Below are 56,890 nucleotides of genomic sequence, written 5' to 3' on the forward strand. Positions count from 1 at the left end.
AAAATCACCGTCAACTGCATCGCGCCGGGCCTGATTGACACTGGCATCGTCGACATGGAACCGGCGGCAATGGACGTGGCGATGAGCATGATCCCGCTGAAACGCATGGGCAGCGCCGAGGAAGTCGCCGGACTTGCCAGCTATTTGATGTCGGATATCGCGGCCTACGTGACCCGCCAGGTGATTTCCATTAACGGAGGCATAGCATGAGTCATCGCGTGGTGGTAACCGGCATGCAGGGCGTGACCGCCTTTGGTAATAGCTGGAGCGAGGTTTCTGCTCGTTTGCAGCAGGGGCAAAACGCCGTGCGCCATATGGACGAATGGCTGGAGTATCAGGGGCTGAATACCCATCTTGGCGCGCCAATCGATGACTTTATTCTGCCCGCGCACTATACCCGCAAACGCATTCGCTCGATGGGGCGCGTGTCGCTGCTTTCCACCCGCGCCACTGAGCTGGCGCTGGAGCAGGCCGGGCTGCTGGACAACCCGGTGCTGACCAATGGCGACACCGGCATTGCCTATGGCTCTTCAACGGGCAGCACCAAGCCGGTGAGCGAGTTCGCCACCATGCTGACCGAAAAGCACACCAATAACATCACCGGTACTACCTATGTGCAGATGATGCCGCACACCACGGCGGTGAATACCGGGCTGTTCTTCGGCCTGCGCGGGCGGGTTATTCCAACTTCCAGCGCCTGCACCTCGGGCAGTCAGGCCATTGGCTATGCCTATGAGGCCATTAAGCACGGCTACCAGAAGGTGATGGTGGCAGGCGGCGCGGAGGAGCTTTGCCCGTCTGAGGCGGCGGTGTTCGACACGCTGTTTGCTACCAGCCAGCAAAACGACGCGCCGCGGCTCTCCCCGCGTCCGTTCGACAAAGCGCGCGACGGGCTGGTGATTGGCGAAGGGGCGGGCACGCTGATTCTGGAATCGCTGGATCACGCGCTGGCCCGTGGCGCGACTATCTATGCAGAAATCATCGGCTTTGCCACTAACTGCGATGCGTCTCACATCACCCAGCCGCAAAAAGAGACCATGCAGATCTGTATGCAACAGGCATTGCAGCAGGCCGGACTGGCGGCGTCGGACATCGGCTATATCAGCGCCCACGGCACGGCCACCGAGCGCGGCGATATTGCTGAGAGTCAGGCTACGGCGGCGATCTTCGGCAATAAGACGCCGATCTCTTCGCTGAAAAGCTACTTCGGCCACACGCTGGGGGCCTGCGGATCGCTGGAAGCGTGGATGTCGCTGGAGATGATGCGCGAAGATCGCTTTGTGCCGACCATCAACCTGACTGATCCCGACCCCGAGTGCGGCGATTTGGATCACATCATGGGCGAATCGCGATATATCCAAACTGAGTTTATTCAGTCGAATAACTTTGCCTTTGGCGGCATTAACACTTCGCTGATTTTCAAACGCTGGCCTTAAGCATGAGCCGCTGCCTGATTGCCACGGGTTCTCTCAGCAGCCGGTTCGCGCCGGAGCTGCTGCCAGAGTCCGTGTTACAACAGGCCGCTGGGATGGGAGACGCGCGGCGTCTGGCGTTTCTGGGGGCGCGCGCCTTGCTGGCGACGGTGATGCGCGACCATTTTGGCTGTGGCAGATTGCCGGACATTCAGCCCGGCGCCAATGGCAAACCGGCCTTCTGCGACCCCGCGCTTCCGCACTTCTCTTTGAGCCATAGCCATCAGCACCTGCTGGTGGCGGTGTGCCCGTCTGACGAAGTGGGGTGTGATATCGAGGCGCTGCGCCCGCGCGCATCGATGGCAGAGCTGGCCCGCGAGGTTTTCAGCAACTTAGAAACCCAGTGGTTGCAAGAGCAGGGCGAACAGCTGGCGGCGGCCTTCTGGCAGCTTTGGACCTTACGCGAAGCCTGTCTCAAGCAGCAGGGCGGCAGCGTGTGGCAAATGGCATCGGTGACAATCGACCCTCTGGGGCATCAGTTTTCCGCGCCATCGGCGGCTGGCCGGTTGATGAGTTGGATAAAGGCTGATTCGGCTATCGCGCTGGCCCTGCCGCCAGCCATTGAGCAGATTGACGCCTTCTCGGCAGGCCCATCGGGCCAGCTTGCCCCTTGTTCTCCTTCATGGCTACCTTTCTCCCGCGCCGATTGATGCGTTAAAATCAAAAGTCTTCTGACCAAGCTGTCGTTTTTATCCATGAAACGGAAGTTCATACTCTCCCTCATACGATTTACCGGCTCGCCGGACTTACTTTAAATTCAGAAAGATAGAGAGAAAAATATGAGCATCCCTGCATTTGGTCTTGGCACATTCCGTTTGAAAGATGAAGTGGTTAAAGCGTCCGTTTCTACTGCGCTGGAACTGGGCTATCGTGCTGTTGATACCGCACAAATCTACGGCAACGAAGCCGCCGTGGGCGAAGCGATTGCCGACAGCGGCGTGGCGCGTCAGGACCTGTACATCACCACCAAGATTTGGGTGGAAAATCTGGGCGCGGAGCAGGTGATCGCCAGCCTGAAAGAGAGCCTGACCAAGCTGAAAACCGACTACGTTGACCTGACGCTGATCCACTGGCCGTCTCCGGGCAACGCGGTAAGCGTGGCAGAAACCATGCACGCGCTGGTTGAAGCGAAGAAACTGGGCCTGACCCGTGAGATTGGTATCTCCAACTTCACCGTAGCGCTGATGCAAGAAGCCATTGACGCCGTTGGCGCAGAAGCCATCGCCACTAACCAAATCGAACTGTCTCCGTTCTTGCAGAACCAGACCGTGGTGGAATTTGCCCGTAAAAACGGCATCGCTATCACCTCTTACATGACGCTGGCCTACGGCGACGCACTGAAAGACGAAACCATTATCGCGATTGCGGCGCGTCACGACGCGACCCCTGCGCAAGTGGTGCTGGCATGGGCGCTGCAACTGGGTTACGCGGTCATTCCTTCTTCTACCAAGCGTGAAAACTTGGCAAGCAACCTGCTGGCGCAACAGTTGAAACTGACTGATGCCGATATGGCTGAGATTGCCAAGCTGGAACGCAATGGCCGTCTGGTTAGCCCGGAAGGTCTGGCGCCTGAGTGGGATTAATTCCTCAAAACGGTTTTAGTGTCTGGAAAACCCATGCTTAGGCATGGGTTTTTTCGCATTAGGCGGGGTTGAGCTTTTCACTGAGAAAATCGATAAAGCAGCGAATGCGGGTGCTGACCGTCTGATCGCTATAATAGACCGCGTGCAGCGGCATGGAGATCCGCATGGTGTCAGGGATCAGCAGTTCTACCAAATCTCCACGGTCCACATCCGGCTGGGTCATAAAGTCCGACAGGCAGGCAATGCCGTTGCCCATCAGGCAGAGCTGGCGCAGCGTCTCACCACTTCCCGAGCTAATAAAGGGCGTGATGGTTAACTGCTGGCCATCGGCGCACAGCAGCGGCCACTTATTCAGCGCCAACACTTCGTTAAAGCCCAGACAGCGATGCTTCTTCAAGTCATCGGTGGTTTGCGGCGCCCCCCATTTATCCAGATAGGCGGGCGAGGCCAGCACCCGGCGATAGCTCAACATCAGCTTGCGGGCGCGCAGGCTGGAGTCTTCCAACTCTCCCACGCGAATCGCGACATCCACCTTTTGGTCAATCAGATTAATATTGCTCTCGGAGGAGAACAGCGCCAGCGACATCTTGGGAAAGCGTTCGGTGAATTCGGCCACCAGAGGGGACACCACGTGGAGGATCACCGGCGTGGCGGCGTCAACGCGTAGCAACCCCTGCGGGTCATCGCGATGCTCGAGCAGGTCGTCCTCGGCGGCGGCCATCTCCTGCAAAATCTTCTGCACGCGGACAAAATAGCGCTCGCCTTCGTGGGTCAGGCTTATCTGGCGGGTGGTGCGATTAAGCAGGGTAATGCCCAGCTTCTGCTCGAGGCGTTTCAGGGTGCGGCTGACCACCGAATTGTCTTGTTCGAGCTGTTCAGCGGCGCGGCTGAAACTGCCCATTTCAACCACGGTGACAAAGGTCATTAACTCTTCCGAACTGGCTTTCATTGATGTCACTCCAGCAGAAATCATTTGATACTTTGGTTATTTCTGTCATTTAAGCACAAGCAGATAATAGCCGCCATCAAATCGATATTCATTGTGGAGTAAGGTTATGCCTCTTGCATTGTTAGCGCTGACCATCAGCGCATTCGCTATAGGAACCACCGAGTTCGTGATTGTTGGGCTGATCCCAACCATCGCGGATCAACTGGGTGTTTCAGTGCCATCAGCCGGTTTGCTGGTGTCTATTTATGCCGTGGGTGTGGCCGTTGGCGCACCTGTTCTGACGGCGATGACCGGCCGCGTGCCGCGTAAAGCCCTGCTGATTGGCCTGATGGTGTTCTTCACCATCGGCAACCTGCTGGCGTGGCAGTCACCCAACTACAGCACGCTGGTGGTGGCGCGGCTCCTGACCGGGCTGGCGCACGGCGTGTTCTTCTCGATTGGTTCGACTATCGCCACCAGTCTGGTGTCGAAAGAGAAAGCGGCGTCGGCTATCGCGCTGATGTTTGGCGGGCTGACCGTGGCACTGGTGACCGGCGTGCCGCTGGGGACCTTTATCGGGCAGCATTTCGGCTGGCGCGAAACCTTCTTGGCCGTCACGCTGATTGGGGTGATTGCTATTATTGCCAGCGCGATTCTGGTGCCGAATAACATTAAAAATGGCCCTTCGGCGAAGATCGCCGATCAGCTGAAAGTGTTGATGAACCCACGCCTGCTGCTGATTTACGCAGTCACCGCGCTGGGCTACGGTGGGGTGTTCACCACCTTCACCTTCCTCGCGCCGATGATGCAGCAGCAGGCCGGTTTCTCCGCCAGCATGGTGAGCTGGATCTTGCTGGCCTATGGCGTGTCAGTGGCTATCGGCAACATCTGGGGCGGCAAGCTGGCGGATAAACACGGCGCGGTGAAAGCCCTGAGCATCATCTTCGCGGCGCTGGCTATCATCCTGTTTGTGTTCCAGTTCACCGCCAACTTTGCAATCCCGGCACTGATCACCCTGATGGTGATGGGCATCTTCGCCTTCGGCAACGTGCCTGGTTTGCAGGTGTACGTGGTGCAGAAAGCAGAAGAAGTGACGCCGAACGCGGTAGACGTGGCTTCCGGCCTGAACATCGCCGCCTTCAACGTCGGGATTGCTATCGGTTCCGTGGTTGGCGGACAGGTGGTGTCGAGCATTGGTTTGGCGCAAACGCCGTGGATTGGCGCGGTGATTGTGCTCGGCGCACTGGCGCTGATTCGCCTGAGTGGTCATTTGGATAAGAAAAACCAGCTGGCCATGGCCTAAGGCTTTCCGGCAGTGCAACGCGCGGCTCACCCTCGGGTGGGCCGTTTTGCTTTCAAGGATTAACTCATTAACAAGGCATAGCAAAAATCCTATGCTACCTTGATAACAGATCGCCGACGGTCAGGCGGGCAGGGTGTATACGATTGTAAACAGATTTGGCCTGAGCACTGACGGGCGTATACTGAAACGTCCGCTGCCTTCGAGCAGCATGATTTTTGATTGAGTAAATAGGCGATAAGCGTGCCGAAAAGAACATATGCAATGAGGTATGTTGCAGGTCAACCGGTCGAGCAGATCTTTCCAGGTGCCATGGCACATCTCAGTACTGGATTGCCTCCCGGAGCCGCGCTGCCCAATTCCAATACTCTACGCGTGATGGTGTGGAACATTTTCAAGCAACAACGGGCCGACTGGCTTTCGGTGTTGCAAGGTTTTGGCAAAGATGCCCAGCTGGTGTTGCTGCAAGAAGCGCAAACCACTCCGGAGCTGATTCGATTTGCCACCTCTCACTATTTGGCCGCCGATCAGGTTCCGGCCTATATGCTGCCTCAGCACCCCTCTGGCGTGATGACGCTCTCCGCTGCCCATCCGGTCTACTGCTGCCCCCTGCGCGAGCGTGAGCCACTGCTACGTTTGGCTAAATCTGCATTGGTGACGGTCTACCCGCTGCTAGACGGCAGACTGCTGATGGTGGTGAACATCCACGCGGTGAATTTCAGCATCGGGGTGGATGTCTACAGTAAGCAGCTGGAGACCATCGGCGAGCAGATTGCGCACCACAAAGGGCCGGTGGTGATGGCGGGGGACTTCAACGCCTGGAGCCGCCAGCGCATCAACGCCTTGTTCGGGTTCGCCAATAACATTCGTCTGCAAGAGGTGAGGTTCCCGTCTGACTTCCGTCGCCGCGCCTTTGGCCGCCCGCTGGATTTCATCTTCTATCGCGATTTGAGCGTCACCCATGCGACGGTGATGGAAACGCAGGCGTCGGACCATAACCCGCTACTGGTGGAGTTTCTGGCCGATCAGAGTGCGGCGAACAAAGCTCTGTAAGCCGATTTCCGCAAATTTGAGCATAAAAAAAAGCACCCGAAAGGGTGCTTTTTTGTAGGGATGACGCTGCGCATAGCATCAGGTGTCTGGCGTTAACTTATTGCTGACAAACAGAGTCAGCTTAGTGCCGGGCTGAAGGTTGTCTGTGCCAGCATTCCAGCGCATCACATCTTTGATGTTTACGCCGTGACGCTTAGCAATGCTCGACAACGAATCGCCTTTGCGAACCTGATACGTAATACTGCCGCCGTTACTGCTACTTGCCGAACTGACGCTGTTATCCGCCACTTGCAGGGTTTGCCCAACTTTTATCGCGCTCGCCGAGCGCAAATTGTTCCAACGCTGTAAATCACGGGTCTTAACGTTCAGTCTTGCTGCAATCCCTGACAAGCTATCGCCGGAGCGAACCTTGTAAGCTTTTGCGCCAGACGGAGCGTTGCTCGCTAGTCTGGTATTCTGCACGGCTTCGATGTCGCCATCGGCCAGAGAATCCTTCAACTGCGCTGCATGAGCCGTCGGTAACACAATGTAGTGCGGGCCGTTAGGCGCGGTAACATTTTGTTTGTAGCCAGTATTGTACGACTTAAGCTTAGTCAGTGACATGCCCGCCATCTCAGCCGCCTGAGTTAACTGCATCTGTTGCCCCACTTCAACACGCGCTAATGCGCGGTCTTGGCTCGGCGTCGGTAAGCTAATTCCGTACTTTTTGCTATGCTTTAAAATATCACTCAAGGCTAACATTTTCGGGACATAAATCGACGTTTCACGAGGAAGCGCCAGTGACCAGAAATCTGTCGGACGACCTTTAGCTTTATTCGCTTTCACCGCTTGCATGACTCGGCCTTCACCGCTGTTATACGCTGCGACAGTCAATAACCAGTCACCGCCAAACATCTTGTTTAGGTTTTGCATCATATCAAGCGCAGCAGTTGTAGACGCCACGACATCGCGACGACCGTCATACCACTGGTTTTGTTTCAAACCATAGTTGCGCCCCGTTTGTGGCACGATCTGCCACAGCCCCGCAGCGTTAGCTGATGAGGTTGCTTTAGGGTCAAAAGCGCTCTCCACTATGGGTAGCAGTACCAGTTCCATCGGCATATTGCGTTTCTTAATCTGCTCGGTGATCCAGTACATGTACGGCTCTGCCCGTAATGTTACATCGTGGAGATAGCTCTTATTTTTTAAGTATTTTACTTTTTGCTCACGGATCCGGGCATTTTCCGGAACCTTCATCTTCAGCTCGTCGCCAATGAAGTTCCACAGATTCTTTTGCGCGATAGAGTCATCATTGTCCAACCATCGCGAAGAGGTTAACCGCCCCCCATCTGTGTACTCTCCTGCTTCACTTTGACTTGCTGAAGACAAACTCTGTGCATGCTGTTCTGGCACCTTCACGTCCTGCCTGGACGCTTGGCAACCCACTAGCAACACCGAGGCGAAGATTATCGCTTTTGCCTTCATGTGTGTGTCAATAGTTGCTTAAAAGACGAGCGATAATACTTTGCTTAGTCCAAAAACACAACCTTTTGCTTCAGAAGCTATCCTTGAGGCCCCTTAGATGGGCGAAAACTTGCCAAGAAGGCTTTAAGGGATCGTTAAGGTTTAATTTGTTTTGTAAATCAACATCATCGCATCGTAAAAACAGGTTAATTTTTCGTTCTAAACCTAGGGTTGTAGGCAGGGAAGGTTGCCCCTTTTTACGCATTTCCTGCACATTCTGTTCATGAGAATCAATATCAGAATCGTCTGGCAGAATTGACCGGGCAAACTTAAGATTTGAGAGAGTATATTCGTGTGCCGCGCAGACTAAAGTGTCATCTGGAAGCTGAGCTAACTGTTGAAAGGATTGATACATTTGCTCAGGCGTCCCTTCGAACAATCGGCCGCATCCGGCGGAGAACATGGTATCTCCGCAGAATAGGTAAGGGGCGCTATAGTATGAAATATGACCTAAAGTGTGCCCGGGCGTAGCAAAGATGTGCCATTTCGCCCCGCCAATTTCGACCTCATCGCCGTTTTTAAGAATTTTCTTAGCACCTTTGCTCGCCGTTTCTTCAGGACCGTACACTTTTACAGCAGGGTAATGCGACAGAATCTCATTTACGCCGCCAACATGGTCATGATGATGATGGGTCAGCAGGATGTCAGTCGGGGTTAAATTGCGCGTTTTTAGCGCTTCCAGCACCGGGGCGGCTTCGCCGGGATCGACAATCAAACAGTGACCGTTCTGGTCATCCAATAACCAAATGTAATTGTCCTGCAAGGCGGGAATACTGATAAGATTCATAGATACCTCTCGTTGGCAAACGCTTGAAAGACGAAAATAAAATATGCTACCAGCCCGCACACGAAAAAAAATCACTGCGCCAGCTTCATGGGATGCATTCCCCTGCGGTGAGTATTACCGTGCCGCGCTTGAGCGACAACTTCAAGCATGGTGGGGCAAGTTATACGGTTTCCACCTATTAAAGATTGGCAGTTTGAGCGTTGAACTCGACACCTCAGGCTGCCCCATCTCCCATCAGGTTAACGTCGCTGAGCTGGGAGAAAATCTGCATGTCCAAGGCTCGCAGTACCAATTGCCCTTCGCACACAAATCGGTGGATGCCTGCCTGCTAGCCCATACTTTAGCCTATGCCGAAGACCCTCACCGGACTTTGCGTGAAGTTGATCGCGTGCTGATTGACGACGGCTGGCTGGTGTTAAGCAGCTTTAACCCGTTGAGTTTAGTTGGAATGGCCAAGCTGGTGCCTTTGGTGCGTAAACGCCAGCCTTATGTCAGCCAGATGTTTACCCAAACGCGCTTGCTCGACTGGCTGGGCTTACTTAATTATGAAGTGATGATGAAGAGCCGTTTTCAGGTGTTGCCGTGGTGCGCTAAGGGCGGGGAGACGCTGAGTACGCATCTGCCCGCGCTGGGCTGTATGACGGTGATGGTGGCGCGTAAAAGGACGCTGCCGCTGACGCCGAGCGCCAAGAAGGTGCCGGCAAGGCGTCAGGCGATACCGCAGGCGGTGGGGGCCAGCAGCAAAAGTTATCGTAAAGATCACCAGAGTGAAGATTAACTCTCTGGTTTATAGCCCACGTCATCCAGCGTCGGATTGCCCGCCGCGTCGCGCGCCAGCACGTCACAACGTTCATTCTCCGGGTGGCCCGCGTGGCCTTTGACCCACATCCAGTTCAGCTTATGCCCCTGAATCGCCGCGTCCAGCCGTTGCCATAAATCGACATTCTTGACCGGCTTTTTGTCTGCCGTTTTCCAGCCGCGCTTCTTCCAGTTGTGGATCCAACTGGTGATGCCCTGACGAACATACTGGCTGTCGGTGCTTAAGGTCACTTCGCAAGGGGAGGTCAGTGCCTCAAGGGCCACAATCGCCGCCATCAGCTCCATGCGGTTATTGGTGGTTAGCCGGAAGCCGGCGCTGAACTCTTTTTCGTGTTGCTTGTAGCGCAAGATTGCGCCGAAACCACCGGGGCCGGGATTGCCAAGGCAAGAGCCGTCGGTGAAAATTTCTACCTGTTTGGTCATCTCTGGTAGACTCTTCCGCAGAAAGTAAAAGCCAAGTCTGACATAAACGAGCGCTGCGAGCACTGCAATATGATTTCTTCTCCTACCAGACAGATCGTTCTCGATACCGAAACTACCGGTATGAACAAACTCGGTGTTCATTACGAGGGGCATCGAATCATTGAAATCGGTGCGGTTGAGGTGATTAACCGTCGCCTTACCGGGCGCAATTTCCACGTCTATTTGAAGCCCGATCGTTTGGTCGATCCCGAAGCCTTTGGCGTTCACGGGATCAGCGACGAATTCCTCGCCGACAAACCCACCTTTGCCGACATCGCCGACGACTTCCTCGAGTACATTCGCGGCGGCGAGCTGGTTATCCATAACGCGACGTTCGACATCGGCTTTATGGATTACGAGTTCGGCATGCTGGGGCGTGGTATTGAGAAGACTGAAACCTTCTGCAAAATCACCGATACCCTGCAAATGGCGCGCAAGCTGTTCCCCGGCAAGCGCAACAGCCTTGATGCCCTCAGCGATCGCTATCTGATAGACAACAGCAAGCGTACTCTGCACGGCGCGTTGCTTGACTCCGAGATCCTCGCCGAAGTCTATCTGATGATGACCGGCGGTCAGACCATCATGAAATTCACCCACGAAGGCGACCAGAAAACCGGCGCGGACGGGCAGGGGATCCAGCGCATCGCCAGACCAGCTTCGGGTTTGAAAGTGATCCGCGCCAGCGAGCAGGAGATGGTCTGGCACGAAGAGCGTTTAGATCTGGTGGTGAAGAAGGGGGGAAGCTGTCTTTGGCGGCCACAACCGGCAGCAGAAGAGTAAGAAATTGCCTTTAAAATGCTCGTCTTGCAGAAAAACTGCTCAGTCGAGCGAAATTGTCAGGAAAAGCATTGACGCCATGGCGGGCATTCCTTAATATCCGCTCCGTTCTTAACCGAACGGCGCGGAGCGGTAGTTCAGTTGGTTAGAATACCTGCCTGTCACGCAGGGGGTCGCGGGTTCGAGCCCCGTCCGTTCCGCCAACATTCAGAAGCCCTGAGTTAGCAATAACTCAGGGCTTCGTTGTTTCTGCTTTCTGCAAAACAAACTTCCTGTAAGCATAAAAAAACCGGCGTAAGTTGTTCCTCACGCCGGTTTGTCTTCTTCCTATTTACTGCTTATTTCACTGCGGTTTCTGCCCGCACTTCGCTGACTTTGTGCTGCAAGTCAGGCCACGCGGCTTTTCCAGCATACTCTTGGCGCAAATAATTCAGCAAAGTGGCAATCTGCGCATCACTCAGGTTATGGCGAAACGCGGGCATAAAGCCCAGCTCGGCCTTGGCCGGATGCTGAATACCGTCGAGCACGATGCGAATCGCATTGTCCGGCGAGTCGGTAAACAGGTTGGTGTTGAGTGCCAGAGAAGGGCGCACGCCGTTCATCTGCGGGCCTTTCTCCTGCGCGTGGCAGGCCATGCAGGAGCCGGAGAACAGCCGCGCGCCTTCCGAGGTCAGAGGCTCTACCTTGCTTTCCGCGCGTTGATTCAGTTCATCCGCGCTGCCCTGCGGCGCGCTGTCACTCTGGAAGGACATCAGATAGGTGGCGATGGCCTGCAGATCTTCTGGCGGCAGTTGCGACAAACCTTCTGCGACCACTGGCCCCATCGGCCCGGCGGCGACGCCGTGGTTGGCCGAATAACCGCTGCGCATAAAGGTGACGAAATCCTCGTGAGTCCACTTCAGCGGCGCGTCGGAGTTAGCCACCAGTGACGGCGCGGTCCAGCCTTCGGCCACGCCTCCGGTCAGATGATCCTTGCCGCCTTTCTCGCCAAACATCAGGTTGCGCGGCGAGTGGCAGGCGCTACAGTGCCCCAGCCCTTCGGTCAGATATTGCCCGCGCTGCCATTCGGCGCTCTTGCTGCTGTCGGTCTTCAGCTCGCCCGGCTTGAGGAATAGCCAGTTCCAGGTCACGATGCCCTGACGAATGTTGAACGGGAAGCTCAGGGCGGTTTCCGGCGGCGAATACTTCACCGGCGGCTGCGACATCAGATAGGCATACAGCGCCTCGAGGTCAGCATCGCTGGTGCGGGTAAAAGCGGTATAAGGGAAGGCCGGATAGAGGTAATTACCCTCGCGGTCCACGCCGTGGCGCATCGCCCGCTTAAAGGCGGCGAAGGACCACGTGCCGATGCCGGTTTCGGCATCCGGCGTGATGTTGGTGGAGTAAATCGTGCCGAAGGGGATCTCCATCGCCAGCCCGCCGGTATTGCGCTCGCCGCCGGAGCGGGTGTGGCATACGGCGCAGTCGCCGAGGTCAGCCAGCTGGCGGCCTTGCTCGATTTTCTCCGGGCTGAAGGTCTGAGTGCCCGGCTGTTTCAACGGCGCGATTTCCGGCTGCCAGCTAATGGTGGCGCCGCCAATCACTATCGCCAGCACCGCCACTGCGCCCCATCCGGCGACTTTCTTTATCTTACTCATGCTTTGTCTTCCTTAACCTGTGCTGCGGATTCCAGTGCTTTTAGCACGCGTTCCGGCGTAAAGGGTACTTCGCGCATTCGCACGCCCAGTGCGTCAAACAGCGCATTGCCGACCGCCGCTGCGCTTGGTACCGACGCCGACTCCCCCGCGCCCATTGGCGGCTCGTCGGGGTAGTCCAGCAGTTGAATATCCACCTGCGGCAACTCGTCAAAGCGCAGGATCGGATAGCCGCCCCATTCGAGCGAAGTGGTGCCCGCGCCGTCAAAGGTGGCGAACTCCTTCAGCACGCGGCTGGTGGACTGAATAATGTTGCCGTGAACCTGATGCTTTACCCCCGCCGGGTTGATCATCCGGCCACAGTCGTGGGCGACGAAAATCTTGTCGATTTTGATCTGCCCGGTTTTACGATTCACGCTCAGGTCGCAGACCCACGCGGCCCATGCCGCGCCGAAGCCGGGGAATTTACTGTGGAAGTAACGGGCGTAGGCGAAACCGCGCCCGGTCACCACGTCCTGATTCGCCGGAGCTGGCTGGCGATGGGCCGGGCCGTCTTGCCAATTGCACTGCTTTTTCAGCGCGGCGATCAGCTTAATGGCGCGGTCATCTTTCAGGTATTGCAGGCGATAGGCGATGGGATCTTGCCCCGCCAGATAGGCCATTTCATCAATCCACGACTCATGGGCGAAGACGTTCGGCAGGGCCGAGACGCCGCGCATCCACGAGGCGCGCACAATCGGCGCGGCATCCTGCGACAGCACCCGCATGTGCGGATATTCATATTGCGGAATGGCGGTACGGTCGCCCATCTGCTGCACATCGGCGGCGTTCGGCACTTTGCCGGTCAGCACCAGAGGCAGCGTCACGGCATTGTTCGACGGATAGCTGGTTTTGAGCTCGTAAGCCGCCACCTGCAATTGCTTATCCAGACCACCGCGCACGCGGATCAGCTGGCCGGTGCCTTTCGGCTCCCAGCCTGACTCTTGCTCGCGCATCAGCTGCACGCGCACGGGTTTACCCACGGCTTGCGACAGCAACAGGGCGTCGGCCGAGACGTCGTCGGCGCAGTTGCGACCATAGCAACCGGAGGCTTCCATACGGTTGATATGCACCTGCTCCGGCGCGCGATCCAGCAGCTTGGCGAGGTCTTTGCGCAGGTCATGGGGGTTCTGCGTGCCGGACCAGACTTCGGCTTTCTCCGCCGTGACGTCCGCCACCGCGCAGGATGGCCCAATGGAGGCGTGCAGGTGATAAGGCCAGACATAATCGGCATCGGCATGAATATGCAGCCCGGCCAGTGCTTCATCCGTACCGGCGTCGTTGCGCAGCATACGGTCAGTTTTTGGCGTCGCCGCCAGCGTGTCGTGCAGCTTGTCCAGCGACAGGTCCGGCAGCCCGGCCCATTTCTTCCATTCGACTTTAAGCTGGCGCATGGCGGCAATGGCCTGCTCCTCGCGCTCGGCGACAATGCCGATGAAATCTTTAATGACTACCACTTCGACGATGCCCGGCAGGTGGGCGATAGAGGCTTTATCCACCGAAATCAGGCTGTCGCCCAGCGGCGCGCTGCTGTCCGCACCGGCATAGGGCGGCCTGACCACGCGGCCGTGCAGCATGCCCGGAAGGCGCATATCGTGAACATAGGTCAGCTGGCCGGTGACTTTGGCGGGAATGTCCACCCGCGCCACCGGCTTGCCGACGTACTGGCTCTCTTTGACGCTTTTAAGTTGCACGGAAGTGTCGAGCGGCAGGTTGAGATCTTGGCCTTCGGCCAATTGGGCGTAGCTAAGACGCTTGGCCGGGTGGGCTTCGACAAACACAAAGCCCTGCTCGGCGCGAAGCTGTTCGGCGGGCAGTTTGATGGCCTTGGCTGCGAGGGCGGTGAGCATTTCGCGCACCTGCGCCGCCGCCTGACGCAGCGGCACGGCGGAGACTTGCAGCGTGCTGCTAGCGATGGTTGGCCCCTGATTCGGGGTGCGATTGGTGTCGCCGAGGATCATGGTGACATCTTCAAAGCGCACGCCGATTTCATCCGCGACGATCTGCGCCAGCGAGGTGCGCACGCCAGTGCCCAAATCGACGTGGCCGTTAAAAGCAGTAACCTTACCGTCGGCAGACATCGCGATAAAGCTGTTCACGCGGTCCAGTGGGATATCGCCCACTTTACTGGCGGCCGGAGTGCTGGCGAAGGCCGAAAGCGGCGAGACGAAAAGGCTGCTGACCATCACCACGCCGCCCGATTGCAGCAGGCGACGACGGGTTATTTCCAGAGTATTCATGCCTGACCTCGCTCAGCAATCAGCTGACGGGCCTTTTCGGCGGCGCGCAGAATTTCAAGATGAGTGCCGCAGCGGCACAGGTTATAGGCCAGTTCGTTTTTGATTTCGTCTTCGCTGGCCTGCGGGTTTCTATCAAACAGGGCGACCAGCGTCATGATCATGCCATTGGCGCAATAGCCGCACTGCGCGGCCTGCTCGTCGATAAAGCCTTGCTGCACCGGGTGCAATTGGCCTTCGTCACCCAGCCCTTCCAGCGTGGTGATGGCTTTGCCCTGCACACCCGAAAGGGGGATGGAGCACGAGCGCGCGGCGACGCCGTCGATAAGCACGGTGCAGGCCCCGCACTCGCCAAGGCCGCAGCCATATTTCGGCCCATTCAGGCCCAGATCGTTACGTAGGATATAAAGCAGAGGGGTGTCGGCACTGACATTGCTCAACGGCAGCATTTTGCCGTTAACATTAATTTCCATTGAAAAAACTCCATGTCGGGGCAGGCAATCCAAAAGCACGCCTGCCGCTGATGCGTTATATAATTATGTTTATCACGCTAATAATTAGCCTGTATTACCATGTGAATGGTATGTGAATTAGGGCTGGGATTCATTAACAAAAGAAGGCAAAAAAGGGGTAGAGGCGCGGGGAAGGGGAGGAAAAACACCGCCGGAAAGGCCTCCGGCGGTGGTGAGATGAAGGCGTTACTCTTTGCCCATTTCTACTTTTGAGAAGTCAATTGACGGGCTGGCAGCGCGTTCGTGGCGAGCAATAACGCGGTAGGCGACGCCGGACAGGAACGCGCCGATAAACCAGCTAAAGTTAGCAACCTGATGCAGGCTCGGGGTGAAGCTGATGAACAGGCCAATCGCCACGGCAGGAAGCAGCGCCATGATAGCTTTCGGGTTGAAACCGTTGCGATACCAGTAGCGGCCGGACGGCGTGGCGTTGAACAGGGCGTCCACGTCCAGATGCCCGCGTTTAATCAGGTAGTAGTCCGCCAGCAGGATGCCGAACAGTGGCCCAATAAAGGCACCCAGCACGTCCAGCGTATAGTGGATAAGCTCCGGCGACTGGAACAGGTTCCACGGCGTTAACAGCACTGAGCCGACGGCGGCAATCATCCCACCGGTGCGGAAGCTGATTTTTTGCGGCGCGCAGTTGGAGAAGTCGAAGGCCGGAGAGACGAAGTTCGCCACAATGTTAATGCCGATGGTGGCGATGATCATGGTCAGCAGGCCGAGCGCCACCGCCACGCTGTTACCTACGCGGCTGACGGTTTCGATGGGGTCAGTGATCATCTGGCCGAACAGCGACTGGGTGCCGGAGACAATCACCACGGTCACAATCGAGAACAGCAGGAAGTTAAACGGCAAGCCCCAGCGGTTGCCGCGACGGATCTCACCCATGTTTTTGGCGTAACGCGAGAAGTCACCAAAGTTGAGCAGCGGGCCTGAGAAGTAGGAAACAACCAGCGCGGTGGCGGTCAGCATCTCCCAGCTCTGCTGGCCGATGGTCAGGGTTTTACTCGCCAAGGTGAAAGAAATATTGCTGAAACCGGTTTTATAGACAATCCACCCCGCCAGCATCAGCATCACTACATACACCGCAGGCCCGGCGATATCGATAAAGCGCTTGATGGCGCTCATCCCGTGCCAGAACACCATCGCCTGCAACAGCCACATCACGCTGAAGCAGATCCAGCCCATTGCCGACAGCCCCAGCCAGTGCGGCACGGTCAGCGGATTGAGCGACGGGAAGAACTTCAGCAGCACCAGCATCAGGGCGCTGGCTGCCAGATAAGTTTGAATGCCGTACCACGCGAAGGCGATCAGCCCACGGATAACCGCTGGAATGTTTGCGCCGAATACGCCAAACGCCTGGCGGCAAATCACCGCGTAAGGCACCCCTGCCTGCTGGCTAGGTTTGGCCACCAGATTGGCAAAAATCTGCACGATGCAAATCCCGCACAGCAGGCACAGCAACACCTGCCAGCTGGAAAGCCCCAGCGTGAAGAAGCTGGCCGCCACCACGTAGCCGCCCATGCTGTGTACGTCCGACATCCAGAAAGAGAAGATGTTGTACCAGCTCCAGTTCTGAGCGCGAGTCGGTGCTAAGTCGTCATTGCACAGCCGTGGGCTGTAGTGCGGTTTGATGATCCCCGCGCTCAATTCCGGCGACGCGCTGGCGGAAGAGATTTCGTGATTTGGCATAAATCGTGCTCCTGTCATAAACACCGTGTCGAAGTGGGCACCGCAAGGTGGCGGACCCAAAATTAAAGTCGTCACGAAGGCATTTGCAGGAAACAGGCCATATTTGATTTTTTGTATACAATATTTATTTTTTCTGTATACGATTAGCACATAAAAATGGCGCATCATCGAACAGCGGAGTGGGTGCAATGACCAGTTGGAGCGGGCTGAATACGGCCTATTTTACCGAGGATAAGGACGACCACATTTATAACGCGTTGGTGAAATCGATCGTCGAACACCAGCTGCTGCCGGGCAATAAATTACCCGAAGAAGCCTTGGCTCAGGCTTTTTCCGTCAGCCGTACGGGCATTCGCCGGGTACTACAGCGCCTTGCCGCAGTGCAATTAGTGACGCTGTTGCCCAAGCGTGGTGCACACGTTACCTCGCCGGACGCCGATGAGTCGCGTGATGTTTTCACCACGCGAAAAATTCTTGAGTGCGCCAACTTGCCGCAGGTGGTGGCGCACTGTCAGTCCACCCACATCGCCGCGCTGAAGAAACTGTTGGAAGAGGAGAAACTGGCCCACGAGGCGCGTAACGGCCCGGCAGCGATCCGCCTCTCCGCCGCGTTCCACGTCCAGCTACAGGCGATTTCTGGCAATAAAGTGCTGACCGAAGCCGTATCGCAACTGACCCTCCGCTCCTCGCTGGCAATCGCCGTGTGGGGCGCGCCGTGGCAGCAGGGGTGCCGTTGTACCGATCACGACGTTCTGCTGGATCTGCTGAAAAACCGCGACGCCAAAGGTCTGGCTGACAGCATGGCGCACCACTTCGACCACATTGTTGCCAGCCTGCGGTTTGAATCTCATCAGGAGACTGCCCCTGACTTTATGCAACTGTTCGCCGCCAACGCGGTAAAAGCCGACAAGGAGGCGCAGTGATGTCCACCGCCACAGGTAAACTTTGTATACAACTGATCAATCCGAACACCAGTCTGGGCATGACCGAGGTGATGGCCGCCACGGCGCGTCAGGTCGCGGCACCGGGTACTGAGATTTTGGCGGTTTGCCCGGAAGAGGGCGCGCCGTCGATTGAGGGCCATTTTGATGAGGCGATCGCCGCGATTGGCGTGTTGCAACAGGTGAAAGCGGGCCGCGCGGCGGGCGTTGACGGGCATATCATCGCCTGCTTCGGCGACCCCGGCCTGCTGGCCGCCCGCGAACTGGCACAGGCACCGGTGATTGGCATCGCCGAGGCCGCCATGCACATGGCGACCCTGCTGGCGACCCGGTTTTCCATCGTCACCACCTTGCCGCGCACTTTAACCATTGCCCGCCATTTACTGCATCAGTACGGTTTTGAGCGCCACTGCGCCGCGCTTCACGCCATCGATTTGCCGGTGTTATCTCTGGATGACGGCAGCGGCCTGGCGCAGCAGAAGGTGCGCGAGCAGTGTATCGCCGCCAAGAAGTCAGACGGCAGCGGGGCGATCGTGCTTGGCTGTGGCGGCATGGCGGATCTGGCGCAGGAGCTGACTCTAGAGTTGGGGATCCCGGTGATCGACGGCGTGAGCGCGGCGGTCAAAATGCTTGAATCACTGGCGGCGCTGCGCCTGAGCACCAGCAAGCACGGTGATTTGGATTACCCGATTGAGAAGCCTCTTTCCGGGCGTTTCGCCGGATTGAATTTGGGAGGCGGCAATGTCTGATATCGATTACCGCTTCACCGAGAATTACCCGCGCGACCTGATTGGCTATGCCGGTCGCCCGCCCCACGCCAACTGGCCGGGCAACGCGCGGATCGCGGTGCAGTTCGTGCTGAATTATGAAGAGGGTGCTGAGAATAACGTGCTGCACGGCGACGCGGGTTCTGAGCAGTTTCTGTCAGATATCATCGGCGCAGCCAGCTTCCCCGACCGCCATATGTCGATGGACTCTCTGTACGAATATGGCTCTCGCGCCGGTTTTTGGCGTATTCATAATGAGTTTCAAAAACGCGGCCTGCCGTTAACGGTTTTCGGCGTGGCGATGGCGCTGGCGCGCAATCCGGAAATTGTCGCCGCCATCAAGCAGGCCGACTATGACGTGGTAAGCCACGGCTGGCGCTGGATCCACTATCAGGACATGAGCAAGGCGCAAGAAGCCGAGCATATGCACAAGGCGGTCAGCGTGCTGAAAGACCTGTTCGGCAGCGCACCGCTGGGCTGGTACACCGGCCGCGACAGCCCCAACACCCGCCAGCTGGTGGCCGAATACGGCGGTTTCCAATATGACAGCGACTACTACGGCGACGACCTGCCGTTCTGGACACCGGTCAAGCTAGACAGCGGCGAGATGAAGCAGCATCTGGTCATCCCTTACACCTTAGAAACCAACGACATGCGTTTCACCTCTCCTCAAGGTTTCAACACCGGCGAGCAGTTCTTCACCTATCTGAAAGACACCTTCGACGTGCTGTATGAAGAGGGGGAAACCAGCCCGAAAATGATGTCGATCGGCATGCACTGCCGGATACTAGGCCGCCCGGGGCGGTTCAGGGCTTTGCAGCGGTTTCTTGATTACGTTGAAGCACATGACAGGGTGTGGGTGTGTAAGAGGGGGGAGATTGCTGAGCATTGGGTTAAAGAGCATCCTGCTGGGGGTAAACGTTTCGACGTTTAATCTCGATTTAAAATCAAGGTCAAGGTCGTGCGCTGCCGCCACACCGGCCTCAAGGGGCGCCTATCGCCGCGCCCCTTGAGAATCCCCGGCTCTTTACTGCGCGCTTTGCTCGTGGGGCGGACGTGTTTCAGGGGCTTCCGTTATCTACCGCAAAATGTCGCCGCTTAGGCGGTGCCTTCGCTTCAGGCTTCGAGCCTAAGGTCTCGAACCATTCGCTCAGCGCCATTTTTGACTGCGGTTTTGAGGCATTTAGACCGTGCCGTTTCAGTGATGTTTGTCATGATCCTGATTGGGTTTGCTCCTTCTCCTCTGAGAGGAGAAGGAGCAAACCCAAACCCTCACTGAAACGGCACGGTTGGAATGCCAGTAGGTCGCGTTCAGAAGTGACGCCGAGCAAGAGGTGGAAAACCGCGAGTCTTTTTTCGCGGGTTGGAATCCCGCAGCGAGGGAACCGCCTAAGCGGCGGCACTTCGCGACGATCATCTTGGTCGCTGAAACATGTCCATTCCAACCCTGCGCAGCCTCGATCTCACAACAGAAAAAACGCGGGATTGCACAAGGGGGCGCGTTTACGCCCCCTTTGCCCGGTGTGGGCCGGCGCCCACGGTTTTGAATTTGAAGTTAAGAAAGTTTCCTCAGCTTTCCAAAAGCTGAACCGCCCATGGTTCGGTCAAACCATCAAACTGACATGTGCCGCCACGATCTTCCAGCCACTCGGCATCTTCACCCATGTCTGCTGCTGGCGGCCGATTTTGTCGCTGCCTGCGCGGCGGAATTCGGTGCTGGCGACCGCCATATCGTCGCCGAAGGTGGTGATGGTGGTGTTCACCAAATCGCGGTCCAGACCCTGTGAAGGGCGGGAGGCGCGGAACTCGCGAATGGCTTCGATGCCGTATAGATTCTCGCCTGCGCCGAAGCGCACGGTGCGCGGGTCGTGCCAGAACAGCTCGTCGAGCACTTCAATGTCATTGCTGATCAACGCCTGCTCATAACGATAAAACGCCGCGTTCATTTCGGCCAAAATCGCCGGGCGGTCAATATTGTCAGTTTTCATTTTTTCTTCTCTGGTCAAATTATTCAGTTACCGTGAGGTCAACACCTTCACCACGCCCTGCTGCTCAAGCGCCCACGCGGCGCGCAGACAGAGGTCTTCCCGCCACGGTGGAGCAATCAGCTGTAAGCCAATCGGCAGGCCGCTGGCGGTTTGCACTGGTACCGAAACCACTGGCAAACCGAGGAAGGAGATGGGCTGAGTCAACATGCCCATGCTGGCGCGGGTTGGCAGGTCGGTGCCGTTAATATGAATTGTTTCCTGACCAATCAGCGTGGCGCTGCACGGCGTCGAAGGGGCGATCAAGATGTCCCAGTGCTCGAACAGCGGCAGAATTTGCTGCTGGAACTGATGGCGGAAACGCTGGGCCTGAACATACCACGCGGCGGGGATCATCGCCCCGGCTAATAAACGTTCGCGGGATAAGGGTTCGAACTGTTCTGGAATGGCGCGCAGCAGCGGCAAATACTGGTTGCCGCCTTCGGAAGCGGTGATCAGGAATGCCGCCGAGCGCGCCAGTTCGGCCTGCGGCATCTCCACCTCTTCTTGAGCTTCCAGCGCCTTCGCGACTTGCTTCACGGCGGCTTTGGCGTCGTCGTCACACCAAGTTGAGAAATAACCGCCGAGCACCGCCGTGCGAAGGCCCTGCTGCCCGCGGGTCAGGCGGCTGAAGGTTTCGGTGGTGGGTTTGTCGGCCTGAAAAGCATCCTGCGGGTCGGTGCCTTGCATGGCGTCATACACTTGAGACAGGTCAGAGGCGCAGCGGGCCAACGGGCCGATATGGTCGAGGCTGGCGACAAACGGCTGGCTACCGCTGCGGGAGATGCGGCCGAAAGTGGGTTTCAACCCCAGAATACCGGAGAGAGAAGAGGGCACGCGGATGGAGCCGTTGGTGTCACTGCCGAGGCTGAAATGCACCAAGCCCGCAGCCACGGCTGCGGCGGACCCGCCGGAAGAGCCGCCCGCAATGCGTGAAGTGTCTCGAGGGTTGCGGGTCACGCCGTAGTGGCTGTTCTCGGTGGTGAAGCCGTAGGCGTAGGCATCCATATTCAGCATGCCGGAGAGCAGCGCGCCTTGGCTGGCAAGGCGTGAAACCGTCCACGCATCCTGTTTGGCGACCGGATTATTGCTGTTGAGGCTGGCTCCCGCCAGCGTTACCTGCCCGGTGACGTCGAGCAGGTTTTTCACCGCATAGGGCACGGCGGCCAGCGGTGGTAAAGTGCCGCCGCTGGCACGCAGTTTGTCGACTTTCGCCGCTTCGCTCAGCATGCGATCGCCGGTGACGTGGGTAAAAGCGTTGAGCGTCGGGTCACTCTTCTCAATATTATCCAAGGTGGCGCTGGCGATCTCAGTGGCCGACAGGTCGCCGCTTTGCAGCGCGTGGTGCAGCTGGCTGATGGTCAACTCTTCATAGGTTTTCATGCGCGATAAACCCCGGCAATCTCCAGACGCGGGTCGAGCGGCAGGTCCATCAGCGGCTGCGCCATCTGCGCGATGCGGCTGAACTGTGCCAATAATTCCCGACGACGGGCGTCGTCGAGCTCTAGCGCCAGCACGGACTCCATCTGGCTGATGTAGGCGGCCCAGTCGGCTGGGCGCGATGTTGTTTTGCTCATAGTGTTTCCCCTGTCAAAAATTAGAATCCGGCAGCGCTGCCGTTGCTGCGTGGGTCAAACGCGCCTTCAAACATGCCGTTGGTGTGGCGCACAATCGCCCCCGCGTGCCCGACCGCCTCGCTGTAATCCGCCAGCAGTTCTACTTCGTGGCCGCGCTGGCGTAGACCGGCTAGCGTGGCGTGTTCGAAACGCCCCTCCAGCTTTAATGAGTCCGAGCTTTCGCCCCAGGTGCGGCCCAGCAGCCAGCGCGGGCCGCTGATCGCCTGCTGCAATGACTGGCCTTGCACCACGTGGCGGATAAACACCGCCGCCTGGGTCTGCGGCTGGCCGTCGCCGCCCATTGCGCCGTAAACCATGGTGCGCCCGTCATACAGGCGCGCGGCGGCGGGGTTGAGGGTGTGGAAAGGCTGTTTGCCCGGCGCCAGCGCCAGCAGGTGGTCGGCGTCGAGGCTGAACGAGGCGCCGCGGTTCTGCCACAGCACGCCGCTCTCCGGCAGCACCACGCCGCTACCAAATTCGTGATAAATGCTCTGGATGAAGGAAACCGACAGCCCGCTGCTGTCCATCACGCCCATCCATACCGTGTCGCCCGGCCCTTTGCCTTTGCCCCAGTCGGCGGCGCAGTGCGGGTTAATGCGCGTGGCGAGGGCGTCGAGGTAGTCGGGTGCCAGCAGGCTTTGGGCGTCCTGAGTCATCATTTTTGGGTCGGTGATGTAGCGATCGCGCAGGCCGAAGGCCAGCTTGGTGGCTTCCACCACGCTATGAATGGTCGCGCCTTCATCCATGGTTTCCAGCGGCAGGCGGTCAGTCAGGCCGAGGATCGCCAGCGACACCAAACCCTGCGTCGGCGGCGTCAGGTTGAAGATTTCCCCTTTGCTGTGTTTGAGGCGCAGCGGATTACGACGCTGCGGGCGATAGGCGGCTAAGTCGTCACGGGTCAGCGGCATGCCCAATTTCTGCATGTCGGCGGCAAGGCTGTCTGCCAGTTCGCCGCGATAGAAGCTGTCCAGCCCGTCTTCGCACAGCATGGAAAGCGTCGAGGCCAGCTGCGGCTGGGTGAAGCGCGTACCGGCGCGCGGGATCTCGCCATAGGGCAGGAAGACGTCGGCGAAGGAGCGGATGTCGCGCAGCTCGTGATGTTTGGCGCGCGTGGCTGCCTCCTGCGAGGCGGTCACCGGAATGCCGTCGGCGGCGTAGCGAATGGCATCACCCAGCAGGCGCGACAGCGGCTTTTGCTCGCCCCCCAGCTCGGCAGAAACCTTTAGGGCTTCGTGCCAACCGCCGACGGTGCCCGCCACGGTCAGGGCGGCTTTCGGGCCGCGATGGGGGATGTGCGTCTCACCGGCGTAGAAATCCAGCGTGGCGTGCGTTCCGGCTGCGCCGCTGGCGTCGATGGCTATCGGGTTGCCCTGTGGCGGCACAATCAGCCAAAAACCGTCGCCCCCCAGCCCGTTCATATGCGGGTAAACCACCGCGATAGTCGCGGCGGCGGCGACCATGGCTTCAATGGCGTTACCCCCTTCGCGCAGCACCGCGAGCGCACTTTGGCTGGCGAGATGATGAGGCGTGACCGCCATACCGAGCGGCGAACTATTACTGTTGATCATGGGTGGTCCTTGGCTTGTTTTTCTGCTGAATAACAAGCAAGAGATGTTCCACATCGGCAGGAATTCACTACTTTTGTGAATAATTTATGTTGCAAGGATAGATGCCGCGCATGATATGTTCGCCCTGAAACGAGAGTTGCGTAGGAGCAACAATGAAACAAATCGATGAGCGGCTGCGCGAGCACTATCCCGAGCTGACGCCGCAGGAGCAGCGGGTGGCGGACTTTATCTTCGCCAACATTGATGACCTGATGAGCTACAACAGCGCCGAGCTGGCGCGGCTGAGCGATGTGTCGAAAGCCACGGTCAGCCGCCTGTTCAAGCGTCTTGGTTACCCGAGCTACCGCGATATGCGCGACGAAGTGCGCACCCTGCGCCAGAGCGGCATGCCGCTGACCGACAGCCGCGATGCCGTGCAGGGCAACACCCTGTTATCGCGCCACTATAAGCAGGAAATGGCCAATCTGACCCAGTGGATGAATCAGATTGATGACCAGCAATTCACCGCGGTAATTGCTGCGCTGAGCAAGGCGCGGCAGGTGCGTTTACTGGGATTCCGCAACAGTTATCCGGTGGCGCTGCACCTGCGCCAGCAGCTGGTGCAGGTGCGTCAAGGCGTGATGATGATGCCGCAGCCGGGGCAAACGCTGGCGGAAGAGCTGGTGGATTTAACCGAGCAGGACGTGGTGATTTTCGTGGCGTTTCGCCGCAGGCCGCGCGCGGCAAGGGCTATCCTCAGTCAGCTTCAAGCCTTGAATGTGCCGGTATTGCTGATTTGTGAACCTCAGGCGCAGTCCCTGTTACCCATGGCGCGCTGGCATTTGGCGGCTTCCCTCGACAGCGTGTCGGCCTTTGACTCCTACTCGGCGGCGATGAGTTTGGCGAATCTGCTGAGCAATGCTTTGCTGCATGAAATGCTGGCTTCAGGCCGACAAAGAATCCATCAAATCAGCGACCTTTATAGCGACCTCGACGAGCTAGAACAGCGCTAAACCCCGCCTCTTTTTTCTCTGCTTCACCGTTGTGCATCATTTCAGGCGCTTTTTTGGTGCCTGCGCACAACGGCAGTGCAACAACTCACCCACTTCGTTTACCTCATTGCCCCGTGACGAGGCAACCGGCTTCGCCAACTCTCCTTTTCTAGCAGGCTTTTCACCGCCTGAGGCGCGGCCGTGGCGCTATTTCAACAGACTCATCGCTTTTGGCACATTAGTTGCAAAACACATTTTATAAGAATCTAACGTTTCACAAATTTAATCACCGGAGATAATCTAATGAAAATGAACAAACGGTTGTTGGCTTGGGTTGGTGCAGCAATGTTGGTTTTCCAGGCGTCGAGCGTGATGGCCGATCAGCTGCAAGATATTCAAAAGCGCGGCGTGCTGCGGGTTGCGGTGCCACAGGACTTCCCGCCGTTTGGTTCAGTGGGCAAAGATTTGCAGCCTGAAGGTTATGACATCGACATGGCGCATTACCTCGCCGACAAGATGAAACTTAAGTTGCAACTGGTTCCGGTGAGCAGCGCCAACCGCGTGCCTTACCTGCAAACGGATAAAGTGGACTTGGTTATCTCAAGTCTGGGTAAGAACGCCGAACGTGAAAAAGTGATCGACTTCAGCAATGCCTACGCGCCGTTCTTCCTCGGCGTATTTGGTGCGAAGGGCGATAACGTGACGGACCTGAATGGTCTGGCGAACAAAACCGTTGGCGTGACGCGCGGCGCGGTTGAAGACCTGGCCCTGACCGCCGTGGCACCAAAAGACACCAAAATTCAGCGTTACGAAGACAACAACACCACGCTGTCGGCTTACCTGTCTGGTCAGGTGGAACTTATCGCCACGGGTAACTTAGTGGTGGCGGCGATTGCTCGCCAAAACCCGGAAAAAGCGCCGGTTTCTAAAGTGTTGCTGAAGGATTCGCCGTGCTTCGTCGGCCTGCGTAAAGACGAGCCGGCGCTGAAAGACAAAGTGAACGCGCTGATTGCTCAAGCCGTGGCTGACAAGACCCTGAACGCGCTTTCCGAAAAATGGATGAAAGCGCCGCTGCCTGCGAATCTGGGTTCCTAAGCAGGATAGGGGAGAAAGAGCATGACCTATCAGCTGAATTTTCTTGCGCTGTGGCCGTATATGCCGGAGCTGTTGTCCGGCCTGTGGACCACTATCCAGCTGACAGTCATGGCGACGGTTGGCGGTATCGCAATCGGTATCTGCGGGGCCGCCATCCGTTGCGGCAGTAACAAAACGCTGCGCGCGGTGTGGGGCATTTATGTCGAAATCATCCGTAATACGCCGTTCGTGGTGCAGCTGTTCTTCATCGTGTTTGGTCTGCCGGGCATTGGCCTGAAAATGACCGCCGGTGAGGCGGCGCTGCTGGCGATGCTGATTAATCTGGGTGCTTACAGCACGGAGATCATCCGCGCCGGGATTCAAGTGACGCCGAAAGGCCAGTGGGAAGCCGGGCGGGTGCTGGGGTTGACCCGCAGCCAGACCTTTTTGCGGGTGGTGCTACCGCCGTCGCTGAAGCGGATTTATCCGGCGCTGGTCAGTCAGTGCATCATTGTGATGCTCGGCTCGTCGGTGGTGTCGCAGGTGTCGTATGAGGAATTGACCTTCGCGGCCAACTTGATTCAGTCGCGCACCTTCCTGAGTTTTGAGGTGTATTTGGTGACAACGCTGTTCTACCTGCTGTTGTCGGTGGCGATGCGCCAGCTGCTGTTGTTTGCGGGCCGCCGCTTCTTTGGGAGTTACAGCTGATGATGACCTTTACCGATTGGGACATCGTGCGCAACCTGCTGCTGGCGGCGCGCTGGACGATTTTGCTGTCGCTGACGGCGTTTATCGGCGGCACCTTAGTGACTTTGCCGCTGCTGTTGATTCGCCTGACCAAGCGCAGCTGGCCGACCCGCGCGGTGCGTTTGTACTCCGAGCTGTTTCAGGGAACGCCGCTGCTGATGCAGCTGTTTTTGGCCTTCTTCGGGCTGGGGCTGTTTGGCATAGATGTCAGCCCGTGGACCGCCGCCGCGCTGGCGCTGACGCTCTATACCAGCGCCTATTTGGTGGACATCTGGAGTGGCAGTATTGAAGCCTTGCCGAAGGGCCAATGGGAAGCCTGCCGTTGTCTGGGGCTGAGTTTCAGCCAGACCCTGTGGCGCGTGATTGCTCCGCAGGCGCTGCGGATTGCGATTGCGCCGACGGTGGGGTTCTCGGTGCAGGTGATTAAAGGTACGGCGCTGGCGTCAATCATCGGGTTTGTCGAGCTGACCAAGGCCGGCACCATGTTGACCAACGTGACTTATCAGCCGTTCAAAGTGTTTGGATTAGTGGCGCTGGGCTACTTCCTGATGTGTTATCCGCTGTCGATGTACAGCCACTATCTTGAAAAATCGCTGCGTGGAGAGAACAAATAATGCCGCTGATCACGATTAACCAAGTGCAAAAATATTACGGTCAGAACCACGTATTGAAAGGCGTGGATCTGGACATCGACGGTGGTGAAGTTATCTCGATTATCGGCCGCAGCGGGTCAGGGAAAAGCACCTTGCTGCGCTGCATTAACGGGCTGGAAGGTTATCAGGACGGCAGCATCAAGTTGGGCGGCATGACCATCACCAACCGCGATTCCCAAGCGCGTGAAATCAGCCGCTCGGTGGGCATGGTATTCCAAAACTTCAACCTGTTCCCACACATGACCGCGCTGGAAAACGTCATGCTGGCTCCCCGCCGCGTGCTGGGGAAATCAGCCGCCGAGTGCCGCGAGCTGGCGGCACAGATGCTGGCGAAAGTGGGGCTGGCGGACCGGATGGACTATTACCCTTCCAACCTGTCTGGCGGCCAACAACAGCGCGTGGCCATTGCCCGCGCGCTGGCGATGAACCCGAAAGTGCTGCTGTGTGACGAAATCACCTCGGCGCTGGATCCCGAGCTGGTGGGCGAAGTGCTAAAAGTGCTGGAGCAGCTGGCGAAAGAGGGCATGACGCTGGTGCTGGTGACGCACGAAATGAATTTTGCCCGCGAAGTGGGCGACCGCGTGGTGTTTATGCATCAAGGCACCGTGTGGGAACAAGGCGAAAGCCGGGCGTTGTTTGCCAATCCGCAAACCGCTGAACTTAAACAATTTATCGCGTCAGTGCGCGGCTTAAACGAGGCTGCCGTCTGATGAAAACAACTCAACCCTACTCAACGACTTTAAAGGACTAACCATGTTGGATATTCAGAAATTTGGCCAAATCAATCCGCCAACTCGCCTGCTGATGGGGCCGGGGCCGATCAACGCCGATCCGCGCGTGCTGCGGGCGATGAGCAGCCAGTTAATCGGTCAATACGATCCGGTGATGACCGGCTATATGAACGAGGTGATGGCGCTGTACCGCGCGCTGTATAAAACCGACAATCAGTGGACTTTCCTGATCGACGGCACCTCGCGCGCGGGCATTGAAGCCATTCTGCTGTCGGGCATTCGCCCCGGCGATAAAGTGTTAGTGCCGGTGTTTGGCCGTTTCGGCCATCTGCTGTGTGAAATTGCCCGTCGCTGCCGCGCCGAAGTCCATACCATTGAGGCGCCGTGGGGCGAAGTGTTCGACCCGCAGCAGATTGAAGATGCCATCAAGTCAGTGAAACCGCGCTGGTTGCTGACCGTACAGGGCGACACTTCAACCACCATGTTGCAGCCGCTGGAGCAGCTCGGCGAGATCTGCCGCCGCCACGGCGTGCTGTTCTACTCTGACGCCACCGCCTCCTTCGGCGGCAACCCGCTGGAAACCGATGCCTGGGGCTTAGACGCCGTGTCTGCCGGATTGCAAAAATGCCTCGGCGGCCCGTCAGGTAGCGCGCCGGTAACGATCAGCCCGCGCTTTGAAGAGCAGATCCGCCGCCGCAAGTGTGTCGAGGAGGGGATTCGCACCGCCGAGCACGCCGACGGCGATGAAGAGATGATCTACTCCAACTATTTTGATCTCGGCATGATCATGGATTACTGGGGCCCGGAGCGTCTCAACCACCACACCGAAGCGACCAGCATGCTGTTCGCTGCCCGCGAATGCGCCCGCATCATTCTTGAAGAAGGTTTGGATAACAGCATTGCGCGCCACAAGTTGCACGGCGATGCGCTGCTGGCCGGGATTCAGGGGATGGGGCTGGAGGTGTTCGGCGACCTGAACAACCGCATGAATAACGTGCTGGGGGTGGTTATCCCGCAGGGCATTCCGGGCGAGCAGGTGCGCCAGATGATGCTCAACGATTTCTCGATTGAAATCGGCACCTCGTTTGGCCCGCTGGCTGGCAAGATCTGGCGCATCGGAACCATGGGCTATAACGCCCGTAAAGACTGCGTGATGCAGACGCTGGTGGCGCTGGAAGCCGTGCTCAATCGTCTCGGTTTTGCGTCGAAATACGGCGCGGGTTCACAGGCCGCGTGGGACAGCTACGCGGGAGGCCAGTAATGGTTGCAGCTTCTACGCTGCTGGCCGCGCAGCGCGTGATGTCGCGCTGCGATGCTCTGGCAGAAATCACTGAAACGCCGGGTCAGCTGACCCGCGTTTACCTGTCGTCGGAGCATCTGCGGGCTAACCAATTAGTGGCCGAATGGATGCAGGCGGTAGGCATGAGCACCTGGACCGACAGCGTCGGCAATATTTGTGGCCGCTATGAAGGGTTGAACCCTGACGCACCCGCGCTGCTGATGGGTTCACACCTCGACAGCGTGCGCAATGCCGGTCGCTACGACGGCCCGCTGGGGGTGCTCACCGCCATTGAAACCGTGGCTTATCTGCATCAAAACGCCATTCGTCTGCCGATGGCGGTAGAAGTGGTGGGCTTTGCTGATGAAGAGGGCACTAGATTTGGCATTACGCTGCTCGGCAGCCGTGGGCTGACCGGCACCTGGCCGGAAGGCTGGCTGGAGCGCACTGACGCGCAGGGCGTGTCCGTTGCCAACGCGATGCGCCAGATTGGGCTAGACCCGCAGAATATCTTGGCTGCGCGCCGTGCGCCGCGGGATTTTTGCGCCTATCTCGAGCTGCATATTGAGCAAGGCCCGTGCCTGCAATCGGCGGATTTACCTCTCGGCGTGGTGACGGCGATCAACGGCGCGCGCCGCCTGAACTGCCGTTTTATCGGCTATGCCGGACACGCGGGAACCGTGCCGATGGGTCAGCGTCAGGACGCCCTGACCGCCGCCGCAGAATGGACCTTAGCCATTGAAGCTATCACTTCGGCGAAAGGCGGGGATTTGGTGGCGACCGTTGGGCATATCGAAGCCTTGCCGGGCGCGGTCAATGTGATTCCAGGGCAGGTGAATCTGTCGCTGGACGTGCGCGGCCCGCAGGATGCCCCTCTCAACGCCTTGCTGGCGGAATTGCTGGCGAAAGCCCAAGAAATCGCCGCACGGCGCGGGCTGACCTTCGACGCCGAGCAGTTTTACAGCATCGACGCTACTGCCTGTGACGCTGAATTACAGCAGCGTTTGGGCCACAGCGTGGCAAATCTGCAAGGCCAGTCGCTGTTCCTGCCAAGCGGCGCGGGGCACGACGCCATTGCTATCGCCGAGTGCTGGCCGGTCGCCATGCTGTTCGTACGCTGCAAAGACGGCGTCAGCCATCATCCCGATGAATCTGTCACCGTCGAGGATGTCGCGGTAGCCACGCAGGCCTACATTGATACCTTGCTGAGCTTCGCCGAGTAATTTCTTCCTCCAACCCTCTGCCTGACAGCAGAGGGTTTATTCCTTTCAGCTACTCAAATCAAAGATTCCTTCCAATTACCCCATAGAAAAATAGCTCTGCTTGAGGCGCACGCTTTTGCTTAGGGTGGCGTGGCTGATGTCCCGTTGTCGATTGTTGTTGCGGATCTCTTGCAGGAAGGCCATTAGCAGTGAACTGGCGCGCTCGCGGCGAGATTGCAGCTCAGGATGGCTCTGAATGCCGACGAAGAAAGGATGATCGCGCAGCTCAACGGCGGCGATACCCCGGCCTTTTTCGCCGGTGGCGCTGACGTCAAGGCCCGCGCCCTGCAGTTCATCCACCAGTTCCGGGTTGAGGCTCCAGCGCTGGTTGTAACGCTGGGTCGATTCACGGCCGAGGATCTGCGCCATGCGACTGCCGGGCTGGCTGTAAATTTGCTGATTGCCCATGCTGCGCGCCGAGTTTTGCGGTACCGGCAGGCAGGTTTGTAAGGCATTGAGGGTGGCTGGCCCGTGCATCACCACGCGTTCGCGGCCGAGCGTTTTCTGGCCGAGAGCCGCCACCATGTGATGCATTCCCTGATTAATTCCCAGCGCGGGCAGACGATTATCCAAAGCCCAAGTGGCGATAGCCAGCAGGCCATTTTGCGGGTTTTCCCCCTGCGCGGGCAGCAGGCCCGGTAACAAAACGCCATCAATATCAAACAGCGTGCTATCGAGCTGGCTGCCCGACAGCGTTGGCGCTACGCCGACCACCTCAATGTTCAATGCCAGTGCATCGGCGGCGTCTCCTAGTGCAGCGAGCAGCGCCGGATAACTCTCCCGGTGCTCGCTCATTTCGCCCACTATTGCGACGCGTAATTTCTGCCCCGCACGCATCACCGGCTGTAATACTGAGCCAAAAGCCCAGCGACCGAAGATGTCCCTTGCCCAGCCGTTGCTGCGCATTTTTCCTGTATCGACATCCTCTAAATGGAACTTTTCCTGCTGTTTAACCACTTGTAATGATTCAACCTCGATGCCGTTTTCGGCGGCTCTTAGCGCCAGCTCGCGGTCCAGCGGTTGAATGGACGGAATAACGATATCTTCACGCAGGGCGCGGGTTATCAGGCTATCGAAGTCCATCTCTGCGCCGGGACTGCGTCCGGTCAGGCGCTCCAGCCACACCAGCCCGCTGGTCACTTGCTGCCCCTGTGCGGTGACGTGTTGGCGCGCATTAGTGAAGCGTTTGGCATCGTGAGTGACGGGCAGGTGACACAGCGGTAACGCGCGCAGTTCAGCAAGTATCGCGGCCATCGCGCCGTACAACGCAGGTTCGGGCGTGGAGTGTGCAATAAAGGTGATAGTCATCAGTAAGCCTCTGTCAGATGTTTTCGCGGATTAAAGGGATGCAAGAAGCGATCCACGTTAGAGAACCCTAAACAGCAGGAAGGGGATGACGCGCGACCAATCGTGGTGAAAATGCGAACCAGTTCGGCAGTAAGAGATCCCGGCCATCTCTGGCCGGAATAGATGTTTACTCGTGACGTAAGAAGGTATCGGCGTCGCGCCACGCCGGGAAGGCTTCGCGGTAGTCTTGCAGCGCCTCCAGCGACAGTTCAGCACTCAGCACAATGGCTGCGCCCGGCTCGGCGCGGGTCAAATCTTCCCCCTGCGGGTTGATGATCACGCTGTCGCCGCTGTAGTGATGGCCGTAATCGTCATCCCCCACGCGGTTACAACCGGCGACGTAAGCCTGATTTTCAATAGCGCGGGCGGTCAACAATGCCGACCAATGGCGGCTGCGCGGCGCTGGCCAGTTAGCCACATACAGCGCCAAATCATAATCTTGCTGATTGCGCGACCAGACCGGGAATCTCAGGTCGTAGCACACCTGCGGCAGAATTCGCCAGCCGCGCCACTCGACGACTTCACGCTTTTTCCCCGCCACATAATAGTTGTGCTCACCGGCCATGCGGAACAGGTGGCGCTTGTCATAGAAGTGAACTCTGCCCTGCGGCTCAACCAGCAGGAAACGGTTTACCGCGCCTTTATCGGTGTTCAGCGCGACGCTGCCGCCAATCATGGCATTCAGGGTTTTCGCCCACTTTTGCAGCCACTCCACCACGCGAACTTCCGGCAGTGCACGGTCGGGAGCCTGCATCGCGAAACCGGTGGTGAACATCTCGGGCAGCACAATCAGGTCGCGGTCGGTTAAAGGCGCCAGCAGGGCGTCGAAGTGGGCGAGGTTGGCTTCGCCGTCCAGCCAGACCAAGGGTTGTTGCAGTAATGAGAGTTTTAAAGTTGACACAGTCGCTCCGCAGCAGCGTCCAGCGTGGTTTCTTGTTTGGCGAAACACAGCCGGATCAGTTTGTGTGGGAAAGGTGCGGCGCAGAACACCGACATCGGGATCGCCGCGACACCAACATGTTCGGTCAGCCAGTGGCAGAATGCAACGTCATCTAAATCAGAGACATCGCTGTAATCGACCAGCAGGAAATAGGTGCCTTGGCTCGGCAGCACTTTCAGGCGACTGTTCGCCAGGCCCTTGGCTAAACGATCGCGCTTGGCCTGATAAAACTCGGGCAGCGCCTGCCAGTGTTGCGGCTCTTGGCGCAGCATGTCGGCCAGCGCCAGCTGCACCGGGGTGGTGATGGAGAAGGTCAAGTATTGATGCACTTTACGCAATTCGGCAGTGATGATCGCGGGGGCAATGCAGTAGCCGACGCGCCAGCCGGTCATGTGGAAGGTTTTGCCGAAGGAGGAGACGGCAATCGCGCGCGGGCGCAACTCAGGGTGGCGCAGCACGCTGGCATGGCCTTCGGGCGCGAAGCAGATGTGCTCGTAGACTTCATCGCTGAGCACGAAGATGTCGTGCTCAGCGATGTGCTGCCAAAGCTGCTCGATATCCTGATGACTTAGCGTCGTTGCCGAAGGGTTATGCGGCGTATTGATAATAACCAGCTTAGTGCGACTGCTAATTTGGTCGGCAAAGGCCGCCCAGTCGATGCTAAATTCCGGCGGCTGGAGCTGAATGCGCTTCATCACCCCGCCCGCCAGTTCAACGGCTGGTGCATAGCTGTCATAGCTTGGGTCGAAGGCAATCACTTCGTCACCTTCGCGGATCAGTGCGGTGATGGCGATATATAAGGCTTCCGTGGCCCCGGCGGTGATGGTGATGTCGCTGGCGGCATCCGGCGCGTAGCCATAAATCTGCGCCGTTTTCTCGGCAATAGCTTCGCGCAGCGCGGCGGTACCGGTCATCGGCGCGTACTGGTTGGCACCCTGACTGACGTGATGCGCAAGGCGCTGTTTGAGGTAGTCCGGGCCGTCAAAATCGGGAAAACCTTGTGACAGATTAATGGCATTGTGCTGCTGGGCGAGGGCACTCATCTGGGTAAAAATGGTCGTGCCCAAGGCCGGAAGTTTACTTTGTGGGATCAGCGCTGCTTTACTCATGGCGTGCCTGCATTAGGGTCTTAAGTTTCCCCGATGATAACACGCTGTTTTCATATGGCAATCAAGACGCTTAGATGGCTAAATGCCAATTTCATCTAGCCCAGCGCTAAACTGTCTATGCCCGTCACGACAGATTTAGATGGAACAGCAGCAGGGTCGCCAAGGCAATGGACGGCCCAAAAGGGAAGTAGGGCGGCTCTGACCCGGTGGGCTGTTTAAGGCGACGTCGGCGCATTACTGACAGAATATGTGCCACGATGCCAAACAGCGCCGAGGCCAGAATCAGCTGCGGCAGGGCCTGCAGGCCACACCACGCGGAGCCCGCAGCGAAGAGTTTGATGTCGCCCCACCCCAAGCCTTCCATCCGACGGGCTTTCTGATATCCCCAACCCAGCGCGCTAAGTACGCCCCAGCTCACTATCACGCCCAGCACGGCATCGGCCAGCGGCAGGGGCAGATAGCCCATTGCCGACGCGCCAAGGCCACTCCACAGCAGCAGAAACACCAGCGGATCGGGCAGCAGCAGATGGTGAAAATCAATCACCGACAGGCAGAGCAAAATGGCGAACATCAGGGCAAACAGGCCCAGTTGCACTTCACTGTAGGCTGGCACGTAGCGGAGTGCTAACAGCAGGAAAGCCAGTCCGGTGAGGGCTTCAATCAGCGGATATTGTACGGATATCGGCATGTGGCAGTGACGGCAGCGGCCGCGCAGCAGTAGCCAACTCAGCACGGGAATATTGTCGCGCTTCGCCACCTTTTCCTTACAGTTCGGGCAGTGCGAGGCGGGCCAGCTTAGGTTTATGGCAGGCGCGGCGGCGTCGTCGCGGTACAGCATCAGCGGCAGTCGGTAGATCACCACATTTAAAAAACTGCCAATGATCAGGCCAATCAGGCACATCAGCGGGGGGTAAAACAGGCGCAAAAATTCGGTCACGGGCGTAGTCCAGACAGGTGGTTAGAAGGAGGTCATTTGGGAGATGGCGTCTGATAGGGCAAACAGTGAGATAAAGACCCAAATCACGCAGCCGCCGAGCACCAGCGTGGCGAGGGATTTCAGCAATCCGGACAATTTATGAATATATTCCTGAATCTTGTCCCGCGAGCGGCTGGAAACTGAGTTAAGCACCTGATTAAAAGAGGGAAGTCCGGCGTACAGGCTGATGTTCAACAGCTCCTCATGCCCAAACAGGCCGCTATCGAGGGCTTCCCCGTAGTTTTGGCCGTGGGACATCTTATACAGCATGCTATCGATATGGTGTCTGAGCCAGCGATTGGAGTTTAACTTGATGATTTCCAAAGCATCGTTAATGGGAATACCGTTTTTCAGCATCAGCGCCATATTGTTAAGAAATACCGATGCGCCAATCTGTTTATAGGTGGAGAAGGGCAGGATTTTATCCAGACAGCGATCGCGGAAGAAGCCCGTCAGGTTGCCCATGGTAAAGCGAATCAGGAAAACGCCAGCGATGACGCCCACGACGATTTTTAGCCATAAGCCTTCAACCAGCGCCTTGCCGAAGTGGTACAACGCCTGCGTCACGCCCGGCCAACTGTTGATGGGCACCACCGCTTCAAAGGCGGGAAACACCTTGACGGCGTAACCCGCGATCACGATAAACGCCAGCACCAGCATGATGATCGGGAAGATCACCGCCGAAATAAGTTTTTTACTCAGTTCGGCGTTGTAGCGAATGACGTTAACCAGCGTCAGAAAGCCGTCGGCGAGGCTGCCACTGCGCTCGGCGGCGTGAATAACGCTGAGCTCATCGCGCGGGATAAGTTCTTCAAAAACCGCGGATATCGAGGTGCTCTCGCGCATTCTGTCGGTAATGTTTTTGAGCTTATGGCTGAAGCCTTTGCCCAGCAATTTTGCCCCTTCTTGCTGGAGTTTGAGCAGCGTGTCATACAGCGGCAGCTCGGCATGGATCATGTCGGCGCAAAATTGGTAAAGATAAAGACGCTGCGATTTAGCTAATTTTCTCAAGCAGAACCTCCATGTCCTCTTCAAGCAGGGTGCCAAACTCCATGGCAAACCAGTTGGCGCAGACGCGTCCTTCCAGCACGGCGGCCAACACTTTCTCTTTGATTTCAAAACCCTCGGTGAGTGAGGTCGAAAGGGCGCGTTTGTTGCGCCACAGGCCATAGACTTTGAGCCACTGCTCTTTGGCGATACATTCCAGCTCGGCGTGAGTTGGCAACATGTATTCCACCACCAGTTGCCTACCCGCCACGCCGGTATGCTTGCAGGCGTCGCAGCCATCGCTATTCCGGGCAAACAGGGCGTAGGCCTTGCCGTAGTCGGTGGCGCGGGTGGATTTTTTGCAGGCGTTACACAAGATAGGGACCAGCTTTTGGCACTGGAGTCCGGCAATAAAGCCGGGCGTCGAGAGCTTATCGCTGGTGATGCCCATGGCGCACAGGCGCTGCAACAGCGAAACAATATTGCCGGCGTGGACCGTGGTGAAGCAGTAGTGACCACTTTCGACGGCTCCGGCCAGCGCGTTGGCGGAGATGCTGTCGCGAATTTCCCCCACCATCAGCACGTCCGGGTCGCGGCGCAGCGCGGATTTGATGGCGACGTGAAAACCGCCGTCTTCGGCATTCAGCACCGAGCTTTGCTTCGCGCCGTAGATTTGATACTCCACCGGATCTTCGACGGTGAGGAAGCAGCCTTTGTCGCCATAGCGATTGATCTGCAACCACTCCATCAGATTCTTTAAGGTGGTCGATTTCCCCGATCCCGTGGTGCCCGAGATGATGTAGGCGCCGTACGGGTTGCGCAGGATTTTTTTCAGGTCGTCCAATTCGGCATGGCTGATCCCCAGCTTATCCAGGCTGGCGACCACGGTTTTTGACACGCCGGAGGGGATGATGCGCAGCACGGCGTGGTAGCAGCCATCCTCTTCGCCAAAAATCGGAAAGTGGGCATAGCGAAAGCGATAACTCTTCTTGTTCAGCATGTAGAGAATGTTGGCGCTCTGCGGAATGTTGCGATTCCAGGTGGTGTCTTTGGTGCTGGCCTCCACGTTGTAGAGCACGAAGACCAGCTCATCGCATTTCTGCGATTTCATCTGCATGTAGAGTGTCAGCACGCCATTGATGCGCAGCTCAATGATCGCCACCACTTCATTGCGGGTGATATGCAAATCGCTGGCGCCGGAGTCCACGGCGTAGAGCAGGATCTGCTCCAGCGTTTTTTGGGTTGAGCTGGTGCCCAGCGCGGCTAACTGGCGATTCTGCGAGGATAGCTCTTCAAGGATTTCGTAATACGCGCCGTCGCTGACCTGCACGATGCCGCTGATGTTCGGCGACTGGGCTTTGCTCAGCCGCCAGAGATCAAATTGAATCAGCGGCAGATACTCCAGCAGCGGGCGCGGGCAAATCAGGTAGTGCTTATCTGCCAAAGAGGCCGTGAGCAGGTGCTCATCATATTCTTTAAACAGCCAGCCGCTGCCGGTGATATCGGGAGACTCAAGTTTCAGGTATTCAAAGCTCACGGCGTGACTTCCTTAATGGTCACTAACCCATCCGTAGCGCCGGGGAACAGCCTGTACGCCTTGCCATTGGCGTGAAAAACGTCGTCGAGGCGCATCATTTTGACCTGTTTTCCTGTCGACACGGCTACGCGCTGAACCCCGGCGATATTAGAAACCAGCAGGACTTTAGGCTCGCTGGAGAAGGGCATTTGGGCGCTGCTGGCCTGACTGTAGGAGGGCGATGACGATGACTCATCGTCTAGAAAGGGCGCATTTTTAAGCTTATGCAGCTTGCTTCTTAGCTCTTCCAGCGCCAGCTCGTTAGCCAGCTTTCTATGCTCCGTTTCAAAGAAGAAGTTATCTTCCATCATGCTGGCAATGTGGTCCTGCTCGGGCGCCGCTGCCGGAATTTCAACATTAGGCTTTGCCAGAGGCGGGAAGATATTTTCGGCCTGCGCACTCAGGGCAGCGGGGAATAGCAACAGCGATGCTATCAATGTCCATTTTTGCATAACAATCCTCCTGATATTTTTGTCCCTTTTTCACTCACGGCGACCTCTTTAATAAAGAAGGCATCCGGATAGGCGAGCGTGGTGAAATATTGCATCACATAAATAGACGCCCTCGGCAGTTCTATCTCCCATGTGGCATTTAATATGTTGTACCTCCGAGCAAGGCGCGCGCCGATCTCTTGCTCTAGGGCCGCAACTGAAGACTCCGGCGCGGTAAGGAGGTTTCGCCACGGTGGTGTTGTGGGAGTGAATATAACTCAATAAATTGACGCATTGCGGCAATGTAATAGCGTCGCCAGATTGATATTTTTGCAGCAAAGGATGATTTTCCAGCTTTGATGGCACTCCTTGATAGTTGATTTCGCTCGCAGCAAAGCTGGCCATAAAATAGTGATGCCAAAATTTCTTTAGCTGTAAGCTAAATATCGCATGATCTTTCAATAGATATTGGAAATCACAACGGGTGGTGTCGCAGGTAATATTCTCTTCCCGATAGCCCGCCATTTCCAATGGAACCCGGCTGCGGGCGATCTCGGTCAGCAGCCTGTTGAGGCTACTGATATGCCCGCCGGTAAAGCTGTCGAGATAATATTGTTTGACCTGTTGTACCTTCTGCTCAATCTGTTGTTGGGCAATCTGCTCCTGCGCCAGCCGCTCTTTTTTAGGGACATAAAGCAGGAAATAGGCTCCGCTGATCGACAGTAGAATAAAAATCACCAAAACCGTGACGATAATAATCGGCAGCCTGCGAGCGGAGAGGGTGATGTCTTTCCAGATATAGTCTTTATTCAGCATGGTTATTTATCCGGAGAAAAAGAAGTCCAACAGCACCAGGGTTAAACCCAGTATGCCAATGCCAGCCAGTAGCAGGGCGCTATAGAAAAAGACGCGCTGTTTGCGCAGCCTTTTCTTGCGTTTTTCACACAATAAAACAACGGTTTCAATATGCTTATCTTGCAAGGGAATAATCTCTAAATGGCAATAAGCAGAGGTCGGCACCAGCCGTATCACCTCATTAAAAAAAGCTTTGCTCATTAACCGGTCCGTCCCGCTCATAATCTGGCCGTTATTAATGATTAATAAATAATAGTGATCCTCCGCGGTGGCGGCGTAATAAATGCCGTCGCCAAACTGCGTGTTGATATAGGTAGCGAAAGGATCATGTTGTAAAACCGGTTTATCCGTATAGCCATAGTGATTTTTATTTTGCTTATCAGCATAGACCACCTGATGATGGCTTTTTTTGGTGGCTTCTATCCATTGGCGATACCCCTTGGCGTTGCTCTCTGAGTTGAAATTCTCCCAGATTAACCCCGTCACGATATTGTTCTTGGTGAGTTGTTCAATAAAGTTAATTTTCATTTGTAGGTATAGGGCGCCTGATGATAATCAATACCCACCACCATGACGACGGTGGCATCTGACTGGTTGCTCTCGCCGCCCGCACCTAACAGCATGGCGCGCTGGCCGTCTGACGTCTCCGTGGCTTCATATTTGCTCACCATTAATAATGTGCCCGCCGTAACGGTGGAAACATTAAAGGTTTCAGTGGTGGTAACCACCGGAAGCTGAATCAAATCAAAGGTATCCAGACCATTTAAAAAACGTTTGGTAAAACCACTGGAGACTTCTATTCTCCCGTCGGACAGAACTCGTGGGGTAATAATAAAGCTGGTGCCCGTAATGATTTTGTCGGTGGTAATTTCAATGGTTTCGCGGTTAGTCGTTTCATTAATGGTTCTGGTGCGGCCGGAAACATAATTTTGTCTCTTGGTCATATTTAACGGGATCGGCACATTATTGCGAGTGACGAAGGTGCCGCTCTGCAAAACCCGTGATCCAGAAAGCTCATATAACGCGTCAAGCTGGGCATTAATATTCAGCATGCGCCCGGAGTCGGGCGTGTAGAACTGGCGCGATGCTTTAAGGCTTCCCTCTGCCGATTTCATCATCGCCGTGGAAAGGTTAATTCCCGTGCCACCGTTAACAAAGGCGAGGTTTAACGCTGCACCGGCTTTTTTAATTTTCCGCTTATCCAGCACAAAGACTTTATAGCTCACAATAAATTGTCGGCTATTGTCCGTCTGGTATTTTTTCAATATGGCGCTCAGCGTCTTATATTCAGAAGGTCTGGCGGTAAAGGTTAAAATAGAGGCATCTTTGAAAATGCTATACACGCCGCTGGAAACATACTTCTCCGCCATATCTTTAACGTCTTCCCAGAAGGAGGATTCAAACTTGGTTTCTGACTTGGCAACTAAGCCGCCTTCTGAGCTGACCTCATTACTCGACAGGTCGAGTGACGTTTCGGATTTATTATTTTGCCCATAGAAATCGAGTTTGATGGCATAGGTTTCATACAGCTTGGTGGTCAAAACATTATTGTGATCGAGACTGGCTGCTACATCATAAAGCGATGAGATGTAACGCATAAACTCTTCGAATGTGCCCTTAAAACTGATGCTGTGTGCCTGATATTCAGGCTCTTGGTTGCTCATCTTGTCGCTATTGGGAAGCGAATCATTGATGCGATAACTTATCCCTGCCTGGGCGGCGACGGTATCAAGCAAGGTCTGGAGATCGATAGGTTCATAGGATTCAATATTAATACTTTGACTCAATAGCTGCTGTTTTTTGGCGCTATATTCAACACGCTTACCGAGGAAGGCCGTGTTGTATTTTTGATAGGGGCGCGTTTTAGTAGCATCTGCCTCGACCACCTGCGGCAGCTTATTGGCTTCGCTATCCAAATCATATTTTTGGTCAAAGTAGTGAGTGCAGCCCGGTAACATAGCGGACAAGCAAAGTATCCATAATTTATTATTCATCACTGTTTCCCTGTGAGATCACTGCCCATCAACGATTAATACTTTATTTTTGCTGTAAAACTTAATCACCAGGCCATAGTTTTCTGAGGCAAACATATTCCCCAGGTCAGTAAGTATTTCATCATTGTTTTTGCCTGATATCACCGTATCGGTAAATATCATGTAATCACTGTCGCTATTCCACAGCAGTTTGTAGCCGACTTTATTCGCCCAAGTTTTAATTTCCTGACTTAATAGCCGGTTCTCATGCAGCACCAGAATTTGGTTCTGAATCGTCACTTCGGCATGCAGCAGTGGTTTATTTAATAGCGAGCCAGATAACGTCGCGTTATCGTTTTTTACCGAGTGACTATCGCTATGCAGCGACGCGTAAGGCATTGAGCTAATCAAAAAAATGAGTGCAGATAGCGTTTTAAATATCCCTTTCATAATCACATCCTGAAGTTGCACTGATTAATTAGGTTGTCCAAATGGGTTTCTGAAATAACTACGTGAATAATCAACTTCAATCGTGCTGCACCATCTGGTGATCACCACAGATACGGAGCTTGGGTTACGGTAGCTAAAGGTTTTTTCATAGGCCCGGTTATAAGCCGCCACGGTGGAGGTCACGACCCATATCTTTCCGTAACGGTTAACCTGAATTTCAACTTTACTAAAATCAGAAGATATGGAGCTTGGAGCAATGGAACGAGTTAATGCCGGATTGGAATAATCTCTAAGGTGTGTCGCCACATTCTGTTTCGAGTTATAGGAAACATCGGACGATACGGAAGAAATGGCTGCCGCAATTCGCGGATAAAGCTGGCGATTATTTGGGCCAAGGGGGCAGCGCTGGACGGGCAGGGTGATTCTGCCCCCTTCTTCTAGCAGCGGTCCCATGTAATCTTGGTCATATCTGGCTCCTGCTAGAGGGGGAACATCGGTATTCATGCTATTACCGAAGGCGGCATAGCTGATCAGCGGAATGGTGGTTAATTCCGGCTTAGAATGGGTATATCTGCCCGGGCTTTCGAGGATCACGTTTGAAAGCAGGGTGCCCACCGTCTTGGTACCGTCGGGATTTTCTGCTTGCAAAACCAGCAGTTGGTTATCGGAATGGTTATAGCCTTGCCCGTCTGCACTTGAGAGGCAGAGCGTTGATTTTGATTTGGTGCCATCCCAGCAGAGCTTGTCAGCCCCGTTTTTACCGGTGTGCTCGTTTTTCGTGCTAACGGAGAAACGAATACCAAATTGCTGTTGCAGATGGCTTTCGGCGCTGGCGATATAGCGACTCATGTCGCCAAAATTCACCGGCTCTCTCTTACTGCCGCTACCCGTCATCAGCAGCGTCCAGGCTGAATTCGCCGAGCTACCCAGAGGGCGAACCAGAATATGGGCGTGTGAATAGCTAAGTCCCGTACTCTCAAAGGCCTGATTAAAAGCCTGAAGGTAGCTATCGAACTTCAGCTTATCCTCTGCTTGTTGGGTCAAAGGAGTGTAGCTGATAATAAAATCTACCCGATCGATATCCAAACGTGAGGGATCGCCGACAACATCAACGCGGACAATATTTAATACATCATTCTTAAGCTGGCTAGGGTAGGCGCAAGGAAGGTACTCTTTCTCGAAATGGTAGGGCGTATTTAATGATTCAGGCCCGCAGCTATTGCTGGTGAAATAGCTCCTTTGGCTTACAGAACTGTGCCATTCAAAGAATTTTGCGGTTTGCAGGGGATCCGCAAATTTATAATTAGTGACTCTTTTGCTGTAAATATCTTTTCTGGCTCCGGTTAATGTTAAGTCATAAAGCGGATTGATTTTTAAATGATTCCCTTTACCGTTTTCAATAACAGAAATCTTACCTTGCTGAATAAAGTCAATCAGGCCGCGTATCTCACCGGTTATCAGTTTTGCCGTCTGTCGTTGTTTAATTTCTTCAACTTTCTTTTGCTTTAAATCCATTGTAAAAGCCATGCCAAGGCCGATGATTGCCAGCACAACTAACATTTCAAGCAATGTGAAACCGCGAGAGAATTTATACACGATGAGGCCAATGTTATGGTCAGCAAAGAGATCCCTTCTCCCGCAGGAGAAGGGGGCGAGGCTTAGCGACTGCCTAAAACAATGGCGTTATTGGCGTTGGCAGAACAAACGCCCAAGGTTGCCGCAGGGGTGATAGTGATGTTGCCGTTAGAATGCAGGCTTCTCAACACGGCAGGGCCCGGTGCGACATCAAGAGAGGCTGGTGCGGCGGCATCAACACCCGGCGCGGCGGAGACCACGCCAACGTAGTCCCACTGATTACCGATTTGGGTAATGATGTTACGACACTGGGTTTGATCTAAACCGTTTACAGTCAGGAAGAAGCCTTTCAATCCTGCGGTGGCGACGGTGCTGATTCTGGTACCGCCCATATGGAAGTAGTCGCCAGAAATGCCGTTTTTCGCTTCGGATTCAGACAGCTTGCCTAACTGCACTAATGCCGCGATCATCACTTTCGAGTTAGTGGTGTTGAGGATAGTTGTTGGCGTCATGTTAACCCCGGCGGTTGCTGAAGGAACCGGGTAGCTGGTATTTCGATAGGCTTCCTGTGCAGCCAAACGGATGCTGTTGGTGTTACTCACCAATTTAGTGATGGACTGGCTGCTGAAGGCGCGCTGTGCAAGCACCACCACCCCTGCGGCAATCGTCCCGACAATACCCAGAACGATAATGACTTCGAGTAATGACATTCCTCGTTGTTTTCTAAATTTTTTATACGCGTTAGCTTTATTCTTAAGCATATTAATTTGTTCTTTCACGACACATTCCTTATGTATGCTAATGGCGATTTGGAAAGACTTTAATTTTTGGCATTAAATAGATAATAAATAACCCCTGGCGCAGTGATTATTTAATCGCAGATATCTAATGGCAGAGAGATTGTTATGTATGCGCGAGATAGAATGCAATAGTTTTTTTGTCGAGAGTTAATGCTCTTATAATATTTTAATGGTTTTTATTCTGAGGTTTATTATCTGTTGTTTTTATATATTCGATTAATTAATTCTATTTTTTGTTTTTGATTTATAAAATGAAATTAACAGGGGGCGAGTTTATTATGATGGGATATATCGATTAGCTGTTTAGATTAGTCATCTCAGAGGCTTTTTTTTTGTATAGATGCCGGACGTGAACGTCAGTTCAGCGAAGCGCGCCAGTTTCTTGTATAATCTGCCGCTTCGAGGTGCGAAGGGGTGAACCCAGTGGCATTTCCTCGGTTTACTCCATACAGGAATACAGAATTATGATGCATAACGACGTCTTGCGCAGCGTGCGCCACATGCTTGATTTAAGCGAAGGCAGACTGATTGAGATCCTCAAAACGACCGGCGTGCCCGTCAGCCCGGAAGTGATGTCCCGCTATCTGAAAAAAGAGGACGAAGAGGGCTATATGGAAGTGCCTGACGAAGTCATGGCTAACTTCCTCAACGGTTTGATCACCTTCAAGCGTGGTAAAGACGACCGTTTCCCGGTGCCAGAAGTAGAAAAACGCGTTACCAACAACATCATGTTGAAGAAGCTGCGCGTGGCTTTTGAACTGAAAACCGAAGATATGCTGAGCGTGTTGGCCGCCGCCGATTTCAAAATGTCCGAAGGCGAACTGAGCGCGTTCTTCCGCAAAGAAGGCCACAAGAACTACCGTCCTTGCGGCGATCAGGTTCTGCGCTACTTCCTGAAAGGTTTGACCGCGCGAGTCCGCCCGTCTAAAGCCTAAAGCCAGCTGGCCGTCTTATCGGCTTTGCCGCAAATAAAAAGCCTGAGTGTGTTATGCACTCAGGCTTTTTTGTGTTGCGGCTCGCCGTATTATGCGGCTTCAGTCTGCCGTGGTTTCACCACTTTCTTCTCTTCCTGCTCTGGCTTTTTTGCCGCCAGCTCGTCGGCTTCGAACTCATCCACGTTGATAGAACGCAGGCGGCTCTCTTCGGCGCGGCTTAGAATTCGGGCTTCATCCGGGGTCAGATGACCAGCATCCAGCCCTTTTTGCGCCAGAATATCCAGACGGGTGAATGACAGCTTTTTACCCATCGCGTCGGACAGATGTTTATGCACCGGCTCGGCGGCCAAAATGTCCATCAGGGCTTGTTCCAACTGACCAATCGGGTTGTGCTCGCTTGGCGTCAGATACTGGCCGCGACCAATGCGGCTGCGGGTGGCTGATGGCACTTGCAGAATGCGCGCCAGCTCGTGGTCCAGTTGGTCAGAAGGGGCGGCCTGAGCACGGCCCAGCGGGAAGATAACAAAGCGCATCACGCCCGCTACCAGTCCGTTAGGGAAGTTACGCAGCAGCTCTTCAATGGCGATTTCCGCCTGATTCAGGCAGTCCTGCACGCCCCAATGCACCAGCGGCAGGTCTTCCTTGTTGCGACCTTCCTCTTCGTAGCGTTTCAGCGTCGCCGTCGCCAGATAGATTTGGCTGAGGATGTCACCCAAACGGGCCGAAATGCGCTCGCGGCGTTTCAGGCTGCCACCCAGCACGCCCATGGAGATATCGGACAGCAGGGCCAGGTTGGCACTCAGGCGGTTAATCTGCTGATAGTAGCGAGCCGTCGCGTCTTTGGCCGGCGTCTTGCTGGTGCGGCCGTTGGTCAGGCCCAGCCAGAAGCTGCGCACTTTGTTGCTGCCGACGTGGCCGATATGGCCGAACAGCGCGCGGTCGAAATCTTGCAGATCGTTGCTTTCCGCCGCCGCCATTTCACGCAGCACGTATGGATGGCAACGGATAGCGCCTTGGCCGAAGATAATCATGCTGCGAGTCAGGATGTTGGCGCCTTCTACCGTGATGGCAATTGGCGCACCCTGATAAGCACGGGCCACGAAGTTACTTTTGCCGAGCATAATGCCTTTACCGCCGGTGATATCCATGGCGTCCATCACGGCGCGCTGGCCACGGTGGGTACAGTGATATTTAACGATGGCTGACAGCACAGCCGGTTTTTCACCGAGCATAATGCCGTTGGTGATGAGCGTTGCCGCGGCATCCATGACATAGGCGTTACCGGCAATGCGCGCCAGCGGCTCTTCGATACCTTCCATTTTGCCGATAGGCAGTTTGAACTGGCGGCGAATATACGCATAAGCGCCGGTCGCCATCGCCAGTGATTTCAGGCTGCCGGTGGCGTTGGATGGCAGGGTGATACCGCGCCCAACCGACAGGCATTCAACCAGCATGCGCCAGCCCTGACCGGCCATTTTCGGACCACCGATGATGTAATCGATAGGCACGAAAATGTCTTTACCGCGCGTCGGACCATTTTGGAAAGGCACGTTCAGCGGGAAGTGACGGTGGCCGATTTCCACGCCTTGGGTATCCGTTGGGATCAGCGCACAAGTAATGCCCAGCTCAGTGGTATCCCCCAGCAGGTGGTCCGGGTCTTTCAACTTAAAGGCCAGTCCCAGCACGGTAGCGATAGGCGCCAGCGTGATATAGCGTTTGTTCCAGGTCAGGCGCATGCCCAGCACTTCTTTGCCTTCCCACTGGCCTTTACACACCACGCCAACGTCGGGAATGGCACCGGCATCAGAGCCTGCTTCCGGGCTAGTTAAGGCGAAGCAAGGGATTTCCAAACCTTGGGCCAGACGTGGCAGATAGTGATCTTTCTGCTCATCGGTGCCGTAATGTTGCAGCAGTTCGCCAGGGCCGAGGGAGTTAGGCACGCCGACGGTGATGGCCAAAATGCCGGATACACCCGCCAGCTTTTGCAGCACGCGAGCCTGAGCGTAAGCCGAGAATTCGAGGCCGCCGTACTCTTTCTTGATGATCATCGCGAAGAAGCGGTGCTCTTTCAAATAGGCCCACAGCTCTGGTGGCAGGTCTGCCAGCTCGTGGGTTATCTGGAAGTCATCCGCCATGCGGCAGGCTTCTTCCACCGGGCCGTCAATAAAGGCCTGCTCTTCTTCCGTCAGGCGCTGCTGCGGGTAGTCCTGCAACTTTTTCCAGTCAGGCGTGCCGCTGAACAGGTCGCCTTCCCACCAGGTGGTACCGGCTTCAATCGCCTCTTTTTCCGTGCGCGACATGCTTGGCATGACTTTACGGAAGGTGCGCAGAGCCGGCGCGGAGAACAGTGAACGGCGCAGTGCCGGAATGTTGAAAGGCAACAAGACGATTGCCAGCGGCACCAGCAGCCAGAGAGTCCACAGGTGAATTGCGCCCATGGCGGCAGTAAAAGCCAAAATAATCAAGCTACTAAGTTGTAAGTTCACCCGGTGATAGAACAACACACCGATGATAACGAGCAAGGCAACAATACTAAGAACCATCATGATAAATCTCCCCAGTTGTAGGAGGTCTGACCTGTTAGAGTGATATATTGGTTTTAGTTCAGGTCCATTTCTTTATCAATGTATTTACATCTTAATTACAACTTGGCTCACAAACCGATCGCACTAAGGGTCAAAATCACAAACATTCAGATTGATTACCGCTTCTTGGCTTCTCGCTGTTTCGGCAATCCGTTACACTGCGTGGCGGAACGTTTTATTGCTGAAAATGGACATAAAAAGAGGCTGCCATGTACCTGGATATTATCCGTAGTGAACTGAACGAAGCTGCTGACACACTGAATAAATTCATCAGTGACTCAGCAAACATTGAGTCAATTCAACGTGCTGCCGTGCTGCTAGCGGATTCTTTTAAAGCGGGCGGGAAGGTGATTTCCTGCGGTAATGGCGGTTCGCACTGCGACGCCATGCACTTCGCTGAAGAACTGACTGGCCGTTACCGTGAAAACCGCCCGGGCTATCCGGCAATTGCCATTTCTGACGTCAGCCACATTTCCTGCGTAGGTAACGACTTTGGTTTCGACCATATTTTCTCTCGTTATGTTGAAGCTGTAGGGCAGAAGGGCGACGTGCTGCTGGGGATCTCCACCTCTGGCAACTCCGCCAACGTGATCAAAGCGATTGAAGCGGCGCGCGCGAAAGGCATGAAAGTCATCACCCTGACCGGTAAAAACGGCGGCAAGATGGATGGCTCAGCTGACGTTGAAATTCGCGTACCGCACTTTGGTTTCGCGGATCGCGTACAGGAGATCCACATTAAAGTGATTCACATTTTGATTTTATTAATCGAAAAAGAGATGGCAAAAGCCTAAGGCTTTTGATGTAAAGGAGACTGGCAATGTGCGAATTGCTCGGGATGAGCGCCAACGTTCCTACTGATATCTGTTTTAGTTTCAGTGGGTTGGTGCAACGAGGTGGCGGTACGGGTCCGCATAAAGATGGCTGGGGTATTACTTTCTATGAAGGTAACGGTTGTCGCACCTTTAAAGATCCGCATCCGAGTTTTAATTCGCCCATTGCCCGTCTCGTTCAGGAGTATCCGATCAAATCCTGCGCGGTGATTTCACACATTCGTCAGGCGAATCGCGGCGAAGTGTCGCTGGAAAATACCCATCCCTTCACCCGTGAACTGTGGGGCCGCAACTGGACCTATGCACATAACGGGCAGCTGCGCGGCTATCGCCAGCTGGACACCGGCACTCTAAGGCCCATCGGCCAGACTGACAGTGAATTCGCTTTCTGCTGGTTACTGCATAAATTGACTGAGCGCTATCCGCGCACGCCGGGCAACTGGCCTGCGGTGTTTCGCTATATTGCGTCGCTGGCTGACCAAATGCGGCAGAAGGGCGTGTTCAATATGCTGTTGTCGGACGGGCGCTTCGTGATGGCTTACTGCTCGACCAATCTGTATTGGATCACGCGCAGAGCGCCGTTTGGCAAGGCAACGTTGTTGGATCAGGATGTGGAAATCGATTTTCAGCAGCAGACGACACCCAATGATGTCGTCACGGTGATCGCTACCCAGCCATTAACGGGTAACGAAACCTGGAACAAGATTGCGCCAGGTGAATTCGCCTTATTTCACTGTGGTGAACGCCAACTGTGATCCCAGCGGCGTGGTTTGCACCGGCTGAGTCAGTACATACTTACCTGAACTGACTACCACGTTTGGCGGCGTATGATACTTCTGGAAGTAGTCATAGCCCGGCTTCAACTCGTTCCAGAAACTGATGTAAGAAGAGTTTCTGTGCGACGCCATATTGGCATCCGTCATGCGGAACGGGTAAATGCTGATTTGCACGTTACGCTGGCCGTATTGGAAAGCCGCCTGCACATAAGTGAAAATTTCATCCATGTATTGATCGGTCATCGCATAACAGCCGATAGACTTACAGTTACCGTGGATCATTAAATATTTGCCGGAATAGCCCTGAGCCGTGTCGTAGGCATTCGGGAAACCGATGTTAATCGCGCGATAGAATTTGCTGTCAGGCTTTAAATGGTGAATATCGACGCTGTAAAAACCTTCCGGACTTTTGAAATCCCCTTCGCGGCGTTTATTTCCTAAACCGCCCGAGAAATCACAAATACCATAAGTGCCGATCAGGCGATATTCGCCCTGAAGTTCGGCATAAAGCTCAAGTTTGCGTTCCTGTTTAAAGATCTGGATATAAACCGGGGAACCCAAAAGTTTCTGTTTTAACGCTTGATCAACCGGGACAGGCTCACTGGCGGCCGCGGTGCCGAGGGTAAAAAGGGGCAAACTGAGGAGCATCGCAAGTAACAGCGCGATTCTGATCATTCTTATTCCTGCTTAACGATTCCCCTTGATAGTTGCTGTTGCTGCTGACATCGCGGCAATCTCAATTATGTGGGGTTTAGGTCTGATTATTTTGTCTACAGATACGAAGATCTTTAAGACCGCCACTGATATACAATCGGCATTAAACATGCATGATTCGATGCCATATTAATGCTGGTGGCTTTTTTAGCAATCCCACTAGGAATAAATTTACAGTTAAAGTGTGAAAAAATGATTTAGTTTACTTTTTGAGCAGATTTTTTGTGAATACCCCGACATTTCTGCCGGGGAATATCTTTAGCGAGGAATGTTTTTGAAGTCAGCCGGTGAATTCACTAACACGCCGTCAGCCCCCAACGCTTTGGCCTGTTGATAGTCAGCCTGATTATTAATGCCGATCAGAATAATGTGCGCCTCTCCCTGTGAACGGAAGCAGTCCATCGCCTCTTTATCCCACGCCAGCGTTGCTTTAGAGCGCGCCTCACCCAAGGTGTATTTTTCCACCACTTCCACTTCACGTTTCATTTCCAAAGCATACCAGCGGCTTTTGTCATCAGCTTTAATCTGGCACAAGTGCGCCATGGTGATATTAGCCAGCGCGGTGCGAGTGGTATCGCGGCTCTCAAAGCGTGGAATAGAGGCCGGAAGGGCTTCGAGATATTGGTTGTCGGTGGAGTAAATCCGCACTCTGCGCTGGCTATGCGTGTTGTCGAGCACCTTATTTAAGGCTTTCGCCATCTCAGCAGGGCTGGCGTCCGGCGTCTTGATATCAATATAGAAAGTGGTTTTTGGGAAGGCGTTGAGCACGGTTTCCAGACGAGGAATGCCGATGTTTTTACCACGATAAGGATGGTTATCGCCGCTGCCAAAGGCCCAGCCAGCGTCCATTTTTGACAATTCCAGTGCCGTGTACTGCGACACCGGCCCGTTCTGATTGGTCAGGGATTTTAAATCGGACGGGCGATACAGCACCGCGACGTTATCTTTGGAGAGCTGCACAGTGATCCAAATGGCATCCGCGCCATTTTTTAGCGCCAGTTCGATGGCGGGAACCGTGTTTTCTGGAGCATCAGCCGTGCCGCCGCGATGGGCAATGATCTGCGGCGCGCCGCTAATCGTTGCTGTAAAGCCAGTCAGCGGGAACAGGGCGCTGCACAACAGAGTGGTGCATAACAATTTTCGATTAAAGCTGATCATAACTAATTCCTTTTAGAGACAATGGAGCAATTAATATACAGCGTGATTGTGAAAATAATATTAAATCCATGCCTAAAAACGATTATTTCTCTTTATCCAATCTGAAATTGAGATAACTATTATTGGGATAAATAAGCGGTATTTTTAATATTTGTCTACCCTATGGTTTAATCGAGCGGACTTGAATTTCCATCTTGATACTGTATGCTTGTACAGTCATTGGGAGGGGCTATGCGTAAAATTATTCACGTCGATATGGATTGCTTCTTCGCGGCAGTTGAAATGCGCGACGATCCTTCATTGCGTGATATCCCCATTGCCATCGGCGGCAGCCGCGATCGCCGCGGTGTGATCAGCACGGCAAACTATCCGGCGCGCAAGTTTGGCGTCCATAGCGCGATGCCCACCGGCATGGCCCTCAAGCTCTGCCCGCACCTCAAAGTGATCCCCGGCCGGATGGAAGCCTATAAAGAAGCCTCCAACCATATTCGTGAAATCTTCTCCCGCTACACTTCGCTGATTGAACCCCTCTCGCTCGACGAGGCTTACCTCGATGTCTCTGAATCGACCCAGTGCAATGGCTCTGCAACGCTTATCGCCGCTGAGATCCGTCAGGCTATTTCTGATGAAATCAACCTCACGGCGTCGGCCGGGATCGCGCCCATCAAGTTCCTCGCTAAGATCGCCTCCGACTTAAATAAGCCCAACGGCCAGTTCGTGATAACGCCAGATAAAGTTGCCGACTTCTTGCAAGACCTGCCGCTGAGCAAAATCCCCGGCGTGGGCAAAGTGACGGCAAAACGTTTGCAGGAGCACGGCCTGATCACCTGTGGCGACGTGCAGCGTTATGATTTGGCGAAGCTGCTAAAAGGCTTCGGCAAGTTTGGTCGCGTGCTGTGGGAACGCTGTCAGGGCATCGACGAGCGCGAAGTCTCGTCAGAACGCCTGCGTAAATCTGTGGGGGTCGAACGCACGCTGGCCGAAGATATTCACAGTTGGGAAGAGTGCGTGGCACTGATCGACAGACTCTATCCCGAGCTAGAAACCCGGCTCAGCCGCGTTAGCCCTGATCTGCGAATTGCCCGGCAGGGTATAAAGCTGAAGTTTCACGATTTCCAGCAAACCACCCAAGAGCACGTGTGGCCGGTGTTGAATAAAAATGATTTGTTGAAGGTGGCGTATGAAGCTTGGGAACAGCGGCGGGGCGGTCGAGGTGTACGGCTAGTGGGGTTACATGTGACTTTGCAAGATCCGCAGATCGAGAGGCAGTTGCTGCTGCCTTGGGAGTAAGGCTGAAAACGATTTATCTTCTTTGGTTTTGTTTTGATTCCTCCCCCTTTTCAGAGGGAGGAAAAGAAACTATTACTTACGCTCTGGGATCGCTTTCAGCAGGGCGGTCAGCAGCTTCCAGTACAGGTCAACGCTTTCGATCTCAACTTGCTCATCCGGCGAGTGTGGGCCAGTGATGGTTGGGCCGATAGACACCATGTCCATGTCTGGATATGGCTTTTTGAACAGACCACATTCCAGACCGGCATGGATAACCATGATGTTTGGCGTCTTGTCGAACAGCTGCTGGTAGGTTTCGCGTACCAGCGTCATGACCGGAGAGCTTGGCTCTGGTTTCCAGCCAGGATAGCTGCCTTTCGCCAAAGTTTTAGCGCCAGCCAGCTGGCCGAGAGAAGTCAGCATGCTGACTACGTACTCTTTGCCACTGTCGATCAGGGAGCGGATCAGGCAGTTGATCGCCACTTCGCCGTCGGTCATGGTGACAACGCCGACGTTCAGAGAGGTTTCAACTACGCCTTTCACGTCGTCGCTCATGCGGATCACGCCGTTTGGCGTGGCGTTGAGCAATGACAGGAAGTGGTGCTGGTTCTCTTTGTTCAGCGCTTTTGCGTCGCTTTGCGCCGCTTCTACTACGAAAGCAATTTTCTTCTCAACCGCAGCCAGTTCGAATTGAACCGTCGCCAGAAACTCTTGGGCAGCGGCTTTCAGCGCGTCGGCTTTGTCAGCAGCAACGGCAACGATCGCAATGGCTTCGCGTGGGATAGCGTTACGCAGCGTACCGCCAGTGAAGTCAATCAGGCGCAGGCCGTGAGCTTCAGCGTTGTCAGCCAGGAAGCGAGCAAGCAGTTTGCTGGCGTTGCCCAGACCTAAGTGAATGTCAGCGCCGGAGTGGCCGCCTTTCAAGCCTTTGAAGGTCAGTTTCAGCAGGCTGTAGCCCGCAGGAACGGCTTCGCGAGTCAGGGAAAGGGTAGAGGTGAAGTCGATGCCACCGGCGCAACCCATGTAGATTTCGCCCTCGGTTTCTGAGTCAGTGTTGATCAGAATTTCAGACTGTAACCAGTTTGGCTGAAGGCCGAATGCGCCTGCCATGCCGGTTTCTTCGGTCATGGTCAGCAGCACTTCCAGCGGGCCGTGCTCCACGGATTCGTCAGCCAATACTGCCAGCGCAGAGGCTAAACCAATGCCGTTATCAGCACCCAGCGTGGTGCCGCGTGCTTTTACCCAACCGTTATCAATGTACGGCTGGATGGGATCTTTGGTGAAATCGTGAACAGTGTCGTTGTTCTTCTGCGGCACCATGTCGAGGTGAGCCTGCAGGGCGACGGCTTTACGATTTTCCATGCCTTTAGTGGCTGGCTTACGCAATAATATGTTGCCGACTTCATCACGCTCAGCGTGAATACCTTTTTCCTGTGCCCATTCAACGATGTGTTTTGCCAGCGCTTCTTCATGATAAGAAGGGTGTGGAATCGAGCAAACTTTGGCAAAAATATCCCACAGCGGTTGTGGCGAAAGTTGAGACAATTCAGACACTATGAGTCTCCTGTAACAGTCAGCTCAGTCAGAAGGCATTGGCCGGTGAACTGATTGAGATGCTGTAGGTTTAAGGTTAATTATTCATCCGATCCAGTTGCCATCCTGTGTGGCGGCTGGTCAAACAGAATATCACTTAATCCTAAGCTGTGCGCGTAAGGCAGTGGAAAATCCTTGGGGTTTGCGGGGTTCCGGCCTCATAACCGCTGGTTTTTGTGAGCTGGACTCACTATAATCTCGCGCAACCTTTTTTCTTCCCCCCGAATACATTTTTAGAAGCCGTCATTTCACTGGCTGGGACACCTATATGAGCGAAAAATACGTTGTAACTTGGGACATGCTGCAAATCCACGCCCGCACCATGGCAAAACGCCTGCTGCCGGCAGAACAATGGAAAGGCATCATCGCGGTGAGCCGTGGCGGTTTAGTTCCTGCCGCCCTGTTGGCCCGTGAACTGTGCATTCGTCACGTTGATACCGTGTGCATCTCAAGCTACGACCACGACAATCAGCGCGAAATGAAAGTGCTGAAACGCGCCGAAGGTGACGGTGAAGGCTTCATCGTAGTTGACGACTTAGTAGATACCGGCGGCACCGCCAAAGCTATTCGCGATATGTATCCGAAAGCGCACTTCATCACCATGTTCGCCAAGCCGGCCGGTGCGCCGCTGGTTGATGACTACGTGATTGATATTCCGCAGGACACGTGGATTGAGCAGCCGTGGGATATGGGGATTGCTTTTGTCCCTCCTTTAGTCGGCAAATAAAATCCTCGTCATCCTTCGAGCTGTCTCTGCGTTGGCTGCCTCACCCCAGTCACTTACTGGAGTAGGCTCCTGAGGATTCGGTTCGTTGCCGTCTGGACACAACTCGAATGATTTAGAGGATTTTGAGCTGGATTGAGAGTATACAATCCCAAAAAACGCCTGACCTTTTGGTTGGGCGTTTTTGTTTTTGGATGGCGTTCATTTCATCGCGCTTGACCTGCGTCCTGAGTTATCGCAACGTGTCCCTGTTATAATTCTCGTCCACGCAGCTGGTTAACGGAGGATTTTGCATCATGGCACCAGCCAACCTTACGGAAAAACTGTTCAAACCCACCTTCAAATATCCTGAAACCTCGACGCTGGTTCGTCGCGTGCACCACGCCGGAGTGAATACCCTGCACTCGGCGCTGGAAGGGGACTCGGCGCCTTGCTGGTATCGCACGATTAACCGTTTGATGTGGTTGTGGCGCGGTGTGGATCCGCTGGAAGTGGAAGAGGTGCTGTCGCGCATTGCCGTTTCTACCGCCAAGCGCAGCGACGAACGTTTACTGGATACCGTGATTGGTTATCGTGGCGGTAACTGGATTTATGAGTGGTCGCAGCAGGGTATGGCGTGGCAACAAAAAGCGCTAGAGGCGCAAGATTTGGCCCTTGCCAGCGAGTATTGGCTCAAAGCCGCCAACCTTTATAGCATTGCGGGCTATCCTCATCTGAAAGGCGACACGCTGGCCGAACAGGCCGAAGTGCTAGCCAACAAGGCTTTCGAGCAGTCTGCTTTAAACTCACCGTATCAATTGAAAGAGATCGACTTCGCCATTGAAGGCGGCAGTGCGATCACCGGTTTCCTGCATCTGCCCAATGAAGGCAAAGCGCCATTCCCAACGGTGTTGGTGTGTGGCGGTTTAGACACCTTACAGAGTGACCATCAGCGGCTGTTTCGCGACTACCTTGCGCCGCGTGGCATTGCCATGTTGACCATCGACATGCCGTCGATTGGCTTCTCCGCCAAGTGGAAACTGACGCAGGACACCAGCTTCCTGCATCAACAAGTATTGAAGAAACTGACCGACGTGGTGTGGATAGACTCGACCAAAGTCAGCCTGCTCGGCTTCCGCTTTGGCGCCAACGTCGCCGTGCGTCTGGCCTATTTAGAGCCGCGACGAGTTCGCGCTGTGGCCACCCTCGGCGCGTTAGTTCATACGCTATTATTTGACGCCAAATGTCAGGACAAAGTGCCCGACATGTATATGGACGTGCTGGCCAGCCGGCTGGGGATGTCCAATGCCAGCGACAGCGCGCTGAAGACTGAACTTAATAGGTATTCTCTGAAAACGCAGGGCCTGCTGGGGCGCAGAACGCCGACGCCAATTATCGCCGGTTATTGGGATCAAGACCCTTTCAGCCCGAAAGATGAATCGCGTTTAATCGTTGATTCTTCGGGGGATGGCAAACTGTTGAGCATTAAAAGAGAGCCGCTTTATCAGAATTTCGACAAGGCGCTCCATGATATTTGTGATTGGTTATCGGCTCACATGCGTTAAACGAAAAGGTTGCTAATTCTTAAGGGTTTGCTACAAATAAAGCCCCAAAAAGGAGAATGTGTAATGACGTTACCAAGTGGTCACCCTAAAAGTAGGCTAATGAAACGTTTCGGCACGCTGGGGCCCTATATCAGGGAAGCCAAGTGCGAGAACGATCGCTTTTTCTTCGACTGTTTGGCGGTATGCGTTAACGTAAAACCCGCGCCGGAGAAGCGTGAATTCTGGGGCTGGTGGATTGAGCTTCAGGCTGAAGAAGAGCGTTTTACTTATGTTTATCACTTCGGGTTGTTCGACAAAGAGGGCGACTGGAAGGAGCAAAACATTAAAGATGCTGAAGTGCGTGACAAGCTGGAGACTACGCTGCGTGGCTTCCACAAAAACCTCAACGCCATGATTGTCGAGATGTCGTTGAAGCTCGAACCTGCAGAAGATTTTGGCGACGAACCTTTGAAACTGTCGGCCTAAAGTCCGCGATTTTCCCCTGTCTGAACCCTGCAATTTAGCGTTATGCCCTGCGGCATAACGCTGTTCTCCTTTTCCAAAGACAACAGTACACTTCATCATTTAAACTCTATTCAATTCTTCAAACGCAAACGGCAGAAAGATTATGAGTGGCAGCCAAACATTGGTTGTAAAACTGGGCACTAGCGTGCTCACCGGCGGCTCCCGTCGCCTTAATCGTGCTCACATTGTTGAGCTGGTTCGCCAGTGCGCGCAGCAACACGCGGCAGGGCACAGAATTGTTATCGTGACGTCGGGCGCTATCGCCGCCGGGCGCGAACATCTGGGCTACCCCGAACTCCCCGCCACCATCGCCTCCAAGCAGTTATTGGCGGCGGTGGGGCAGAGCCGTTTGATTCAACTGTGGGAACAGCTGTTTTCCATTTATGGCATTAATGTCGGCCAGATGCTGCTGACTCGCGCCGACATGGAAGACCGCGAGCGCTTCCTCAACGCGCGTGACACCATGAACGCGCTGCTCGATAACCATATCGTGCCGGTCATTAATGAAAACGACGCCGTTGCCACCGCCGAGATTAAAGTCGGTGACAATGACAACCTGTCGGCGCTGGCGGCGATTTTAGCCGGTGCGGACAAACTGCTGTTGCTGACTGACCAGCGCGGCCTGTTCACCGCCGACCCGCGCAACAACCCGCAGGCTGAGTTGATTCGCGAAGTGACCGCCATCGATGACGCCCTGCGCGGCATCGCGGGCGACAGCGTATCAGGCCTCGGCACCGGCGGCATGGCCACCAAACTGCAAGCCGCCGACGTGGCGTGCCGCGCCGGCGTCGACACCATTATTGCC

General features: G+C 55.2%; 55 protein-coding genes and 1 tRNA gene (2 of these 56 only partly in view). 27 read left to right on the forward strand and 29 right to left on the reverse strand.

Translation table 11 applies throughout. From position 1 onward, the window contains the following. From V2154_RS03830 to dkgB, 4 genes are all read left to right on the forward strand, one after another. Positions 1-210 carry the end of a 3-ketoacyl-ACP reductase FabG2 gene (locus tag V2154_RS03830; RefSeq protein ID WP_353501121.1) on the forward strand. The gene continues 522 nt to the left of window position 1, outside the view, so 210 of the gene's 732 nt are visible here — the last part of the coding sequence; its start codon lies beyond the left edge, outside the window; the stop codon is at positions 208-210. Beyond that, complete coding sequence (locus tag V2154_RS03835) at positions 207-1,436, forward strand: beta-ketoacyl-ACP synthase (protein ID WP_353501122.1); 1,230 nt, start codon at positions 207-209, stop codon at positions 1,434-1,436. Before V2154_RS03830 ends, V2154_RS03835 begins: the two co-directional genes overlap by 4 nt. Positions 1,437-1,438: 2 nt before the next feature. Next, on the forward strand, positions 1,439-2,122 hold the full coding sequence (locus V2154_RS03840; protein ID WP_353501123.1) for a 4'-phosphopantetheinyl transferase family protein: 684 nt from the start codon (positions 1,439-1,441) through the stop codon (positions 2,120-2,122). A 129-nt stretch (positions 2,123-2,251) separates the two neighbouring features. Then, entirely contained in the window at positions 2,252-3,055 is an 804-nt protein-coding gene (gene dkgB, locus V2154_RS03845; RefSeq protein ID WP_353501124.1) for a 2,5-didehydrogluconate reductase DkgB, read from the forward strand. A gap of 58 nt (positions 3,056-3,113) precedes the next feature. On the opposite strand, the gene yafC is transcribed toward dkgB, so the two are convergent. After that, on the reverse strand, positions 3,114-4,004 hold the full coding sequence (gene yafC / locus V2154_RS03850; RefSeq protein WP_353501125.1) for a DNA-binding transcriptional regulator YafC: 891 nt from the start codon (positions 4,002-4,004) through the stop codon (positions 3,114-3,116). A 106-nt stretch (positions 4,005-4,110) separates the two neighbouring features. On the opposite strand from yafC, the gene V2154_RS03855 reads away from it, so the two are divergent. Together V2154_RS03855 and V2154_RS03860 are read left to right on the forward strand one after the other, a co-directional pair. Next, positions 4,111-5,286: an MFS transporter gene (locus tag V2154_RS03855; protein ID WP_353501126.1), complete on the forward strand. Its 1,176-nt coding sequence runs from the start codon at positions 4,111-4,113 to the stop codon at positions 5,284-5,286. A 240-nt stretch (positions 5,287-5,526) separates the two neighbouring features. Beyond that, positions 5,527-6,336 carry an endonuclease/exonuclease/phosphatase family protein gene (locus tag V2154_RS03860; RefSeq protein WP_353501127.1) on the forward strand — a complete coding sequence of 270 codons (810 nt, stop codon included), beginning with the start codon at positions 5,527-5,529 and terminating at the stop codon, positions 6,334-6,336. Between the two features lie 78 nt (positions 6,337-6,414). Here the strand turns inward: V2154_RS03860 and mltD are convergent, their stop codons facing one another. Continuing rightward, a complete protein-coding gene (gene mltD, locus V2154_RS03865; protein ID WP_353501128.1) occupies positions 6,415-7,800 on the reverse strand; it encodes a murein transglycosylase D in 1,386 nt (461 codons plus the stop codon). 70 nt (positions 7,801-7,870) lie between these two features. Next, positions 7,871-8,626 (reverse strand): hydroxyacylglutathione hydrolase, encoded by a 756-nt coding sequence (gene gloB, locus V2154_RS03870; RefSeq protein WP_353501129.1) that lies wholly within the window; start codon positions 8,624-8,626, stop codon positions 7,871-7,873. Positions 8,627-8,669: 43 nt separating this feature from the next. Between gloB and V2154_RS03875 the strand changes: the two genes are divergently transcribed. Then, the gene (locus V2154_RS03875; RefSeq protein ID WP_353501130.1) at positions 8,670-9,404 is read left to right on the forward strand and encodes a class I SAM-dependent methyltransferase; all 735 of its coding nucleotides are present in this window, start codon (positions 8,670-8,672) and stop codon (positions 9,402-9,404) included. Here V2154_RS03875 and rnhA read toward each other — a convergent pair. Beyond that, positions 9,401-9,868 carry a ribonuclease HI gene (gene rnhA / locus V2154_RS03880; protein WP_437341988.1) on the reverse strand — a complete coding sequence of 156 codons (468 nt, stop codon included), beginning with the start codon at positions 9,866-9,868 and terminating at the stop codon, positions 9,401-9,403. The genes V2154_RS03875 and rnhA overlap by 4 nt on opposite strands. A 69-nt stretch (positions 9,869-9,937) precedes the next feature. On the opposite strand from rnhA, the gene dnaQ reads away from it, so the two are divergent. Continuing rightward, a complete protein-coding gene (dnaQ, locus tag V2154_RS03885; RefSeq protein ID WP_185688455.1) occupies positions 9,938-10,687 on the forward strand; it encodes a DNA polymerase III subunit epsilon in 750 nt (249 codons plus the stop codon). 123 nt (positions 10,688-10,810) lie between these two features. Beyond that, a tRNA-Asp gene (locus V2154_RS03890) sits at positions 10,811-10,887 on the forward strand. Between the two features lie 135 nt (positions 10,888-11,022). Here V2154_RS03890 and V2154_RS03895 read toward each other — a convergent pair. From V2154_RS03895 to V2154_RS03910, 4 genes are all read right to left on the reverse strand, one after another. Continuing rightward, a complete protein-coding gene (locus tag V2154_RS03895; protein WP_353501131.1) occupies positions 11,023-12,321 on the reverse strand; it encodes a c-type cytochrome in 1,299 nt (432 codons plus the stop codon). Beyond that, on the reverse strand, positions 12,318-14,597 hold the full coding sequence (locus V2154_RS03900; RefSeq protein WP_353501132.1) for a xanthine dehydrogenase family protein molybdopterin-binding subunit: 2,280 nt from the start codon (positions 14,595-14,597) through the stop codon (positions 12,318-12,320). Before V2154_RS03900 ends, V2154_RS03895 begins: the two co-directional genes overlap by 4 nt. Further along, a complete protein-coding gene (locus tag V2154_RS03905) occupies positions 14,594-15,067 on the reverse strand; it encodes a (2Fe-2S)-binding protein (RefSeq protein ID WP_353501133.1) in 474 nt (157 codons plus the stop codon). Before V2154_RS03905 ends, V2154_RS03900 begins: the two co-directional genes overlap by 4 nt. A 225-nt stretch (positions 15,068-15,292) precedes the next feature. Further along, positions 15,293-16,801, reverse strand: coding sequence for an NCS1 family nucleobase:cation symporter-1 (locus tag V2154_RS03910; RefSeq protein WP_353501134.1), 1,509 nt, complete (start codon positions 16,799-16,801; stop codon positions 15,293-15,295). Positions 16,802-16,989: 188 nt separating this feature from the next. Here V2154_RS03910 and V2154_RS03915 point away from each other — a divergent pair, with 188 nt between their 5' ends. The 3 genes from V2154_RS03915 to puuE are packed head-to-tail and all read left to right on the forward strand — an operon-like array spanning position 16,990 to position 19,443. Beyond that, positions 16,990-17,724: a GntR family transcriptional regulator gene (locus V2154_RS03915; protein WP_353501135.1), complete on the forward strand. Its 735-nt coding sequence runs from the start codon at positions 16,990-16,992 to the stop codon at positions 17,722-17,724. Then, on the forward strand, positions 17,724-18,491 hold the full coding sequence (gene hpxA / locus V2154_RS03920; RefSeq protein ID WP_353501136.1) for an allantoin racemase: 768 nt from the start codon (positions 17,724-17,726) through the stop codon (positions 18,489-18,491). The genes V2154_RS03915 and hpxA overlap by 1 nt, the downstream gene beginning before the upstream one ends. Further along, positions 18,484-19,443 carry an allantoinase PuuE gene (gene puuE, locus V2154_RS03925; RefSeq protein ID WP_353501137.1) on the forward strand — a complete coding sequence of 320 codons (960 nt, stop codon included), beginning with the start codon at positions 18,484-18,486 and terminating at the stop codon, positions 19,441-19,443. Before hpxA ends, puuE begins: the two co-directional genes overlap by 8 nt. A 670-nt stretch (positions 19,444-20,113) precedes the next feature. Here puuE and hpxZ read toward each other — a convergent pair. Genes hpxZ through V2154_RS03945 form a run of 4 tightly spaced genes read right to left on the reverse strand, consistent with a single transcriptional unit; the run spans position 20,114 to position 23,717 of the window. Next, positions 20,114-20,497, reverse strand: a complete 384-nt coding sequence (hpxZ, locus tag V2154_RS03930) for an oxalurate catabolism protein HpxZ (RefSeq protein WP_353501138.1) — start codon at positions 20,495-20,497, stop codon at positions 20,114-20,116. A 27-nt stretch (positions 20,498-20,524) separates the two neighbouring features. Further along, the gene (locus tag V2154_RS03935) at positions 20,525-21,916 is read right to left on the reverse strand and encodes an AtzE family amidohydrolase (RefSeq protein WP_353501139.1); all 1,392 of its coding nucleotides are present in this window, start codon (positions 21,914-21,916) and stop codon (positions 20,525-20,527) included. Next, positions 21,913-22,110 (reverse strand): oxalurate catabolism protein HpxX, encoded by a 198-nt coding sequence (gene hpxX, locus V2154_RS03940; RefSeq protein ID WP_353501140.1) that lies wholly within the window; start codon positions 22,108-22,110, stop codon positions 21,913-21,915. The genes V2154_RS03935 and hpxX overlap by 4 nt, the downstream gene beginning before the upstream one ends. A gap of 20 nt (positions 22,111-22,130) precedes the next feature. Beyond that, positions 22,131-23,717 (reverse strand): gamma-glutamyltransferase family protein, encoded by a 1,587-nt coding sequence (locus V2154_RS03945; RefSeq protein ID WP_353501141.1) that lies wholly within the window; start codon positions 23,715-23,717, stop codon positions 22,131-22,133. Positions 23,718-23,869: 152 nt separating this feature from the next. Here V2154_RS03945 and V2154_RS03950 point away from each other — a divergent pair, with 152 nt between their 5' ends. The 7 genes from V2154_RS03950 (at position 23,870) to hpxK (ending at position 30,395) form a co-directional block, all read left to right on the forward strand. Continuing rightward, positions 23,870-24,709, forward strand: coding sequence for a MurR/RpiR family transcriptional regulator (locus V2154_RS03950; protein WP_353501142.1), 840 nt, complete (start codon positions 23,870-23,872; stop codon positions 24,707-24,709). 282 nt (positions 24,710-24,991) lie between these two features. Continuing rightward, on the forward strand, positions 24,992-25,783 hold the full coding sequence (locus V2154_RS03955; RefSeq protein ID WP_353501143.1) for a transporter substrate-binding domain-containing protein: 792 nt from the start codon (positions 24,992-24,994) through the stop codon (positions 25,781-25,783). A gap of 21 nt (positions 25,784-25,804) precedes the next feature. After that, positions 25,805-26,470 (forward strand): amino acid ABC transporter permease, encoded by a 666-nt coding sequence (locus tag V2154_RS03960; protein ID WP_353501144.1) that lies wholly within the window; start codon positions 25,805-25,807, stop codon positions 26,468-26,470. 2 nt (positions 26,471-26,472) lie between these two features. Further along, a complete protein-coding gene (locus tag V2154_RS03965; protein ID WP_154146353.1) occupies positions 26,473-27,123 on the forward strand; it encodes an amino acid ABC transporter permease in 651 nt (216 codons plus the stop codon). Further along, positions 27,123-27,872 (forward strand): amino acid ABC transporter ATP-binding protein, encoded by a 750-nt coding sequence (locus V2154_RS03970; RefSeq protein WP_034787872.1) that lies wholly within the window; start codon positions 27,123-27,125, stop codon positions 27,870-27,872. Before V2154_RS03965 ends, V2154_RS03970 begins: the two co-directional genes overlap by 1 nt. A gap of 43 nt (positions 27,873-27,915) precedes the next feature. Further along, positions 27,916-29,154, forward strand: a complete 1,239-nt coding sequence (locus tag V2154_RS03975; RefSeq protein ID WP_353501145.1) for a pyridoxal-phosphate-dependent aminotransferase family protein — start codon at positions 27,916-27,918, stop codon at positions 29,152-29,154. After that, positions 29,154-30,395 (forward strand): allantoate amidohydrolase, encoded by a 1,242-nt coding sequence (hpxK, locus tag V2154_RS03980; RefSeq protein WP_353501146.1) that lies wholly within the window; start codon positions 29,154-29,156, stop codon positions 30,393-30,395. Before V2154_RS03975 ends, hpxK begins: the two co-directional genes overlap by 1 nt. A gap of 75 nt (positions 30,396-30,470) precedes the next feature. On the opposite strand, the gene V2154_RS03985 is transcribed toward hpxK, so the two are convergent. From V2154_RS03985 to V2154_RS04045, 13 genes are all read right to left on the reverse strand, one after another. Continuing rightward, positions 30,471-31,742, reverse strand: a complete 1,272-nt coding sequence (locus V2154_RS03985) for a glutamine amidotransferase-related protein (protein ID WP_353501147.1) — start codon at positions 31,740-31,742, stop codon at positions 30,471-30,473. 166 nt (positions 31,743-31,908) lie between these two features. Continuing rightward, a complete protein-coding gene (locus V2154_RS03990) occupies positions 31,909-32,682 on the reverse strand; it encodes an amidohydrolase (protein ID WP_353501148.1) in 774 nt (257 codons plus the stop codon). After that, positions 32,670-33,830, reverse strand: a complete 1,161-nt coding sequence (locus tag V2154_RS03995) for a pyridoxal phosphate-dependent aminotransferase (protein WP_353501149.1) — start codon at positions 33,828-33,830, stop codon at positions 32,670-32,672. Before V2154_RS03995 ends, V2154_RS03990 begins: the two co-directional genes overlap by 13 nt. A gap of 124 nt (positions 33,831-33,954) precedes the next feature. Further along, positions 33,955-34,767: a prepilin peptidase gene (locus V2154_RS04000; RefSeq protein ID WP_353501150.1), complete on the reverse strand. Its 813-nt coding sequence runs from the start codon at positions 34,765-34,767 to the stop codon at positions 33,955-33,957. Positions 34,768-34,788: 21 nt separating this feature from the next. Continuing rightward, entirely contained in the window at positions 34,789-35,817 is a 1,029-nt protein-coding gene (locus tag V2154_RS04005; protein ID WP_353501151.1) for a type II secretion system F family protein, read from the reverse strand. Beyond that, positions 35,801-37,330 carry an ATPase, T2SS/T4P/T4SS family gene (locus V2154_RS04010; protein WP_437341989.1) on the reverse strand — a complete coding sequence of 510 codons (1,530 nt, stop codon included), beginning with the start codon at positions 37,328-37,330 and terminating at the stop codon, positions 35,801-35,803. The genes V2154_RS04005 and V2154_RS04010 overlap by 17 nt, the downstream gene beginning before the upstream one ends. Next, positions 37,327-37,821 carry a hypothetical protein gene (locus V2154_RS04015; RefSeq protein WP_353501152.1) on the reverse strand — a complete coding sequence of 165 codons (495 nt, stop codon included), beginning with the start codon at positions 37,819-37,821 and terminating at the stop codon, positions 37,327-37,329. Before V2154_RS04015 ends, V2154_RS04010 begins: the two co-directional genes overlap by 4 nt. A gap of 48 nt (positions 37,822-37,869) precedes the next feature. Then, positions 37,870-38,616, reverse strand: a complete 747-nt coding sequence (locus V2154_RS04020; RefSeq protein WP_353501153.1) for a hypothetical protein — start codon at positions 38,614-38,616, stop codon at positions 37,870-37,872. Positions 38,617-38,622: 6 nt separating this feature from the next. Then, positions 38,623-39,183 carry a hypothetical protein gene (locus V2154_RS04025; RefSeq protein ID WP_353501154.1) on the reverse strand — a complete coding sequence of 187 codons (561 nt, stop codon included), beginning with the start codon at positions 39,181-39,183 and terminating at the stop codon, positions 38,623-38,625. After that, entirely contained in the window at positions 39,180-40,649 is a 1,470-nt protein-coding gene (locus V2154_RS04030) for a type II and III secretion system protein (RefSeq protein ID WP_353501155.1), read from the reverse strand. Before V2154_RS04030 ends, V2154_RS04025 begins: the two co-directional genes overlap by 4 nt. Before the next feature lie 18 nt (positions 40,650-40,667). Continuing rightward, positions 40,668-41,078 carry a TcpQ domain-containing protein gene (locus V2154_RS04035; RefSeq protein WP_353501156.1) on the reverse strand — a complete coding sequence of 137 codons (411 nt, stop codon included), beginning with the start codon at positions 41,076-41,078 and terminating at the stop codon, positions 40,668-40,670. Positions 41,079-41,102: 24 nt separating this feature from the next. Beyond that, positions 41,103-42,674, reverse strand: coding sequence for a type II secretion system protein (locus V2154_RS04040; protein WP_353501157.1), 1,572 nt, complete (start codon positions 42,672-42,674; stop codon positions 41,103-41,105). Positions 42,675-42,736: 62 nt separating this feature from the next. After that, positions 42,737-43,414: a type IV pilus major pilin gene (locus V2154_RS04045; RefSeq protein WP_353503910.1), complete on the reverse strand. Its 678-nt coding sequence runs from the start codon at positions 43,412-43,414 to the stop codon at positions 42,737-42,739. Between the two features lie 503 nt (positions 43,415-43,917). On the opposite strand from V2154_RS04045, the gene V2154_RS04050 reads away from it, so the two are divergent. Continuing rightward, complete coding sequence (locus tag V2154_RS04050; RefSeq protein WP_353501158.1) at positions 43,918-44,388, forward strand: YehS family protein; 471 nt, start codon at positions 43,918-43,920, stop codon at positions 44,386-44,388. Positions 44,389-44,477: 89 nt separating this feature from the next. Here V2154_RS04050 and fadE read toward each other — a convergent pair whose 3' ends face one another. Next, the gene (gene fadE, locus V2154_RS04055; protein ID WP_353501159.1) at positions 44,478-46,934 is read right to left on the reverse strand and encodes an acyl-CoA dehydrogenase FadE; all 2,457 of its coding nucleotides are present in this window, start codon (positions 46,932-46,934) and stop codon (positions 44,478-44,480) included. A 248-nt stretch (positions 46,935-47,182) separates the two neighbouring features. Here fadE and lpcA point away from each other — a divergent pair, with 248 nt between their 5' ends. After that, positions 47,183-47,764 carry a D-sedoheptulose 7-phosphate isomerase gene (gene lpcA, locus V2154_RS04060; protein WP_353501160.1) on the forward strand — a complete coding sequence of 194 codons (582 nt, stop codon included), beginning with the start codon at positions 47,183-47,185 and terminating at the stop codon, positions 47,762-47,764. A gap of 26 nt (positions 47,765-47,790) precedes the next feature. Then, a complete protein-coding gene (locus tag V2154_RS04065; RefSeq protein WP_034787904.1) occupies positions 47,791-48,558 on the forward strand; it encodes a class II glutamine amidotransferase in 768 nt (255 codons plus the stop codon). On the opposite strand, the gene dpaA is transcribed toward V2154_RS04065, so the two are convergent. Both dpaA and V2154_RS04075 read right to left on the reverse strand, forming a co-directional pair. Continuing rightward, positions 48,529-49,254 carry a peptidoglycan meso-diaminopimelic acid protein amidase gene (gene dpaA, locus V2154_RS04070; protein WP_034787907.1) on the reverse strand — a complete coding sequence of 242 codons (726 nt, stop codon included), beginning with the start codon at positions 49,252-49,254 and terminating at the stop codon, positions 48,529-48,531. The two genes, V2154_RS04065 and dpaA, sit on opposite strands and share 30 nt — an antisense overlap. Positions 49,255-49,551: 297 nt before the next feature. Continuing rightward, complete coding sequence (locus tag V2154_RS04075) at positions 49,552-50,451, reverse strand: glycerophosphodiester phosphodiesterase family protein (protein WP_353501161.1); 900 nt, start codon at positions 50,449-50,451, stop codon at positions 49,552-49,554. Positions 50,452-50,682: 231 nt separating this feature from the next. On the opposite strand from V2154_RS04075, the gene dinB reads away from it, so the two are divergent. Then, positions 50,683-51,741, forward strand: a complete 1,059-nt coding sequence (dinB, locus tag V2154_RS04080; RefSeq protein WP_353501162.1) for a DNA polymerase IV — start codon at positions 50,683-50,685, stop codon at positions 51,739-51,741. A 72-nt stretch (positions 51,742-51,813) separates the two neighbouring features. On the opposite strand, the gene pepD is transcribed toward dinB, so the two are convergent. Further along, complete coding sequence (gene pepD, locus V2154_RS04085) at positions 51,814-53,274, reverse strand: beta-Ala-His dipeptidase (protein ID WP_353501163.1); 1,461 nt, start codon at positions 53,272-53,274, stop codon at positions 51,814-51,816. A gap of 307 nt (positions 53,275-53,581) precedes the next feature. Here pepD and gpt point away from each other — a divergent pair, with 307 nt between their 5' ends. The 4 genes from gpt to proB form a co-directional block, all read left to right on the forward strand. Then, the gene (gpt, locus tag V2154_RS04090; RefSeq protein WP_353501164.1) at positions 53,582-54,040 is read left to right on the forward strand and encodes a xanthine phosphoribosyltransferase; all 459 of its coding nucleotides are present in this window, start codon (positions 53,582-53,584) and stop codon (positions 54,038-54,040) included. 293 nt (positions 54,041-54,333) lie between these two features. Continuing rightward, a complete protein-coding gene (gene frsA / locus V2154_RS04095; RefSeq protein ID WP_353501165.1) occupies positions 54,334-55,581 on the forward strand; it encodes an esterase FrsA in 1,248 nt (415 codons plus the stop codon). A gap of 63 nt (positions 55,582-55,644) precedes the next feature. After that, a complete protein-coding gene (gene crl / locus V2154_RS04100) occupies positions 55,645-56,046 on the forward strand; it encodes a sigma factor-binding protein Crl (protein ID WP_034787922.1) in 402 nt (133 codons plus the stop codon). Between the two features lie 142 nt (positions 56,047-56,188). Next, positions 56,189-56,890: the 5' portion of a glutamate 5-kinase gene (gene proB / locus V2154_RS04105; protein WP_353501166.1), read on the forward strand. The gene runs 402 nt beyond the window's last position; only the first 702 of its 1,104 coding nucleotides appear in the window; it begins with the start codon at positions 56,189-56,191; its stop codon lies beyond the right edge, outside the window.

It is taken from the genome of Ewingella sp. CoE-038-23 (genome assembly GCF_040419245.1).
Taxonomy (GTDB): domain Bacteria; phylum Pseudomonadota; class Gammaproteobacteria; order Enterobacterales; family Enterobacteriaceae; genus Ewingella; species Ewingella allii.

Excerpts from the sequence above, each read along its gene's own strand:
- V2154_RS03995 (WP_353501149.1), bottom strand. The coding sequence starts at position 33,830 with ATGAGTAAAGCAGCGCTGATCCCACAAAGTAAACTTCCGGCCTTGGGC.
- V2154_RS03900 (WP_353501132.1), bottom strand. The coding sequence starts at position 14,597 with ATGAATACTCTGGAAATAACCCGTCGTCGCCTGCTGCAATCGGGCGGC.
- V2154_RS03835 (WP_353501122.1), top strand. The coding sequence starts at position 207 with ATGAGTCATCGCGTGGTGGTAACCGGCATGCAGGGCGTGACCGCCTTT.
- V2154_RS03910 (WP_353501134.1), bottom strand. The coding sequence starts at position 16,801 with ATGCCAAATCACGAAATCTCTTCCGCCAGCGCGTCGCCGGAATTGAGC.
- V2154_RS04025 (WP_353501154.1), bottom strand. The coding sequence starts at position 39,183 with ATGAAAATTAACTTTATTGAACAACTCACCAAGAACAATATCGTGACG.
- crl (WP_034787922.1), top strand. The coding sequence starts at position 55,645 with ATGACGTTACCAAGTGGTCACCCTAAAAGTAGGCTAATGAAACGTTTC.
- V2154_RS03935 (WP_353501139.1), bottom strand. The coding sequence starts at position 21,916 with ATGAAAACCTATGAAGAGTTGACCATCAGCCAGCTGCACCACGCGCTG.
- mltD (WP_353501128.1), bottom strand. The coding sequence starts at position 7,800 with ATGAAGGCAAAAGCGATAATCTTCGCCTCGGTGTTGCTAGTGGGTTGC.
- yafC (WP_353501125.1), bottom strand. The coding sequence starts at position 4,004 with ATGAAAGCCAGTTCGGAAGAGTTAATGACCTTTGTCACCGTGGTTGAA.
- gloB (WP_353501129.1), bottom strand. The coding sequence starts at position 8,626 with ATGAATCTTATCAGTATTCCCGCCTTGCAGGACAATTACATTTGGTTA.
- dinB (WP_353501162.1), top strand. The coding sequence starts at position 50,683 with ATGCGTAAAATTATTCACGTCGATATGGATTGCTTCTTCGCGGCAGTT.
- dkgB (WP_353501124.1), top strand. The coding sequence starts at position 2,252 with ATGAGCATCCCTGCATTTGGTCTTGGCACATTCCGTTTGAAAGATGAA.
- V2154_RS03895 (WP_353501131.1), bottom strand. The coding sequence starts at position 12,321 with ATGAGTAAGATAAAGAAAGTCGCCGGATGGGGCGCAGTGGCGGTGCTG.
- hpxZ (WP_353501138.1), bottom strand. The coding sequence starts at position 20,497 with ATGAAAACTGACAATATTGACCGCCCGGCGATTTTGGCCGAAATGAAC.
- V2154_RS04075 (WP_353501161.1), bottom strand. The coding sequence starts at position 50,451 with ATGATCAGCTTTAATCGAAAATTGTTATGCACCACTCTGTTGTGCAGC.
- V2154_RS04020 (WP_353501153.1), bottom strand. The coding sequence starts at position 38,616 with ATGCTGAATAAAGACTATATCTGGAAAGACATCACCCTCTCCGCTCGC.
- V2154_RS03840 (WP_353501123.1), top strand. The coding sequence starts at position 1,439 with ATGAGCCGCTGCCTGATTGCCACGGGTTCTCTCAGCAGCCGGTTCGCG.
- fadE (WP_353501159.1), bottom strand. The coding sequence starts at position 46,934 with ATGATGGTTCTTAGTATTGTTGCCTTGCTCGTTATCATCGGTGTGTTG.
- V2154_RS03915 (WP_353501135.1), top strand. The coding sequence starts at position 16,990 with ATGACCAGTTGGAGCGGGCTGAATACGGCCTATTTTACCGAGGATAAG.
- V2154_RS03855 (WP_353501126.1), top strand. The coding sequence starts at position 4,111 with ATGCCTCTTGCATTGTTAGCGCTGACCATCAGCGCATTCGCTATAGGA.
- dpaA (WP_034787907.1), bottom strand. The coding sequence starts at position 49,254 with ATGATCAGAATCGCGCTGTTACTTGCGATGCTCCTCAGTTTGCCCCTT.
- V2154_RS03970 (WP_034787872.1), top strand. The coding sequence starts at position 27,123 with ATGCCGCTGATCACGATTAACCAAGTGCAAAAATATTACGGTCAGAAC.
- V2154_RS04030 (WP_353501155.1), bottom strand. The coding sequence starts at position 40,649 with ATGAATAATAAATTATGGATACTTTGCTTGTCCGCTATGTTACCGGGC.
- gpt (WP_353501164.1), top strand. The coding sequence starts at position 53,582 with ATGAGCGAAAAATACGTTGTAACTTGGGACATGCTGCAAATCCACGCC.
- frsA (WP_353501165.1), top strand. The coding sequence starts at position 54,334 with ATGGCACCAGCCAACCTTACGGAAAAACTGTTCAAACCCACCTTCAAA.
- V2154_RS03905 (WP_353501133.1), bottom strand. The coding sequence starts at position 15,067 with ATGGAAATTAATGTTAACGGCAAAATGCTGCCGTTGAGCAATGTCAGT.
- hpxX (WP_353501140.1), bottom strand. The coding sequence starts at position 22,110 with ATGAGCAAAACAACATCGCGCCCAGCCGACTGGGCCGCCTACATCAGC.
- V2154_RS03985 (WP_353501147.1), bottom strand. The coding sequence starts at position 31,742 with ATGACTATCACCTTTATTGCACACTCCACGCCCGAACCTGCGTTGTAC.
- V2154_RS03875 (WP_353501130.1), top strand. The coding sequence starts at position 8,670 with ATGCTACCAGCCCGCACACGAAAAAAAATCACTGCGCCAGCTTCATGG.
- rnhA (WP_437341988.1), bottom strand. The coding sequence starts at position 9,868 with ATGACCAAACAGGTAGAAATTTTCACCGACGGCTCTTGCCTTGGCAAT.
- V2154_RS04015 (WP_353501152.1), bottom strand. The coding sequence starts at position 37,821 with ATGCAAAAATGGACATTGATAGCATCGCTGTTGCTATTCCCCGCTGCC.
- V2154_RS03950 (WP_353501142.1), top strand. The coding sequence starts at position 23,870 with ATGAAACAAATCGATGAGCGGCTGCGCGAGCACTATCCCGAGCTGACG.
- V2154_RS04035 (WP_353501156.1), bottom strand. The coding sequence starts at position 41,078 with ATGAAAGGGATATTTAAAACGCTATCTGCACTCATTTTTTTGATTAGC.
- V2154_RS03945 (WP_353501141.1), bottom strand. The coding sequence starts at position 23,717 with ATGATCAACAGTAATAGTTCGCCGCTCGGTATGGCGGTCACGCCTCAT.
- V2154_RS04050 (WP_353501158.1), top strand. The coding sequence starts at position 43,918 with ATGATGCATAACGACGTCTTGCGCAGCGTGCGCCACATGCTTGATTTA.
- hpxK (WP_353501146.1), top strand. The coding sequence starts at position 29,154 with ATGGTTGCAGCTTCTACGCTGCTGGCCGCGCAGCGCGTGATGTCGCGC.
- hpxA (WP_353501136.1), top strand. The coding sequence starts at position 17,724 with ATGTCCACCGCCACAGGTAAACTTTGTATACAACTGATCAATCCGAAC.
- dnaQ (WP_185688455.1), top strand. The coding sequence starts at position 9,938 with ATGATTTCTTCTCCTACCAGACAGATCGTTCTCGATACCGAAACTACC.
- V2154_RS03955 (WP_353501143.1), top strand. The coding sequence starts at position 24,992 with ATGAAAATGAACAAACGGTTGTTGGCTTGGGTTGGTGCAGCAATGTTG.
- puuE (WP_353501137.1), top strand. The coding sequence starts at position 18,484 with ATGTCTGATATCGATTACCGCTTCACCGAGAATTACCCGCGCGACCTG.
- V2154_RS04065 (WP_034787904.1), top strand. The coding sequence starts at position 47,791 with ATGTGCGAATTGCTCGGGATGAGCGCCAACGTTCCTACTGATATCTGT.
- V2154_RS04045 (WP_353503910.1), bottom strand. The coding sequence starts at position 43,414 with ATGCTTAAGAATAAAGCTAACGCGTATAAAAAATTTAGAAAACAACGA.
- V2154_RS03965 (WP_154146353.1), top strand. The coding sequence starts at position 26,473 with ATGACCTTTACCGATTGGGACATCGTGCGCAACCTGCTGCTGGCGGCG.
- V2154_RS03960 (WP_353501144.1), top strand. The coding sequence starts at position 25,805 with ATGACCTATCAGCTGAATTTTCTTGCGCTGTGGCCGTATATGCCGGAG.
- lpcA (WP_353501160.1), top strand. The coding sequence starts at position 47,183 with ATGTACCTGGATATTATCCGTAGTGAACTGAACGAAGCTGCTGACACA.
- V2154_RS03975 (WP_353501145.1), top strand. The coding sequence starts at position 27,916 with ATGTTGGATATTCAGAAATTTGGCCAAATCAATCCGCCAACTCGCCTG.